Genomic DNA, 57,671 nt, shown 5'->3' on the forward strand with positions numbered 1-57,671 from the left:
AGCGCTTGCACCGGGTAAGGCGACAACATCAATATCCTCAGCAATACAGGCCAGCACCAAATCATGTCCCGGGTCAGAAATCGACGGCAACCCTGCATCTGAAACCTGAGCAAGGGATTTACCCGATGCTAAAAATTGCACCATTTTTGACAGTTTCAGCCCACTATTATGTTCGTGAAAACTTTCTTGTGGTGTGTCAATCTCAAAATGATTGAGTAGTTTTTGCGTATTGCGCGTGTCTTCCGAGGCAATCAAATCAACCGTTTGTAAGATGTTGACCGCTCGAAAGGTCATGTCATCCAAATTCCCGATCGGTGTCGGCACTAAATACAGCGTGCCTGCTGACTTTTCGCCCTTAAAACTCTGCTGAAAATTCATCATCGATACAAAATCTCCGCACAATACAGACACGTCTCACCCGGCTCCAAACGCTGACCATAAAAATCCCGACACACATGAAAGCCGTCTTCGTAAATTTCCTGCAAATTTGACATAGGCACTTTCTTCGTCGATTTTTCGTTCTTATTTTCTGAACTATGTGGCTCTGAAAACTCCGCCAAACGATCGCGCAAGCGCGCATTTTCCAAGCGTAGGCTTGTATTCTCTGTTAATAATTTTTGGTAGTTACTTTTAATATCACTGACTTGCGTGAGTGTCGCCACCAAACCTTCTTCAAGCTCTGATAAATGCTCAAAGAAAGACATTTTATCTGGCATTAGACCACCTCGATTTCTGAAATATCATAATCCTGAACATGATTATCCAGTCTCACTTTGACCGTATTGGATAAGATATTCATGCCAATCACCCGAGCCTGACCATCAACCGTTTTGATGGTATCCCCAAAGTCTGGGAAATTTTGGCGCGCCTGACGATAAAAATCATCTTCATAAGTCAGGCAACACATCAAACGACCACACAGACCATTCAACTTGCTCTGGTTGAGCGATAAAGCCTGATTTTTAGCCATCTTAATGCTGACATTAGGAAATTCGCCCATAAATTCTGAACAGCAAAGCGGGCGCCCACAAGGGCCAATGCCACCAAAAGTTTTGGCCACATCACGTGAGCCAATTTGCCGTAATTCAATCCGTGTCTTGAAGCTGCTGGCTAAATCTTTTAAGAGCGCTCTGAAATCCACACGATGTTCTGCTGTAAAGCTAATATACAGGCGTTTGTAATCAAGCGTGTATTTCACTTCAATCACTTTCATGTCAAGGCCATGTTCCTGCACCAAACGTTTGACCGTTTCTTTAGCAGCATCAGAATCTTTGGCAACTTTATCTGCCATTTCAAAATCTAGGACATTGGCTTGAGAGATGATATAGCCAGCACTTGCGAGGTCTGACGAGACTTCACGGACAACGTGCCCCATCATTTTATATTTTTCAGTTTTAATCACCACAATGTCAGCAATCGCATAATGGCTATTGCTTGACACAAAAAGATTATCTTCTCCATGGGTAAATTTGATTTCGTAATTCATAGTTTTCTTTCTGAATGCCTTATGGCATGGCTCAATATTAAGATAGATAGCAGAACTAGCCTAAAATAATTTTTTCTAGACTGGCTTGAAAATTGACATTGGCACGCCAGTATTTTTGTGCCGTAAACACATTTTGCGCCCATTGAGGTTGCCGATTTTTGACAAATAAGATGGCAAGGATATTAAACGCCAAACCCTGCATTTTTTTGTCTTTAAATAAAGGGGCTAACTGTATAATTTGTAGCATTGCCTCATCGATATTGACATTGCTGGCGAGTGCCTTGGTAAATTTCTCTAACTGCCTAATACTCTCCAAAAATGCCTTATCTCCCGCTAATTCCTCAGCGTCAGTCAAAGAGGTTACAATCTCTGAGATGATGGTTGCATCTGTCTTGAGCGTACCCGTTTGCTCTAAAAATTGCTGAATAAATTCAGACTGATTTGGAAAGGTGATGACTTGCGCCCGAGATTTAATGGTCTCTAGCACCATATTTTCGGATGCTGTGAGTAAAAAGATATAAATTTCAGACTCAGGCTCCTCTATAGACTTGAGCAAAGCATTGGCGGCATTGACATGGAGCTTTTCAGCCCCGTCAATCACCACGACTTGCCGATTTGTCTCGAAACCAGACTGTGAAAAAGTCAGCAACAAATCCCTAATCTGCTGTGTCTTAATCGTCTGACCATCAGGCTTAACGATATGCAAATCCGTAAAATCATTAGCCGCAACCAAGCGACATTCCCGACATTGACCACAAGGCAAACCGTCTTTTTGCTCCAGACAAAAGCGCGACTGGGCTAACCAAATCGCCATCTCCATCGCACCAAAGCCACCTGAAAATAAGAAAGCATGATGTAATTTGTCATGCTTTAGAACTTGAGAAAATCGAGCAAAAAGTTCAGGTTGTAAGTCAGAAATCGCCATTAAAAATCTCCGGAAAGCGTGTCTGTAATGTCGCCAAAGTCGCTGCTACGACTTGATCAATTGCTTGCGACGCATCAATCGTCACAATCCGCTCAGGATTAGCTTTGGCAATGGCTTGATAGCCAGCACGCACTTTTTGGTGCATGTCTTGTGTTTCTAAATCAAGCCGATTGACTTCACGGTCACCTGTCATCACTCGCGACAAGCCAACCGCAGTATCAACATCAAAATACAGGGTCAAGTCTGGTAAGAGACCATCCGTCGCAAAGTGATTAATTGCTTCAACATCAGCCACTTTAATCCCACGCGCATAGCCCTGATAAGCAACAGATGAGTCGATAAAGCGGTCAATCATCACGATTTTGCCTGCTGCTAAAGCAGGACGGACTTTTTCGTTCAAATGTTGTCTGCGAGCTGCCGCAAATAAGAGCAGTTCTGTCTTGCCATCAATCGCTGTATTTTCAGGTGCGAGAATAATCTCACGGATACTCTCCGCAATCCGAATGCCACCTGGTTCACGCGTCGTTAAAATATCAGCGCCTGCTTGTGTTAATAGTGGTAAAATCTTATGTAATATCGTTGTTTTGCCAGCACCCTCAGGCCCTTCCAACGTAATCAAAATTCCTTTAGTCATAGTTTAAATTATATCATTTTTTTGCCAAAATTTGGGGCAAATCTGCGATATTGATGAGACCAATCACATCTGCTGGTCTGACTTTTTTGTAGTCCGTGACTTTGGTAATCAGCAAAACGACTGATTTCTGACCCAGTTTCATCTCGTCAAGCAGGATTTTTTCCGCCTCAAAAATCGAGGCTGACGCTGGTATAAACCTCACGATGGCTTGTGACTGCGCCAACATATCTGACACATTTGGTTTTTTAGAAACGGTTAAAGCATGCACAAGCGCATTGGCCGTGATGATTTGGCGCATGACAATTTTGCCATTTCGAATGACTGGAAACTGGGTATGATGATGTCGCCTGATTAAGTCAATCACGGTTTCAAACTCGGCGTGTTCTGGGACAAAAATGACTTCTGACGCAAATAGCTGGCCGACTGTGATGGGCTGGGTCAGAACATCGTGGACGTGCTGAATCAGCGTGACAACTTCTGGCTGGATGACGAAATAATTGTCAGATAGCTTATGCTGCATCATATTGCGGAGATTATTAAACAGCTCAAAATCCATTGCGTACTCACGCGCACCGGGTATGCCCGTCATGATGGCATCTGTCAGTTGGGACATGGGCATATATTTGCCTGTTTTGTTAAACTTTCTATTGGCAAAAGTCTCTATTTTTTTGTAAATTGAAATAAATTGTTCGTTCAAATTATTGGGTGTTGCATCTAATTGCTGCGCCATTTGTCTATCAGTCATATCAAAAGCACCTCTCACTTCCATTTTAACATGGTTCGCATCAATTCGTCTAATCGCCTATAAACACTTTTGATTGCTGAAATGCGTAAAAAGCGCTATAATAAAGCTATTAATGGAGAAATGATATATGAAAAAAATTCTTGTTGTTGATGACGAAAAACCAATTTCTGATATCGTCAAATTCAATCTTACAAAAGAAGGCTACGAAGTCTTGACCGCTTTTGACGGCGAGGAAGCACTTGACGTTTTTGCGGCTGAACAGCCTGACCTGATTTTGCTGGACCTGATGTTACCACAAAAAGACGGCCTTGAAGTGGCTCGCGAAATTCGCAAATCTTCAGAAGTACCGATTATCATGGTTTCTGCCAAGGACAGTGAATTTGATAAGGTGATCGGTCTGGAATTAGGTGCAGATGACTATGTCACTAAGCCTTTTTCAAACCGTGAACTTTTAGCCCGTGTCAAAGCTAATTTGCGCCGCTCTAATCTGGCGCCAGAGACCACAGCAACTGGCGCTGATAAAAAAGAAATCCGGATTGGTGACATTACCATTGCGCCCGAAAAATATGCGGCCTATAAAAATGATAAACATATCGATTTGACGCATCGTGAGTTTGAGCTTTTGCACTATCTGGCACAACATGTCGGTGAGGTGATGACGCGTGAGCATTTGCTGGAAACGGTCTGGGGCTATGATTATTTCGGCGATGTTCGGACGGTTGACGTGACCATTCGTCGCTTGCGCGAAAAGGTAGAAGATACGCCAAGTCGCCCTGAGTATGTTGCAACACGTCGTGGCGTCGGTTATTATTTGAGTAATCCGAATGAAAAATAAACTCCCTTTCACAAGTACTATTCTATTTAAAGCGGTAATCTCACATTTACTGCTTTTTTCAGCTTTCTTTAGCTTGAATGCACATGGCTTCCTCACCCATCAAGCCTCTTTAACACGGCTTTGTATTTTCTATGTCTGCTCGCTCATTCTACTGGTCTGGTTTACCACACGAATTTCTATCGGTTTAAATCAAATTTCAGATCAAATTGATGATTTCACCGAGCAAAAATACACGGTGAGAAAGCAAATTCCGGGTCATACCGAAATCAACCAACTCTATGATAAAGTGGTCAACCTTGGTGAGAAAACGGAACACACTCAGGAAAGATTAGAATCCTCTAGCACGCGACTAAATGGTATCCTGACCTACATGACGGACGGGGTCATTGCGACGGACAGGCGCGGCAAAATCGTCCTCGCGAATCATTCTGCTTTAGAATATCTCAATGTCACAGAAAAAGACCTCCTCTCTCGAAAACTAATTGAAGCCTTGGATATTGCCGCAGACTACACCTTTCGAGAGTTACTGGAAGCTGAGCCTGAAATCATCCTCGACTCTGAAAATGCCATGGGCGAATTTACGACTTTACGGATTAAATTTGCCCTTTTCCGCCGAGAATCAGGGTTTATTTCAGGGGTCGTTGCTGTTTTACACGACGTCACAGAACAGGAAAAAAATGAACGAGAACGGCGCTTATTCGTTTCCAACGTCTCGCATGAATTGCGGACACCTCTAACCTCTGTCAAATCTTATCTGGAAGCACTCGATGAAGGTGCTATCAATGACCCTGACATTGCCCCCGGCTTTATTAAAGTCTCGCTGAAAGAAACGGATCGGATGATTCGAATGATTCGAGATTTAGTCACCTTGTCTCGCATGGATTCTGATACCATTGCCCTCGAAAAAGAAGTGATTAACTTCGTTGCTTTTCTTCATTTTCAACTCAACCGTTTCGATCAGATTGTCGGCAATAGCGATGAAAATGACAAGCAATTCAAGATTGTCCGGCAAATCCCGCTCCAACCGATTTGGATGGAAATTGATACCGATAAAATGGGGCAAGTCATTGATAATCTGATGAACAATGCCATTAAGTACAGCCCTGCTGGTGGTAATATTACCGTCAGCTTGGAGCAGACCAAGACGCAAGTTCTCTTGCGCATTGCAGACGAAGGGCTTGGTATTCCTAAAAAAGATTTGCCTAAAATCTTCGACCGTTTTTATCGTGTTGATAAGGCGCGCAGCCGTGAACAAGGCGGGACTGGACTGGGGCTTGCCATCGTTCGGGATATCGTCAAAATGCACAACGGTTTCGTCTGGGCTAAATCTGATGGCGAAACCGGGACGATTTTTACTGTCGTTCTGCCGTACGCACCGCTCGAAGCTGAGACTGATGATTGGGCTGGGCTGGTAGATTAGACTTAACATAAAAACTACCATTTTTAAAATTCATGGTAGTGTACTTTTAGCAAGGAAATGAAATTGACAGAAGAAAATGGATTTAACTACAGTATATTAGCCAGTGGTTCGACTGGTAATGTCACATATATCGAGACATCTGAGCGCAAAATTTTAGTCGATGCCGGACTTTCTGGTAAAAAAATCGAGGGTCTCATGAATGAAATCGGCCGTAGCTTGAGCGATGTCGATAGCCTGCTTGTAACCCATGAACATAAAGATCACGTTGCTGGACTAGGCGTCCTGGCCCGCAAATACAAAATGGATCTCTATGCCAACGAGCAAACGTGGCAAGCTATTGGGGAATCCTGTGGGAAGATTGATACAGCTCAAAAACACGTCTTTGAAATGGGTAAGATGCTGACCTTCGGCGATATGGATGTCGAAAGTTTTGGTGTCAGTCATGACGCCGCGGCGCCACAATTTTACAAATTTATGAAAGATGGCAAGAGCTTTGTCATGCTGACAGATACTGGCTATGTCAGCGATCGGATGCGGGGTACAATCGAAAATGCGGATGCTTACTTGATGGAATCAAATCACGATGTCGAAATCCTGCGGATGGGGAACTACCCTTGGCGGTTAAAACAACGGATTCTTTCCGACCACGGCCATTTGTCAAATGAAGATGGGGCGAGTACAGCACTCTCTGTCATCGGCAAGCAAACTAAAAAAATCCTGCTCGGTCACCGCAGTCAGGAAAACAATCTGAAAGAACTGGCGCATATGACCATGGAAAATACGCTGATGCAGCATGATATTGATGCCCAAAATGACGTGGTCGTTTTGGACACGAGCCATGTCGAAGCAAGCCCTTTGTATCATATTTGAGACAATAAAAAAACTCATCCAAGGATGGATAAGCCATTAGATAAAGACTGAAATTGCTGCTGCAACTGCTGCAAAAACAGTTAAAATCAGCATCAACCAGACAATGAGCATGACAACTTTTTGAAAAGTTGTTTTTTGTTGTTTTTTATAAGCCATATAGAGATTTTACCGCAAAATGCCATGTTTTTCAAGCACTTAGTTAAGGCTTAATTAAGTGATAAATGATATAATAAAGCTTATAGTAATCTCCGCTAAAAAGGATGTCCATCAGACCATTTTAGTGGTGGCTTTAAAACGAGACTGTATTTTAAAAATACTAGAAAAAGAGGAGATTTAATGGAAGGTAATAAAATCAACGGTAAGACAGTCACAGAAGCAGACTTACTATCGCTTGGTTATCGTAAATATTACTCTGACGACCTAGATGTTTTTTACAATAAGGACATTTGTGCTCACGTCGGAAATTGTGTCCGTGGCGATTCAAAGGTTTTTGAAGTCGGTCGCAGACCTTGGATTATCACGGGTAATGCCGAATCTGTTGAACAATGTATCACTGTCGTCAATTCTTGTCCGAGTGGCGCTTTAAAATGGTGCTACCATGGTCAAGATAATTTCATTGAGGGGGAAATGACTATGCCAAACTTTACATTTGAAGATCAAGAAGATCAAATTGCTTTGATTAACGCAGATACACAGCAACAAGCTGGCGAAATCACCTTTACGGAAGCAGAAGATACCCTTGTCATTGTCCATACAGGTGTCAATCCTGAATTTCGAGGCAATGGCTTAGCTGAACAACTCGTCGCTAAAATGGTCGAAAAAGCCCGCCGTGAAGACAAGAAAATCTTCCCAATCTGTCCCTTTGCCCAAAAAGAATTTAAAGAAAAACCTGAATACGCCGATGTTTTGCGTCAGGATCTTTGAACTAAAAAATGGTATCAGAAGTCTGATGCCATTTTTTTGTTAAGAAATTATGCAACTTTTTTGCCATGGACGAAATAATAAAGCACCAAAGAAAGGATCACAACAGCCACCATTAATTCAAATAAGACTTTGAAACCAAGGATTGGTGCAATAATGCCCAAAATAACAGGGCCAACACCAAAAGCCAAGTCAAACAAGATAAAGTAAGTCGATGTCGCAACCCCAAGCCGTTCAATAGGCACCATTTTAGCAATCGTTGACTGGATTGTTGATTGTAGATTACCAAAGCCAACACCAATCAGAATAGCTGAGATGACAAAGAGCCATACACCATTGACCTGAGAAAGGGTGATAAAGCCGAGAATTAAGGCAATAAACGAGGGATAGATAACGAAGTTTTCACCTTTCTTATCCGCCAGAACGCCTGTGAATAGTCGACTAACCAGCACTGAAAGGGCATAGATAACGAAGAAAAGGCTAGTGTACTCAGCCATGTGCTGCTCTTTCATGAAAAAGCTGAGATCGCTTTGGATGGCACTATAAGTAATTGCCGCAATCATCATCACAAAGGCAATTGGCAAAACTTTTGGCGCTACAAAACTATGAATGCTCATTTTTTGCTGATGCCCTTTGTTAGGCAGTTCAACAGCCTCCTCATGAATAAAGAAAATAGCCGCTAAAATCAAAATACCGATGATAATTTCCAGCAAGAAAAGTTTTTGAAACCCGACGGTATCGATTAAAACAAGGGCTAAAAATGGCCCCATGGCTGTCGCAATAACTGTCGATAGACTGAAATAGGAAATCCCTTCTGATTTTCGTTTAGCTGGGACAACTAAGACAATCGCAGTATTAGTAATCGTCCCAATCAAGCCGACTGCAACCCCTTGAATAAAGCGCATCACAGCCAAAAGCGTCAGGCTATGCACCAAAGGATAGGCAATCAAACTCACCAGCAAGATGCCGCCACCAAGCAATAAAATTTGCTTGGTATCTAATTTCGCCATAATCATGCCACTGGATAAGCGAGCAAATAACGACCCGATAACCGTGAGACCAACAAGCAATCCACCGACTGCCTGTGATAAGCCTAATTCTTCTACCGCATAAGGCCCAATAGCAACGGTTAGGCTGTAAAATGTCATCATGACCAATAAATTGATGATAAAAATCTCTAAAAATGACTGATTAAATATCTTTGTCACTTGATGTTCTGCTTCCATAATTTCCCCCTTTTGACATCTCACGATATATTTGAGGTGTCTTCCACTTTTAAATGATGATATTATGGCTTGTAAACGTTTTACAAACCACAATAAAAAGCAAAAACACCCAAATGGGCGCCTTTACTTTTAAATCAGATATTTTTTATCCAATTAGGCTGATTTTAATCTGCTTCAGGTTAAAGCTGTTCAATACTTGTTGCTTTAAAGGTTCCCAAAGCAAAATAATAAATTAATATAATTTCATTATACCATATTTTGCTTTGTATTTCTAGAACATTTCTATAATTATTCCTATATTTAAAAGTTTTTAAAAAATACATAAGTTATTCTATCTTCGTGAGTCAATCCCAAAATGCTATCAAAAAACACCTGCCATCACTGGCAAGCGTTGATTTTATCATATTTTAAAATTGAATTAAACTTTGTTTGCTCACAATCAAAGATTGCTTCGCAGAATAAGACTTAGGCTTTATTTGCAGAACCGAAAACGTCAATACGTTCTTCAACTGCTGCTTGAACGGCGTCAATACCTGGTTTAAGGAATTTACGTGGGTCAAACAATTTTTTAGCTTCGTAGTCAGCTTCGTTGGCATCGTAGTCACGTGCAAATTGACGAGTTGCTGCTGCAAAGGCTTGTTGTGATTCAGTGTTAACGTTGACTTTGGCAACACCCATTTTGATTGCTGCACGGATTTGGTCATCAGGGATACCAGAACCACCGTGAAGGACGATTGGGAAACCAGGAACAGCGTCAGTTAATTTTTGAAGGTGATCCAAATCAAGACCAGTCCAGTTAGCTGGGTAAGGACCATGAATGTTACCGATACCAGCTGCAAGGAAGTCAATACCTGTTTTAACCATTTCAACTGCATCTTCGATTGGTGCTAATTCACCAGAACCGATGATACCGTCTTCTTCACCACCGATAGTCCCAACTTCAGCTTCGACTGAGATACCTTTAGCGTGAGCAAGCGCAACGATTTCTTTCGTTTTTTCAAGGTTTTCAGCGATTGGCAGATGTGAACCGTCAAACATCAATGATGTGTAACCAACTTCGATAACTTCTTTAGCGTCTTCATAATGACCGTGGTCAAGGTGAATCGCAACTGGTACAGTGATGTTCATTGATTCCACAAGGTTTTCAATGATGTATTTAGCTGTTTTGTAGCCACCCATGTATTTACCAGCGCCCATAGACGTTTGGATAAGTACTGGAGCTTGTTTAGCTTGAGCTGCACGCAAGATAGCTTGTGTCCACTCCAAGTTGTTTGTATTGAATCCACCGATTGCGTAGCCATTTTCACGAGCTGCTGCAACGAATTTTTCTGCTGAAACGATTGCCATTTCTTAAGTTCCTCCAAAATTTATTTAACGAGTTAATTATACCACTTTGTGAAGGATTATTCTAGTTTTTAGTCGATTTATTTTATTTTCATCAACTTTTCTCGTTTATTTGCTGAAAATTACAGCTAAATTTACAGCCTATTTACCTAACAAAAAAACTTACGTCCTTCAAAATTTCCAAAGTCGTAAGTTTTTAACAATTATTTTTATTTCATTTCGATCAATAAATCTTGTGTGGCAATCGCTTCTGCTGCCTTGACATAGATTCTCTTCACTTCACCATCAAATGGTGCCTCAATCGTTGTTTCCATCTTCATCGCTTCTGTGACCATCAGCGGTTGCCCTTTGACAACTTTCTCATCAGGTTTGACAAGAACTGTCACGACTGAACCCGGCATGGTTGCACCGATATGATTTGGATTAGATGGCTCCGCTTTTTCCTTAACGACAGCTGTCGTTTTAATCGACGTATCTTTGACAACCATCTCACGACGTTGCCCATTGAGGTTAAAGAAGAGCGTTTTATTGCCTTCATTATCAGGTTCAGAGATGCTATCCAGACGGATTAACAAGGTCTTACCTTTTTCGATTTGAACCGAAATCTTTTCACCGACACGCATACCGTTAAAGAATGTCGGTGTGTCAAGTAAGGTCACACTGCCAAACTCATTTTGCATTTTTTGGTAATCAAGAAAGACCTGTGGATAAAGGATATAGCTCAACACCTCATGACGACCAGGCGCATAGCCCAATTTCTCAGTCAACTCAACCACGACATCGTCAAAATTAACCGGTGTCGCATGTAAACCTGGACGATCTGTGATAAAGGGCTTATCTTTGAGAATAATTTTTTGCAATTTCTCTGGGAAACCACCAACTGGCTGGCCTAAATCACCAGCAAAGAAACTAATCACTGATTCAGGGAAGCTCAGCGAAGCGCCTTTTTCGTAGATATCTGCTTCAGTCAGATCATTTTGTACCATAAAGAGCGCCATATCGCCGACAACTTTAGAAGATGGTGTCACCTTGATAATGTCACCAAACATCATGTTGACCGTGTGATACATGGCTTTGACTTCATCAAAGCGCAAGCCCAAGCCAACAGCTGTTGCCTGCGATTGGAGGTTGGTATATTGACCACCCGGCATTTCATGTAGATAAACTTCTGTCTGCGGGCTAGTCAGACCTTTTTCAAATGGTGCATAGAACTTGCGAACGTCTTCCCAGTAATGGTTGATTTGCGCTGCATTTTCAATATCTAACTCCGGTGCGCGTTTACCATTTTCCAAAGCATAGTAAAGGGATGACATACTTGGTTGACTCGTGCCTGATGACATGGCAGCCGTCGCCACATCCACGATATCCACACCTGCCGTTACCGCTGCTGAACAAGTGATGATGCCATTGCCAGACGTATCATGCGTATGCAAATGGAGCGGCATATCAACCGTTTCTTTCAACTCTGAAATCAAACGGTAAGCCGCTTGAGGTTTCAAAATACCCGCCATATCTTTAATGGCCAAAATATGCGCACCTGTTGCTTGGAGTTCTTTCGCCAAATCTTTATAATATTTGATATTATATTTTTGACGATTATCGTCCAAGATATCGCCTGTGTAACACATGGTTGCTTCAACAATCTTACCGGTATCACGGACAGCTTGGATCGATTTTTCCATCTGTGGCAGCCAGTTAAGCGAGTCAAAGACACGGAAAACATCTATGCCTTCTTCCGCCGCAACTTTGATAAATTCTTGGATAACATTATCTGGATAGTTTTGGTAGCCAACCGCATTTGACCCACGGAAAAGCATTTGGAACATGGTGTTGGGCATTAATTTACGGAGTTCCCGCAAACGATACCAAGGACTTTCATTGAGGAAACGATAGGCGACATCAAAGGTTGCCCCGCCCCACATCTCAGATGAGAAAAGGTTAGGCAAGCCTTGGTCGACTGCTGCTGCAACTTGTCGCATGTCTTGCAAGCGCACACGTGTTGCCAAAAGACTTTGATGGGCATCACGAAAAGTCGTATCGGTCAACAACACTTCCTTGCGAGATTTGACATAATCAACAACGGCGTCAGCACCCTTGGTCTCTAAGATATTCTTAGTCGTTAGCGTTTCGATTTTCTTGACTTTCGGATAGCGTGTTTCATCAAAATAAGGTTTAGCCGTTTGATTAACCCCTGGGAAGCCATTAACTGTGATATTGGCGATGTATTTCATCGTTTTATTACCACGGTCGCGCAAACGCGGGAAGCTAAAGAGCTCCGGTGTACTGTCGATAAAGGTCGTCTTGGCCTCTCCCGACACAAATTCCGAGTGATTGAGGACATTTCTTAGGAACGGAATATTGGTCTTAACGCCACGAATCCGGAATTCACGGAGACAACGATCCATTTTACGGATAGCTTCCTTAAAGTCAGTCGCATTGGTAATGACTTTAACGAGTAAGCTGTCAAAATAGGGCGTCACTTCATAACCAGAATAGGCATTGCCGACATCTAAACGGACACCAAAACCACCCGGCGAACGATAAGTGTCAATTTTACCTGTATCAGGTAAGAAATTATTTTCAGGGTCTTCTGTTGTAATCCGACATTGGATGGCAGAGCCTAATAAGGGCATTTTATCTTGTTCAGGTATTTTGACATCTTTGTGAAGATCAGCGCCCTCAGCGATTAAAATCTGAGCTTGGACGATGTCAATGCCTGTCACCACTTCTGTAATCGTATGTTCAACCTGAACACGTGGATTGACTTCGATAAAGTAAAATTCATTGTCTTTCACCAAAAACTCGACGGTACCGGCATTGACATAGCCAACGTGTTGGCAGAGTTTGACTGCGGCATCACAAATCCGTTGCCGCAAATCATCCGACATGCCAACGCTCGGTGCGACTTCGATGACTTTTTGATTCCGACGTTGCACAGAACAGTCACGCTCATATAAATGCACGACATTGCCATGCGCATCACCGAGGATTTGAACTTCAATATGTTTCGGATTGGTAATGTATTTTTCGACATAGATTTCATCAGAACCAAAGGCTGATTTGGCTTCTGATGCGGCACGCGCATAACCATCACGTGCCTCAGCTTCATTATGCGCCACACGCATACCGCGACCGCCACCACCAAGAGCAGCTTTAATCATGACTGGATAGCCAAAAGTACGACCAAAGGCAAGCGCGCCTTCCAAGTCCACCGGCCCTTCAGTTCCCGGAATAGAGCCAACACCAGCTGCGATAGAGGCTTCTTTGGCTTTGATTTTGTCGCCAAAAATATCCAGATGGTGCAAAGTTGGCCCAACAAAAATCAAACCAGCTGCTTCGACCTTACGAGCAAAGTCAATATTTTCTGACAACAAGCCATAACCTGGATGAATCGCTTCAGCACCAGACTCAAGCGCAATCCGGACAATATCATCACTATCAAGATAGGCATCAATCGGTTTCTTACCTGCGCCAACTTGGTAGGCTTCATCGGCTTTAAAGCGGTGAACAGAATACTCATCTTCTTTGGCATAAATCGCTACGGTTGAGATACCCAACTCGTTACACGCACGGAAGACACGGATAGCAATTTCGCCACGGTTAGCAACTAGTAGTTTTTTCATATATAAAGCCTTTCAATTTTTTACAGAAATTAAATTAACATACCTCAATATATCACATTCGCACGCTGATTAGCCATGCAAAGCAGTTGATGAGAGGTCAGAAAAATCATATTTAGCAGTCATTTCTGCCAGTTCTCGCCGTTTTTCATCTGCAGAAATGTTAAGGACAAAGCCTATCCCAACTGATAAGGTCAGAAGAGAATTTCCCCCTTGGCTCAGGAATGGGAATGTCACACCCGTGGACGGAATCAAACCTGAAATCCCACCGATATTGACCAGCACCTGTGCAAACAAAATCCCACCAACACCAATCGCCATCATGCTATTAAAAGGATCTTTAGCTCGAATGCCGACCATGAAAATGCGCATGATTAGAAAGAAGAGAATGCCTAAAATAATAATCCCGCCAATCAAGCCCAACTCCTCAATCACGATTGCAAAGATAAAGTCAGTATGGGCTTCTGGTAGATAGCCTTTTTTCTCGATGGAATTACCTAAGCCACGACCGAACCAGCCACCATTTGAAATGGCATAATACCCATTAATCAGTTGGTGACCTGAGTCGCCTGTATCTTGAAAGGGATTGGCGAAGGCAATAAAGCGTTTATTGACATAAGCAATCGACCCAAGGAAACTCGGAATGATATTCCCGCCGGTAATCTTCAGGAGCGCTAACATCACAAGCGTCAGGGAGCCGAAAATTTTCATAAAGCCTGTGCCCCAGCGGTAAGAGATACCACTGGCCGCTAGGACTGTTGCCGAACTAATAATAATTAGCAACGCATTCCCCATATCGGGCATGATGACGACTGCCCCAATCATCGCGACCATCCAAATCCGCCAACCACTGATGAAATTGACCCAAAATTGATTGCGATCAAAGAGCGCATTGAGATCGTAAGTTCGAATTTTTTCTTGTTTATTGGCGAAAGTGGCTGATAAAAACCAGACGGCAACTAATTTCAAATATTCAGCCGGCTGAATCGTCCCAATTCCCGGCACAGCAATCCAGCCGTGAGCACCATTGACAGGTGGAGCTAGAAATCTTGCAATAAACAGCAAGACCATCATGACCGGAATCAAGATGCCGAACCAGTTCCGACTTCTCAATTTATCGACCTTGATACGATAGATAATCACAATCATGATCAAAGAAAATACAAAGAAAATGGTCTGATTTCGAAAGAGTTGATAAGGCGGTAAGCCAAGTTCTATCTGATGGGGAACGGTCGCTGAGAAGACCATAATCAGACCTAGCACCGATAAAATCAGATAGGGAATAAGAATCGAGTAATTTATAAAATGTCTTTTTTTGAGTTCTTTCATTGTCATAACGTTGCGTTTGTCACACAACTTTTTTTCCTTTAATTGGTCACTTGTCTAGCTGCCATCACAGACAACGGCAAATAGTACTTTGTCATCTGTCCACGCCCATTTGAGAATCGGCGTGACGATTATTTATCGTAATTAAGTTACATTATATCATTTTTTGAAATAAAAAAAAGAAAGGTGTTGAAATTTTCTAACAACTTTCTCTCAATGTTCGGTTTACAATGTCTTTTAGTCAATTTTTCTAGCGACTGCCTCCCTATCGTTCAGGTTTCGATGTGCATAATGACTTTCCGATCTTTCGGACAATATTTTAAAACCTGTACTTTATCCGGATGCGTCGCCTTATTTTTAGATGAAATATAGTTTTGCTGCCCACATTTCGTACATTTAAGATTAATCTTAACGCGCAATATCTCTTACCCCGAGCAATTTTCTAAAATTAAAGAAAGACCAGATGAGATTAAATAAGACAAAACAGCTTGTGACGATAAACACGGCACGGTAGCTGATATAGCCTGCAATGGCACTTCCCAAAAGTGGGCCTGCGACTTGCCCGAAGTTGGTAAACATTTGGTTAAAACTGAAAATCCGAGAAATCCCTTCTGGTGGCGTAATTCTTGACAGTAAGGAATTGACAGATGGCATCAAGGCGCCAGAACCAAAGCCTAACATGAATCGGAAAAAGCCTAACTGAAACGGTGTCTTGACAAAAATCATGGGAATATAAATCAAGAAACTGTAAATCAGCCCTAAAATAATCAAGCGATGACTACCAATTTTATCCCCTATTTTCCCCAATGTACCAGATGATAACACGGCAGATAGTCCCGCAGCTGACACAATAAAACCTGAAATCGTCATCAGATTACCTGACGTCCCGCCATTTAACTCCCGAATATAAAGTGCTAAAATGGGGGCAATTGATTGCACGGTGAGCTGTAAGACAAAACTCGTGATAAATAGGCCAAATAAAATTTGGCGATTGGTCACACGTGCCAAGATTTCTTTGGTTGAGAGCAAATCTCTTTTTTCAACAGGTGTAAAGTCTTCTTTAACAAGGCATACGGTCAACAAAGTGACGAGTAATAAAATCCCGCCAGTAATCAGAAAAACATTTTCCATGCCAACACTCTGAGCCAGAAAGCCACCGATTGATGGGCCGATTAAAGCGCCAGCAATCATACCCGTTGAGAGCATCCCTAGCGCATAACCACTTTTTTCTCTAGGCACTTGACTGGCAATCAAGGCTGTCGAATTCGGAATATAACCTGAGAATAAGCCATTTAGTAGCCTCATAATCAAGAGCCACCAAACATTGGGAACAAAAGCCAGAGCCCCCATGGTAAAGGTCATCACAACAGAAGCCCGAATCATCATCAGCCGCCGACCGCGTTGGTCAGCAAGTCGCCCCCAGACAGGTGCAATGAGGCCACTCGCAAGCGCGCTAACTGAAATTGCCAGACCTGCAAATAATTCAACTTGATGTCCGCTAACCCCTAATTTTTCAACATAGAGCGCCATAAACGGCATCACTAGCGATACACTCGCTGCCGTAAAAAAAGTGCCAAACCAAGCCACAAACAAATTACGTTTCCAATTAATTTCGATAATAACCACTTCCTTCTATCTTTTATAGTTGACTTCGGTTAACTTTACCACATCAACTCAAACATATAAAATAACAAATTCATCAAGTCCAAAGCGCTGCAAAAAACGAACACCGTCAGTTGACAGCACCCGCTAAATCTCGCTTATTAAACTTGCTAATTGATTTTCCAGTACTTCTATTGTATCACAATTTTCGATAATTCGGGTCGCTAAACTGCGCTTCTCATCTATGGGCATCTGCGCTTTAATTCTTAAAAGTGCCTCTTTTTCTGACAAACCATTGCGTTTCATCAGGCGTTTGAGCTGAAATTCTTGGGGTGCGTAAACTAGCCAAGTTTCATCAAATCCTGTATAATCCCGCTCAAATAAGAGTGGAATATCCATAAAAACTAGCTGGGATGAACTGGTCTCGCACCGTCTCAAAAGTTCCGTCCGAATGATATTATCCTGCACAGCTGATAATTTCTCACGCGCAACTGGGTCTGAAAAAATCAAAGCACCAAACTTGGCGCGATCCAAAGCACCATTTTCCAGAAAATAAGCCTGGCCAAACGTATCACGAATGGCGATATATAAGGCACCGCCTACTTCCTGCAACTCTCTTACAACAGCATCCGCATCAATCACATCATAACCATGCGCCCGTAAATATGATGTCACAACAGACTTTCCAGTAGCAATGCCACCTGTTATCCCAATTACTTTTTTCATATCACTATTATATCATTTTTCTATTCCAATATTTTTAATTTTCAAACTAAAAGTGTTATAATAGAGTTAAAGAACAAATGGAGGAAAGCTATGAAAATCATCAATGTCACTAACAACTACCCTGATCTTGTCCGCCAGCAACTTAGAAATACCGATGCTTTGACGGTTGAAGTTTATTCTGCTGGCAATACGACTGCTATCTTTACGAGAGCTGCTAGTCACTACGAACTCATTGTGACGAATAAACACCGAGCGATTCGAGCTGATGAGCGCGAAGGTATTCAGAAGTTTTTCCTCAAAAAACGTTTGGATCAATCTATTATCAATCACGATCAGATTTCAATCATTGATGAACCGAGATTGCTTGAAATTTCCTATCCAATTATTACAAAATAAAAAACTGCATCCATGATGATGAGCAGTTTTTTATTTTATTCAAAATTTAGGACGGTCTGACTTTTTAGTGCGTAAACCCTTGCACGCGTTTGTTCTCATCTTTTCGTCGTAAAAATCGTGAGTCGTCCAATTTTGCAATGGCCCATTTGAAATCTTCCGCAAATTCTTCTGCTACATTCATACTCAAATCAGCACGGACGACATAGCGCTGGATAATCGTATCGGATAAATCAGCCGGAAGTGGATAGGCAGGAACTTGCCAGCCTTTCATTTGGAGCATATCTGCCAGTTCATACAGGGTCCATTCTTGTTTATCCTCATCTTTTAGCCTGTAACAAACTATCGGCAACTGCTCCCCCGCATTGTAAAGGGTAAAACGACCTGTTGATTCTACTGTTTCCGCTAAAAATCGGGCAACATCATGCGTCCGCTGATGAATGGCTTTGTAACCGTTGAAGCCAAAGCGCATGAAATTATAGAATTGACCGATGATTGGGCTGGCACTCCGAGAAAAATTAATCGCCATGGTCGGCATATCGCCCCCCAAGTAAGACACGCTGAAAATCAACTCCTCTGGCAGATACGTTTTATCGCGCCAAAGTACCCAACCGATGCCGGGATAAACAAGGCCATATTTATGCCCAGACGTATTGATTGACACGACATTATCAAGCTGAAAATCCCACTTGAGCTCGGGTGACATGAAGGGCGTGTACATCCCGCCAGATGCAGCATCGACATGAATCGGAATGCTGATTTTTGCCGTTTGATTGTAATCGGTGAGCACGGCATCAAGACCTGCGATGTCGTCGTAGCAACCGGTATAGGTGATACCCAGAATACCGACAACGCCTATCGTGTAGTCGTCAAAATAGCTGGTGATGTCAGAAATGTCAAGACTCATCTTATCAGCCGTCATCGGCACTTCGCGCAGCTCAACATCGAAATACACGGCGAACTTTTCCCAGCAGACTTGGTAGCCTGATGAAATGACGAGATTCGGTCGCTGACCTGAAATATCAACGCCCACAGCTTTAGCCCGTGCCCGCCAACGAAACTTCATCGCCATACCGCCCAGCATACAAGCTTCCGAACTGCCAACGGTTGAGGTCCCCATATAGGTTTCTTGTTCTGGTGCATGCCAAAGATCAGCAATCATGTTCACACAACGATTTTCAAGCTCTGCTGTTCGCGGATATTCACTCTTGTCAATGGCGTTTTTTTCCAGCGTTTCCCCCATGAGCAAGCTCGCCTCAGGCTCCATATAAGTCTGACAAAAAGTCGCTAAATTTTGCCGCGCCGCGCCCTCATCTAAGAGTTCATCCTTAATCAGTTGGTAAGCAATCCGCGGCTCAATCGGATCTGCGCCTAATTTGTACTTGGGAATATCGCGCTCTGACGCACTCGACCCAAAAATAGGCTGTAAGTAAGTGGCTTTCTTGGATTGGTCATTTTTTCCGTATAGCATATAATACCTCCATTTGATTCACATCTTAGTCTTATTCTAACATAAAAAGTCCGTTCAACTGGCTTATAACTCATTTACACTAACAAAAAAAACCGTCAGTAGACGGTTTATCAGTATTTAATGCAAGTGTTCTTAAACATCCATTGACAAAACTTCATGGAAGACACGGTGTGTCAATTCTTGTTTTTGTTCTTTTGTGAGGTATTTTGTGTTGACACAGTAACCTGAGATACGCACGATAACATCTTCGCCGTTAAGGATTTTATCTTTAACGTCTGCCAAGTCCATGACGTTCAAGTTGACGTGTTGTCCGCCATCTTCAAAGTAGCCATCCAAAACATCAACCAAGTTAGCGACTTGCTCATCACGCGTTTTACCAAGCGCTTTTGGTGACACTTGCGTTGTCAGAGAAATCCCATCATTGGCATTCTTGAATTCCAATTTTTCAAGGGTGCGGAGGTTTTGCAACCAACCACCTTTAGCTTTGTTAGATGGGTTAGCCCCTGGCGAGAAGAATTCAACTTCGCTGATGTTAGATGAACCATCTTCGTTGAGGAAAACACCGCGGTGAACTGGCGAGTTACCCGTTTGTTTAGAGTAGGCCACGTTAGAGGTGATCGTCAACAATGACACCGTTGCTTCCGCATCTTTGTGCAATTGGTGGCTAGCCAAACGGCTATGGTATTCCGCCATCAACCATTTTGCGATGTCATCCGCCCGGTCATCATCTTCACCATAGCGTGGGAAATCACCGATTGTTTCGTAATCGTAGATATAACCATTTTCATCGCGGATTGGTTTAACTGTCGCATATTTAATCGCTGACAAAGTATCAACGGTATTTGCAAAACCACAGATACCGAATCCCATGTTCGCACGTTGGTGGCTTGGCAAGAAGGCCATTTGAACGGCTTCATAGTTGTATTTATCCGTCATGTAGTGGATGATATTCAAAGCATCTACATAGGTATCTGTCAACCAGTCAAGCGATTTTTCAAAGTTAGCTTTAACCTCGTCAAAGCTCAAAACATCAGATTTGATTGGGTCGATGTCAAAGACTTTGTAGTCACGATGCACATCATCATACCCGCCATTGATACCCGTCAAGAGGGCTTTCAAGACGTTGACGCGTGCGCCAAAGTACTGAATATTGTGACGGCCTTCTTCATTTTCTGGGTCAAGTGGTGAGACACAACAAGAGATACATGACATTTCGCCATAACCGTCCTCAGCCATTGTCTTCACACCTTCGTATTGGATTGAAGAGTGTTTGTGGCTCATGCTCATACAGTAGCGTTTGAAAGCATAGGGTAATTCGCTCGCCCAAAGGACTGTCAAGTTTGGCTCTGGTGAGTTGCCGACATTGTCCAAGGTGTTCAAGAAACGGTAATCCATTTTTGTCACACGGTGTTTGCCGTCGTTACCGACACCAGCCATTGATGTTGTGATGAAAGTTGGGTCACCTGAGTAAAGGGCATCGTATTCTTTCGTCCGTGCAAATTTAACAGTCCGCAATTTCAAGACGAAATCATCAACAAACTCTTGGATTTCTGACTCAGTGAAAGTCCCACGCGCCAAGTCACGTTCCGCAAAGATGTCAAGCACGATTGGCACACGACCAAGTGAAGTAGCCGCACCATTGATCACACGACAAGCTGCCATGAAAGCGATATTCACCCATTGGATGGCTTCTTTAACGTTTTTGGCAGGTTTGCGAACGTCCACACCGTACAAATCACCAAGTTTCGCAACTTCGCCGAGTGCTTGGTATTGCATATTGATTTCTTCACGGAGACGGATTGTTTCTTCGTTGATTTCTTTAATCGCATTCCAGTCAGCGAATTTTTCTTTCATCAAGAAATCTGCACCATAAACTGCCAAACGGGCATAAACCCCGATAATACGACCACGTGAGTAAGCATCTGGCAAACCAGTTACTGTGTGGGCGTGACGCGCACGACGAATGTTAGAGGTATAAGCACGGAAGATACCATCATTTACCGTCGTGACGTGTTTGGTATAGATTTCATGCATGAGTGGATCTGGCGTGTAACCATGCTCTTTCAACGCCGTTTCGGCCATCCGAGCGCCACCTCTCGGCATGAATGACAGACGGAAAAGTTCTGAGTTTTGAAGCCCATAGATCAGTTCGTTTTCTTGGTCAATGTAACCAGCTGGGATATCAGCGATTGACGCTGCGCGATCCGTATCCATAGGGAACTGAGACGCTTCATAACGGTCTTTCGTTGACTCGATGATGTCTTTGATTTTCAAAGAACGTTCTGTCGGTCCTGCAAGGAAAGACTCGTCCCCATCATAATTTTTGTGGTTAGCTTTGACAAAACGAGAAACGCTGACTTTTTCTTTCCAGTCTGTTCCCTCAAATCCTGCCCAAGCTTCTTCAAAAACGTTTTCAGTCACTTCTGTTTTCATGTTTTATTATCTCCTATTTTTGACGAGAAAGGTAACATTCCCTTGTTACCTGTTTTATTTTACACCTTCATTCTATCATACAGAAAACGGTTACACAAGTTAAAAGTGGGATTTTATTGAGTTTCTTTTATGTAACAGATTGATAATTTTTCACATCTGTATCATTTAAAAGTTAAACCTGTATCAATACAAAAAGTTATTAAAACATTCGTTTCTTTAACATAACCCGAAAAACAAGCCATGAAATCGCTGTTGCAGCCACCATAATCAACCAAAACGCATAGGGGACATTTTGAAAAGGCAGCTTCACATTCATGCCATACAATCCCGCAATAATCGCTGGAATGGTCATGATAAAGGTCGCGCTTGTCATAATTTTCATCATAATATTCAAATTATTGGAAACAATATTCGAAAAGAGATCACTCAAATTTTCAAGCAGCTTCAACTGAATTTTAGTCGTTGTCAAAGCCTGATCCGCTTCAACATAAATATCAAAAATGCGATCTGAAAACCCATTTTCGCCCTGTTCTCGCAGATAAGTCATCAATTTTTGGTAGACTTCGATATTATCCTCAAGCGCCGCTTCAAAATAAATCAAACTTTTTTGCGACCGAATCATTTCCATGAGTTGCGCATTTTCCTGAGAGCGTGCCAACTCTTTCTCTATCACCTTCATTCGTTTCTTATACTGAGACAACTCATGGTTAAACGAGCGACCGAGGACACTCATCATCTGAAAAATCAACTCATGCTGGTAGCGAGTCGCATCATAATGCCGCTCAACAATTGGCGTTAAATCATACTCATGATTCAAGGATAAAATCACAGCCTTCTTCTTTGGGTTCACAATCAAAGAAAAAGGATAAACTTCCGTTGCATCAGCCTCCACACACGGATACTGCAACAAAAGCAAGAGATTGTGATGCCCATCTATCTCAAACCGCGCATTTTCATCATCATCCAAAATGCCTGCGATATAATCAAAAGGGAACTCATAAGTGGTCGCAAGATGCCCAATCTCCTCTTTTGTCGGTTGTATCACGAGTGTAAAATCAGCACCGTCAATTGATGTGATGAGTTTATTTTGTTCTAATTTATAATTTGTAATCATAAGAGATGTTTTAACTACTCCTCTGGTTTATTTTGGTAGGTCGACACCAATCTTGTTCCGGATAGAATTTCATGGAAAAATTGTTTGGTAAATAGGCTGATGATTAAACTCAAAATAAAAACGAGGATTAGAAAGCCATCAAACAAGGATAGAAAATAATACGTCCCTAACTCGGAGTCCACGACCCTGCCCGTTTGCCCCAGCACATAAAGCTCAGCTGCAAATAAACCATTGACCAAAACGTAGCCAAATACATTTCTCAGCAAGACTTGCATCATGCCGGCCTTTTGACCTGATTTATCCGTCAGCTTCAAATGGACCAGTCTTTGACCAAAGGTTGGCCACCCGATAAGCTCTGGCAGGACAATCCAGAAAAGGTAGAGCAGGATGAGCACAAGCTGATTGGGATGACTAACAAGCAGGTTATAGGCGATATTACAGACAACAATCACAGTGATATCCAGCAAAATAGCCACATTTTTACGACTAATAGAGACTTTATGACTTCTCTCTTCTAATGTTGCAACGATGGCTTCTTTTTTAGGTAACATTTTCCCAAGAGCACCTGAGAGCAACCAGCCCAACATGGCTCCACTTGTGTTTAAGAATAGATCATCTACGTCAAACAACCGATAGGGGCGCGGATAGAGTCCAAACAGGGCTGAACGCTGAATCAGCTCAAAAGAGAGGGTCAAACTAAAAGATAGCACCAGACTTGTTAGAAAGCTTTTTTTATACTGATAGCGCAGAAACATGCCAAACGGCAGCGTCAAAAGCAGATTAAAAAACGGCTGGATAAACTGCGGGCTTTTGGCTGCATGCAACCACGTACTAGGCTGTGTGAGCACAAAACCAGAATAAGTGATAAAATCCCGAACAAAATCAAATAAATGAAAATTTTCGACAGGCCCCGTCATCGCCCTAACTTGCTCGATTGTCGGCAGGGGTAAAATGGTCAAGGCATAGGCACAAAGGATGTAAAAGACGAAAGCGTAGTTGACGCCAACCAGCCAACCCGATATGGCACCATAACGATGATATTGCCTGATTAAGAAAGGAAGCAAGAGCAGGATTGCCAAAAAGGGAAACATCACGACAATCAAACGAATGGACGAGATGTAGGGTGCTAAGTTTGCCATAAGAATCTCCAGTAAAAATATAGTACCTCAATTATACCAAAAAAGAACCCCTAGAGGTTCTCTTCTATGTCAAGTCTCTGACATCAGATGAACTGATTAGAAACGAGATTTGTCTTTGATGTTGTAGAATGAGTCAAGGCCTTTGTAAACCGCAACTTCACCCAATTGATCTTCGATACGAAGCAATTGGTTGTATTTTGCAATACGGTCAGTACGTGACAATGAACCCGTTTTGATTTGACCAGCGTTAGTTGCAACAGCGATGTCTGAGATTGTAGAATCTTCAGTTTCACCTGAACGGTGAGAAACAACAGCAGTGAAACCAGCTTCTTTAGCCATTTCAATGGCTTCAAAAGTTTCAGTCAAAGTACCGATTTGGTTAACTTTGATCAGGATTGAGTTTGAAGCGCCTTCTGCGATACCACGTTTAAGGTAGTCAGTGTTAGTAACGAAGAAGTCGTCACCAACGAGTTGAATTTTATCACCAAGTGCTTTCGTGAATTCTTTCCAACCATCCCAGTCGTTTTCGTCAAGACCATCTTCGATAGAGATGATTGGGAATTTAGCTACGAGTTCTTCGTAGTAAGCAATCATATCTTTCTCAGTTTTAAGTTCCCACTCTTCTTCTGGTTTGTTAGCCAATTTACCGAATTCGTAAACGCCTTTTTCTTTGTTGTAGAACTCAGAAGATGCCGCATCCATCGCAAGCACGATGTCTTTACCTGGTACATAACCAGCTTTTTCGATCGCTTCGATGATCACTTCGAAACCTTCATCGTTTGATTTCAAGTTAGGCGCGAAACCACCTTCATCACCAACGGCAGTAGAGTAACCTTTAGCTTTAAGGATTGAAGCCAAAGCGTGGAATACTTCTGCACCGTAACGGAGCGCTTCTTTGAAAGTAGGCGCGCCAACAGGCATGATCATGAATTCTTGGAAGTCAATCGAGTTGTCAGCATGTGAGCCACCATTGATGATGTTCATCATAGGCGTTGGCAATACTTTCGTATTGAAACCACCAAGGTAGTGGTAAAGTGGCACTTCAAGGAAGTCAGCAGCAGCACGAGCAGCAGCGATAGACACACCAAGGATTGCGTTAGCGCCTAATTTACCTTTAGTAGGTGTGCCGTCCAAAGCAATCATCGCACGGTCGATAGCTTGTTGGTCACGAACATCGTAACCAATGATAGCTTCAGCGATAACGTTGTTTACGTTGTCAACAGCTTTTTGTACGCCTTTACCAAGGTAACGAGATTTGTCACCATCACGGAGCTCAACAGCTTCGTGTTCACCAGTAGAAGCACCTGAAGGTACCATGCCACGGCCGAATGCACCAGATTCAGTGTAAACTTCTACTTCGATTGTTGGGTTACCGCGTGAGTCAAGGACTTCGCGAGCGTAAACATCAGTAATAATTGACATTTTTGTCTCCTTTAATTTTAAACACACCTAGTGGAGCATTTTTTTCTTACCACCTTATATTACCACTATTTTACGGATATTTCAAGGAAAAATACCGCACCAAACCTTTTTTTACAGAAAATTTTCATTTCCATGGTTTACACAGTCAAACTTTGTATCGTTCGCTCAATTTGGTAACAAAAAAGCCGACACATTGTGTCAACTTTTTTGTTCAAGCATAAAACTTAGTTAGTTTCAATCAGACCGATATTCCCATCTTCTCGGCGGTAAACAATGCTAGTCGCACCTGTTTCACCATCTGTAAAGATGAAGAAATCATGGTCAATCAAATCCATTTGAAGCACAGCTTCTTCAGCATCCATTGGTTTCAAATCAATGTTTTTAGTCCGAACGATATCGATGTTAGCTTCTTCGATTTCTTCTTCTGGTGCTAATTCGACAAAGGTATCAAAGACTTTACCAGTTGCGACATGGTTACGTTTCTTTTGGACTTTTGTTTTGTATTTGCGAATTTGGCGTTCCAGTTTTTCTTGAACCAAATCAACTGAGCCATACAACTCTTGAGAGGTATCTTCCGCACGAAGTGTGATGTTTTTAGCTGGAATTGTCACTTCAACTTTTGACGTTTTTTCAGCATAAACTTTAAGATTAACGTGGGCAGTCAGCTCTTGATTTTCAGTAAAATACTTTTCAAGTTTGCTGATCTTTTCTTCAACGTAGCTGCGGATGCTGTCTGTAACTTCGATGTTTTCACCGCGAATGTTAAATTTAATCATAATAATCACCTCTTTATCTTTTATACTTTTATTATACCGTGAAAACGGTTTTTTCACAAATATTTTACAATATATTTTTTATAAATTAGCAACCTTAATCGTCAGCTCGCCTTTTGAAACGCCTACAGCCACACTGTTTCCGGCTTTAATCTCGCCTGATAATATTTTATCTGACAGCGGATTTTCTAGTTTTTTCTCTAAGGCTTTTCTAATTGGTCTAGCCCCATATTCTGGCTCAAAACCATTTTTAGCGATGAATTGATAAGCACTGGCTGATAGTTTCAAAGTAATATGCCGCGCTGCCATCCGTTTGATCAAAGGCTTAGCCATGATTTTCACGATATCTGATAATTCCTGCTCAGACAGTGGGTGGAAGACGATACTTTCGTCAATACGGTTGAGAAACTCTGGCCGATAGCGTTTTTTCAGCTCTTCCAAAATTCTCGACTTCATGGCGACGTAGTCGGTCGAGGCATTTGCCGCACCGAATCCGACGGTCTTATCATCACGTAGGGAGGTCGCCCCCAGATTGCTGGTCATGATGATAATCGTGTTCCGGAAGTCGACCTTACGCCCCTTACCATCTGTGATGAAACCATCATCGAGGATTTGCAGCAAGAGGTTAAAGACATCTGGGTGGGCTTTTTCAGCTTCGTCAAATAAGACGACGGCATAAGGCTTATTCCGAACCTGCTCAGTCAGCTGACCGCCCTCGTCGTAGCCGACATAGCCCGGAGGCGCCCCAACTAAACGACTGGTGTTAAATTTTTCCATGTATTCGCTCATGTCGATGCGAATCATGCTGTTTTCATCGCCAAAAACAGTCTCTGCTAAAGCTTTGGCAAGCTCTGTTTTTCCGACACCCGTTGGTCCTAGGAACATGAAAGAGCCCATCGGACGTCTGTCATCGGAGATGCCTGAACGGCTACGACGAATGGCACTAGCAACAGCAGTCACGGCTTCGCTTTGACCAATGACACGTTTATGGAGTTCTTTTTCGAGATGAATCAAGCGGGTCATCTCATTTTTAGTCATCTGCGTGACCGGCACGCCAGTCAAGTTAGAGACGACCCCAAAAACATCTGCCTCACGCACGCGCGCTGACTGTGTTTTAACCGTCAATTTTTCACGCTTGGTATCATTTTTTTGCAAGTCCTGATTTAAACTTTTAGCCAGTGCAAAGTCTTGATTGATAATTGCCTCTTGGAGCTGTTCATCGAGCTGTAAAGCCTGTTTATCAAGCTTACTTTGCTCCGACAGATTATTTTTAGCCGAAATTTTAACGGCTGCTGCGGCTTCATCAAGCAAGTCAATCGCTTTATCAGGCAGTCTGCGGCTTGGCATATAACGCACACTAAGCTGAACAGCTGCCTTGACAGCATCTGGGTCAAAAGTCACTTGGTGGAAGGCTTCAAATTTGCTTTGTAGCCCTTGGAGAATGGCAATTGATTCCTCTGCTGACGGTTCATCAACAGTTACTTTAGCAAAGCGACGTTCCAAAGCCGCATCTTTTTCGATGTATTTTTGGTACTCGTTAAAGGTCGTCGCACCAATCAACTGAAATTCGCCACGAGCCAGTGCAGGTTTCATAATATTTGAGGCATCCGTAACCGAATCCGTCCCGCCACCAGCACCAACGATGGTATGCAGTTCATCAACAAAAACAATCGTTTTCGCATCTTGACTGACCTCATCGACAATGGCAGTCATCCGATCCTCAAACTCCCCACGGAATTTAGTGCCGGCAACGACATTGGCAATATTCAGCGACATCAGACGCACCCCTTGCATATTGGCAGGAATATCGCCGTTTATCATGCGTTGCGCCAAGCCTTCGATAATGGCTGATTTACCAACACCGGGTTCGCCAACGAGAACGGGATTATTTTTCGTGCGACGGCTCAAAATATGAATCACGCGCTCAATTTCCTTGTCTCTGCCAATCATCGGATCAATCCGACCTTGTCTGGCGTCTTCTGTCACATCACGCGCTACTGAATCAAGGGTCGGCGTGATGCTTGTCGCCGCAACACCCGACGCCACATCCCGTTTGCCCATCGGCGTAACGGCTTTTTTCGCTATTTTTTTAACGTTCATATTACCAAGCTCAATCAAATCTTTGATGATTTCAGCAATCTTGATTTTATTGAGTTCTAAGAGTTTCTTGGCGACATTGTCGTCATCTGTCAACATCACATAGAGCAGGTGTTCAGACCCTGTTTCTGCCAGATGATTTTGTGCCGCAAGCGCAGCCGCTTCAAGCAAGAGCAGTTCGACCTTAGGCGAGAATTGGATTTTTTGAACAGCTTGTGTCTTTTCAGGCAACTGGTGCTGTTCGATTTCATCCAGCGCCATCTCAATCGTCACCTCATGATCCGTTAAAATGTTTTGGCCAAAGCTATCGCTGCTTGACAAAATTCCCGCCAAGATGTGTGACGTTTCTGCATAATCATAACCATTGCCCGCCGCAAAAATGCGAGCTGTTTTGAGAATATCTTCAAGTATGTGTGTGTAATGTTGTGTCATTTATCCTTAGTTTCCTTAGTTCTGTGGTCGGTTAGCTTGGCGCAATCACTTAGTCCAGCTTATCTAGTCGATGGATGATTGCGGTTAATAAAATGGCGCGTTGTAAGTCTGTCAAGACCGGTTGGCTCAGTGTCGCAAGCAGGAGATTGCCCTCACGCTCGGTCACAATTTTTTCGTTAAACATCAACTGCATGAGATCCTGTACCATGCTAACAGTCATTTTTTCAGGCATTTTGTTCAAAATGTCCATTAAGAAATCATGCGCATCTGAATACTGAATCCTGACAATCCGAATATAGCCGCCACCGCCACGCTTACTTTCAACTTCAAAGCCTTTTGGCAGCGTGAAGCGCGTTTTAATGACATAGTTAATCTGGCTCGGTACAACGCCAAAATGCTCCGCGATTTCTGAGCGTCGAATTTCAATTTCCGCTGCCTGAGCCAGTAACTCCTTGAGATACTTCTCAATCATATCTGATGTGTTTTTCACAATTTCCCCTTTCTGCGATTTCACTTTGTGGAATCTTGAAACTTGACCTACGCTCACGCTCCGTCCAAGCGGGGTCACTCGCGAACTTTGTCCGCTCAAAGGCTTTCTGCGATTTCACTTCGTAAAATCTTGAAACTTGACCTGCGCTGACGCTCCGTCCAAGCGGGGTCATTCGCGAACTTTGTCCGCTCAAAGGCTTTCTGCGATTTCACTTTGTGGAATCTTGAAACTTGACCTGCGCTGACACTCCGTCCAAGCGGGGTCGTTCGCGAACTTTGTCCGCTCAAAGGCTTTCATTCGCACCTATAATCACTGCTACCAAGTAATTTATACTCGGTTACACTTGTCTGATATTTTCTGACCTTGTTTGACCATTGTATCATTTTTCAAGCTGTTTTGCTACTTTCAAGCCCGATTAAAAGACTGTGCTTACCTGCTTGACTTGTCGCAGGCAAGACGCTCACATCCCGAATGCTTTAAGCGACACAAAAAGCCATCCGCTCATCCAGATGGCTTGATTGTGTTGCTATCTCCTGACGATTATTTAGAAGAGACTTTGATAATTTCCACTTCCATTTCACCGACTGGCAATGGAATGGTAACTTTATCACCGGTTTTACGACCGATAAGCGCTACCGCAATCGGTGATTCATTTGAAATCTTACCGTTGAAGGGATCAGCTTCGGCAGACCCAACAATTTTATAAGTTTCTTGCTCGTCTTCGCCAATTTCAACAAAAGTGACGGTTTTTCCAAGTGCGACTTCATTGCGTTTCACACCCGCATTGTCGACGATTTCAGCGTTACGAAGCATCGTCTCTACTGTCGCGATACGACCTTCAACGAAGGCTTGTTCATCTTTGGCTGCTTCGTACTCAGAGTTTTCTGATAAATCGCCATAAGAACGCGCAACTTTAATCCGTTCAACAACTTCTGCGCGTTTCACGAGTTTGAGATTGTCTAATTCTGCTTCTAATTCTTCAAAGCCCTCGCGGGTCATTTGATAGGTTTTGGTATCTGCCATAATAAGATGTTGAGTCACTGATTGTAGACGCATCTAACTTGGATTTTAATCGTCGTTAGACATAGCTACACCCAATGAAACTCATCTCCTTTCCCTCTTTTAAATATAATTTATTGTGCTTCTTTGTTAGCCAATTTGTCATTAACATATTTTTGGACATTGGCATCATGCTCAGCTTGCGTTTCTGAGAAGTAAACTTTGCCAGTTGTCACATCTGCTACGAAATACAAGTCATCGTTATCTGTTGGCTCGACTGCTGCTTTGATGGCAGACAGGCTTGGGTTGGTCACTGGACCAGGACCATAGCCCAAGTTCAGATACAAGTTAAACGGCGAGTCTAACGACGTATTCACTGCTGCATCTTCTGCCAAAGTCGTTTTTTGCCCCAATTTACCTTCGGCATACAGGATTGAAATATTTGAGCCTAAGGTCATCCCAACGTTCATCCGATTATAGAAAACTTGCGCCACATTGCGTCGATCCGCATCATTGTTGGCTTCTTTTTCAGTCAAGGCTGCGATAGACAGAATTTCATTGACCGTTTTCGGATTAGGACCCTCTTTAATCGTCGCATAGTAAGGTTTCAGATTTTGATTCATGGTTGCAATCATCTGCTCAACGACGGTGGTCATCGTTGATTTTTTCGTGTACTCATACGTCGCAGGGAACAAATAGCCCTCTAGCTGATATTTCACGCCTGAATCAGTTGCTGGTAATGACTCGAAAAGCTCCGGATAAGTCGTCTTCATTTTTTCGATAAAGGCTGGATCCGTCACCACTTTTAAGAATTCTTCCTTGGTAAACGGCGTTTTATCCTTGTCTGATTTCGTCAGCACATTGTCTGAAATCTTCTCAGCCATCTGGTCAATGGTAAAACCTTCTGGAATCGTTATTTTTCCTAAAATAGGTTCAACAGGTTTCTCTGTCCCACCTTCTTGTAAAGTTTTCGCAATCGTTGTTAATGACATACTTGGCGACAGATTATAATAACCCGATTTAAAGCCAGTCAAACTTTTCAATTTCGTATAATATTGGAAAGCCGTCGCATTTTTGATAATATGTTTTTTTTCAAGAATTTGACCGATTTCCTTGCTCGCAACACCTGCAGGAATTTCAACGGCCTTGGTTGATTTATCTGTCGTACTATACGGCTGAATCTCGCTCATCACATATTGATAGCCTAAGAAGCCCGTCGCGCCGCCAACAATAAATAAAACCAGGACAACGATTGCGATAATCTTGCCGGCTAATTTTTTAGATTTTTTCTTGGTTGAACGCGTATAATTTTCTTTCGATTGACGCGTCACTCTTTTGATATTTTTAATTTCTGCTGTATCCTCTATTGAAGTTTGGTCTGCTTCTGCATCAAACGCTTCAGATGACACAGGTGTGTCTTGAAACGCTAAATCTGATGGCGTTTGTTGCGCTTTTGCCAACCGACCAGTCGCCACACGTGATGTAAGGGGACGCGCAACTTTTTCGACATCGTCGGTATCCGTTGATGACAGCTTATCCGAAACACGATTAGAAACTTGTGATGGCGTTTCGGGCGTCACTGATGTTTTTTTAGGCGCAGAAAATCCTGTCTCTGACGCAACATCATCAAGAGATTGGTTAGCCTCTTCTAATTGGCGGAGAATTTTGTCCTTAAACGTCTCTCGCTCAAATTTTTTCGTATCTTTATCTACCAAATTAACAATCTTCTACTTTCATATGACATATTTATCCCGATTTACCTTTGGCATCTCAGGTTGCGTGTCATGAGTTATCGTATCATTTTAGATTATACACGAAAATCCTTGAAAATCAAGAATTTAATAAAAAATATGGATTGCTCCATCATTTTTTAATGACTAAATCATCATCTTCATCGTCGTCTTCTTCATCATCGTCTTCTTCCTCAATGCCATCAACCTCAGCATCATCGATATCGACTTCTTCAAGCTCAACGTCAAAGGCTTCAACTTCGTCTTTTTCGTCATCTGGATTTTCATCATCATATGTCACATTCGCGTCAGTGATGTCATCATCATCTTCAGGATCATCATCGCTATAGTCAATGTCGATACCATCTGCCGCAAAAGCGTTAACTTTTTTACGTTTTTTCTTAGGACGATCGCCCTCGTCATCCAACTCATCCAAGGCAACAACTTCTTCGTCAATCTCGTCAATGGCGTACCATGAGCGCAAAGCCCAGACATTATTGCCAAGTGGAATGAAACTGCCGTCTGTGTTTAATTCCGTATAAAAGCGTGACAGACGTTCGCGAATTTCACTGTCTGATTTGCCAAGATAGTCTTGGATGTCATTGACAAGGACATTAAAGTCCATTTCTTTGCCTTTTTCTTCCAGCATCGCGTGTGCGACTTCAATCATCGAAAGTTCTGACAAATCTTGATTTTCAAATGCTTTAATTTTCAATTGTTTATCTCCATCAAACTAGTTTACTACTACCATTTTACCACAAGATTCAGGATTTTAGTAATGCATGAGCACTTTATAAGCGTAATCGCCAATTTTGTCACGACCATTCAGATCATCTAGCTCAATCAAGAAGGCACAACCTGCGACAATCCCACCAAGTTGTTCAATCAATTCAATCGTTGCTTTAACTGTCCCACCTGTTGCCAACAAATCATCCACGATGAGGACACGTTGTCCTGGTTTGATGGCATCTGCGTGCATGGTCAGCGTATCAAAACCGTACTCTTTTTCATATTGCGCTTCAATCACTTGGCGGGGTAATTTACCGGGTTTTCTAACTGGCGCAAAGCCAATGCCCAACTCGAAAGCGACAGGACAGCCAACGATAAAGCCACGGGCTTCAGGACCGACAATCATATCGATTTGTTTGTCTTGCGCGTATTGCACAATTTCACGGATCGCATAGCTATACGCATTGCCATCAGCCATCAAAGGCGAAATGTCACGAAATTCGATCCCTTTTTCGGGGTAATCAGGAATGGTTGCAATATAATTTTTTAAATCCATGTTAGGTCTCTTTCAATTTACGATAAATGTCAGCGACAGGCGATAAAGCAAAGAAAGCTTGTTGCTTGACTAAGGCTTGTAGGGCTTGATAAATTTGGCTCTCTGAAATCTCACGTTTGGCAGCAGCTTGATTGACGGTCATTAGACCATCTTGAATTGTCACAAAGTCCAATTCTTCAAAAATCTGAACCATTTTAACCAGTAAAATGTCAGGAATTTTCAAAAACTCAGCCAAGTTTTTTAGTTTATAGCGCACATCAAATTCTGGATATTGATAAATCGTTTTATAAAACTTGGCAAATTGGTCCCGCGTGCCGCCACCTGTCAGATAGTAGGCTTGCTTAATTTGATTTTGGAAATAAATCGCTGTAAAGTCATGTTCAGCCAGGATTTTTTCTAGCCTTGCCAAGGCTTTCGCATCATTGGGCGTTTCCGCAATCACCAGAACCTCACTCATTATAGCATGATTTTCCGATTCATTTGTGAAAATAAAGGCATTTTCTGGAATTTGTGTCTGATTTTGCTGATTGCGCAGGTCAATCAGCTGACTGCCTTCAACTCGCGCGTCTGTAATCATCAGTTGAACAGCTGTATTGCCATTCCAGGTATTGACTGATAAAGTCACAGCAAGATCTGGTGTCGTCTGTTCAAAATCAAGTGTCTCCTGACCATGACCGAAATAAATCGCTTCTAATTGCGTTTTATCTTGCTGAATTTTTAATTTGAGATGGGCATTTTGTTGCCCCATGGCGCGACTTTGCACCACTTGATAGTCGCTCACCAAAAACTGAGGTTTAGGATTTTCCTGACCGAATGGCGCTAACTGAGCCAGTGATTTGATCGTCTCTAAAGTCATATCTGATAAAGCGATTTTGTCATCCAAAATCAACGTCTTTTTCTCAGACATATCGATTTTATTTTTCGTGATAAAATCTGCAATCACCGCTTTAATCTCAGGTAACTTAGCCAGCTCAAAAGTCATGCCAGCTGCTTGCGCGTGACCGCCAAAGGCAAGCAATAAATCACGATGATGGGTCAAAGCCTCAAAGATATTAAAGGCTGGAATCGAGCGGGCTGAGCCTTTTAAAATGCCATTTTCTTCTGACAGCATGACAATCGGCTTACCTGTTTTTTGCAGTAATTGCCCTGCGACAATCCCAAGCACACCGGGATTCCAACCCGTCTGATAAATAAACTGAACCGGACTATCGTCTAACTGACTTTCAGCCTCGGTCAGCATCTCAGCTACAATCGCTTTACGTGCAACATTTTTCTGGTCAATCATTTCAGCGATTTGGCGGGTTTCGTCTTCATCCCAACCTGTCAATAATTCGATAGCAGGGTTGGGATCATCAATGCGACCGAGGGCATTTAGTCTTGGCGCAATTTGAAAGCCGATTGTTTCCTCAGTGATGTCATTTGGGTCAATGCCTGCCACTTTGAGCAAAGCCTCCAGTCCGACACGTTCTGTATTTTTCAGAATTTCTAAACCAAATTTGACTAAAACTCGATTTTCATCAGTGAGTGACATCATATCGGCAATCGTGCCAATTGCAACTAAGTCGAGCATTTCTGAAGGGACGTATTCTAAGAGCGCACAGGCGACTTTAAAGGCAACACCACAGCCAGCCAATTCTTTAAAGGGATAATGACCGTCTGGATGCTCAGGATGAATAATCGCGTAGGCATCTGGTAGCGTTTCAGGGAGCGAATGGTGGTCGGTGATGATGACATCACAGCCACTCTCTTGGGCGTAAGCCACCGCTTCATGACCGGCAACACCATTGTCCACCGTAATAATCAGGCCGACGCCTTCATTTTCGATGAAATACTTATACACGTCCAGATTCGGGCCATAGCCGTCGGTGAAACGATTAGGTAAGTAAACCAGACTTTCCGCACCAATTTCATCCAGCGCTGTTTTCATGATACTGGCACTGGTCATGCCATCCGCATCATAATCGCCATAAATCAAGATAAGCTCTTGATTGGCGACTGCCTGACGAATGCGTTCCACCGCACGACTCATGCTATAAAACAAGAAAGGATCATGCAAATTTTCAAGTGACGGATTTAAAAAGGTGGTTAAGTCTGCTTCCGTTCGAATGTGACGTTTCCAGAGCAACCGAGCTGAAAGGTCATCTAATTTTTGTTTTTTGACTAATTTGACAAAATCATCTGACGGTTCATCCGTATTGAGTTGCCAATCATAGGTAGGTGTGATCATTTTAGATTGAAAAACCTCCGTGTTATTTTATCTGCTAGACTCGGGAAATTCATTGAAAAGATGCGCGCCAAGTTGAGCTGCCAAGGTAAATTTAATTCTTGCCTATTGGTCTCAAGATGGCTGACGATTTTTTTCGCAACAAAAGCTGCTGTGACTGCATGCCTACCAACTTTTGCCAAATAATCAGGGTTTGCAGCGTGAAATTTGGTTAAGACAGGACCAGTATTGACGACTAGCACCTTAATCTTGGCATCCGCGACTTCTTGCCGTAGTGCATTTGAAAAGCCACGGACAGCAAATTTCGTCGCCGCATAAGCGGTCGTTTTAGCTGTTGCCATGTAGCTTGCAATAGATGCGATATTAATAATTTGACCCGATTTCTCTGCCATCATATCCGGTAAAAAGGCACGTGTAACTTGCATCAAGGCCAAGACATTAACATCAAACATCTGACGAACAGCGGCATTATCATCAGCCAAAAACGGCTTGAAATAGCCATAGCCTGCATTGTTGATTAAGACATCAATGGCACCAAATTGCTTAGAGATATGTTGACAGGTCTCGGTGAGCGCAACTTCATCTGACAAATCAACCTGATAAAGATGCTCTGACAAGTCTTTTAGACTACTAACATCGCGCGATAATAAAATAAGTCGATAGCCCTGAACCTGTTTGGCGATTTCGCATGCAATATCTCCTGTCGCACCCGTTATCAGCAGATTTTTCATGGCTGAATCACTTCTTCATAGAAATCTTTGACAACATAACTATTCTCAAAAGTCTGTTTTGCCTCTTTAACGAGCTGTGTCACTAAGGGACCAACATAGCGGGCTGAAATATGGGTCAGCAACAAGCGTTTCACGTGCGCTTGTTTGGCAACTTCTGCAGCCTGTTGTGTCGTTGAATGGCCATGATTTCTAGCGATTTTGGCTTCACTGGCTTCGTAAGTCGCCTCATGAACGAGTAGATCACTGCCAATTGCTAGGCGAATCGCTTGGTCTGTCTGGCGTGTATCCCCTAGAATCGTCACCACACGCCCTCTTTTATCTGGGCCTATAAAATCTGCGGCTTTAATCAAGTTGCCGTCGATTTCAATATCTTGACCATTTTTGACCTTGCCAAAAAGTGGTCCAAAGGGAACGCCAGCAGCTTTGAGTGCTTGCGCGTCCAGCTCGCCTTTTTTATCTTTTTCAACCACGCGATAGCCCATGCAATAAATCGTGTGGTCTAGTGGCGACATGTGGACTTCAAAGGTTTCATCTGAAAAGATTTGACCCGCATGACTGGCATCCAACTCATGGAAATGAATCCGATAGCTGAGCTTACTGCCTGACAATCTAAGGGAGGTCATGACATAGTTTTTAATGCCAACTGGCCCATAAATGTCGAGATTTTGCGGTTGGTCGTCTGAGGAAGATGTCTGAAAGCTCCGACTAGACAAAAAACCAGGCAGACCAAAAATATGATCGCCGTGCAGATGCGTGATAAAAATTTTCGTAATTTTTCGTGGGCGAATGTTCGTCTCTAAAATTTGATGTTGGGTCGCTTCACCACAATCAAATAGCCAGATTTCATGACGCTCTGCAAGCAATTTCAGCGCGATTGACGTCACATTTCGCTGCTTGGCTGGCTGCCCAGCACCAGTGCCCAAAAATTGTATTTCCATGGTTTCCTTTCGCTCATCAAGCTTATGAACACCTAAAAAATCAACTAAATATTTTTTGAGGTGGTCTTATAAAAGAAAAAAATCCGTCCTGAGGGAATCGAACCCCCATCTCAAGAACCGGAATCTTACGTGATATCCATTACACTAAGGACGGAATTTTTGTTTGACAACTACTATAGTTTAACAAATTTTCTGCTAAAAGGCAAAAAAACTTCTCCTAAATGGAAAAGTTTTTTGATTTATTTTGAGATGACCAAACACCCTTGATGCTAAAATCATTCAATAGATAATCCTATTTCCGGAATACCTGATTCATTTAAGTGTTTCGGTACGCGAAGGTGCCAAAAGACGCCGAATTGGTCAATAACTTCGCAAACCCAATCCTGTTCTTCAACTGATACTTCCTTGCAAAGACTGGCGTCTTTTTTTAGCATTTCAAATGTGCGACGTAAATCAGCTTCATGCGAAAAGAAAACATAAAACAACATCGCAGGGCAAACATCAATCGTAAATTTATCGATAAAGCGACGATCCGGTAAATATTTTCGCTCAGAGATACTTAAATAAAGCTCACCATTTTGCAAAAGGTCTTGGTGGATAATTAATCCGGCATCATCCAACCAAGGTTCAGATAACTCAAGATTAAAAGCCTCTTTGTAGAACTTGACCGCCTCCTGCCCATTTTCCACATAGACATGGTTCCTAATTTTACTGATGTAATGTGTCATAGCAAACTTCCTTTCTTTCATTTTGAGAAACATATTTTTATTTTCTATTCGGTTTTCTTTTGATTGCCAATAATTTGATAAAATCAGCAAACATTGCTGTATCAGTCGGCTCAAACATGAGCCATTTGCCGTCATGATAGGTCTTGGTCTGATCGTAAATAGCTTGCACGACTTCCGAGTAACTCTCCCTATCTGCCTCAAATTTCTCCCGTTCATATTTTCCTAGAATCACCATAAAGCCAAAGTGATTTTCTCTTGCATACAAGGTACACAAGGTTTTTCCACCACGACGGTATTTATATTCGTATGTCCATGCTTTACCACCCTGATGCCAGATTTGCTCCATCTCATATCTGGCATCAATCATCTCGTTCAACTGCATCCAGATATCGTATAAAGGTTTTCCAAGTAAAGTGAGCATATCGTTCCGACTTGCTTTCTTTTCAAGCATCGCACTCTCCTCCTGATTATATTCTTCACATCTCTTCTTCATCATTTTACCATATTTCAAATAAAAAAACAGCCTACTATTTTAGTAGGCTGTCGTCTAAGCTTTCAGGTTCAGCCCTTAGCTTTCAAGGCTGTCAAAATTTGTGTTCGAATATCTTCGATTCCGTCTGGTTGGCTTGGCAAGAAAACTGACGAATTGCCATTATTGGCAAATTGGTTCAGCGTATCTAGATATTGGTTGGTCAATAGAATCGACATGATTTGATCTTCAGAAATATCCACACCGGTATCTTTCATTTCCTTGATTGACAGGGCTAAGCCATCAACAATTGCTTTACGTTGCTCGGCAATCCCGACCCCGTGCAGGCGATCTTTTTCAGCATCGGCCTCAGCTGCTGTGACGATTTTAATCTTGTCTGCATTGGCAAGCTCTTGCGCTGCAACACGTTTCCGCTGTGCCGCATTGATTTCATTCATGGATTGTTTGACTTCGGCGTCTGGCTCAACTTTTGTAATCAAGGTTTTCACAATGATATAACCGTAAGTTGACATTTCTTCAGCCACTTGGCGTTGGACTTCGAGGGCAATCTCATCTTTTTTCTCGAACAGTTCATCCAAGGTCAATTTGGGCACACTTGAGCGCAAAGCATCTTCAATGTAAGACTTAATTTGCTCACCCGGATTCATCAGCTTGTAATAAGCGTCTGTCACGTTCTGCTCATTCACCCGATACTGCGTCGCCACCGTCATTTGAACGAAAACGTTGTCTTGCGTTTTCGTTTCGACGTTCATGTCGTTTTGGAGCAAACGGAGTTGCACGCGCGCGGCAATCCGATCAATGCCGAAAGGTAATTTAAAGTGGAAACCAGAATTTGCAATCGTCGTAAACTTACCAAAACGCTCAATAATGACAACGCTTTGTTGTTTGACGACATAAAACAAACTCGAGAGACTCGCCAAAATCACAATGATAATGATGAGTAGAAAAATAAGAAATACTGCTGTCATTTTACGCCTACTTTCTGGATATACAGTGAAAATGTTCTATGACTGAATTGTACCATTTTTTTATTACAAATGCTATGATTTACCAGTTTATCGTACTGCGCCAAGCCGTCTGTGATATTTAGGGCAGTTATTTTAAGATATTCGGCATTTTCAGACTTGGTCGTGAGCGCATCTAAGGCAACGGATTCGCCAAAGTCACCGAAGTCATGGACAGCCATGGTGATGCGACCATTATCCAACGTCACGACATACTGCGGAAAGAGTTGCGCGATTTCAAACAAGAGGTCATCTGTGATGGGGGTATCAGCAAATTCAGGAAAAACAATCGCTTGCCCAGCAGTATTTTCATAGGCGAAACCAAAAGATTGCCCCGATAAATTTAAGCGAATAAAGCGAAAAGTCGGGGCATGGCTCGCGCCCTCTAAGTCAAAGGTCGGCTGAGCTGAAAAACTCTTAAAGGTCGTTGACAGTTCTAAAAAATAGTCTGTCGCCACTTCTGGTCCTTGTTTTTGGTACAACTCAGCAAAATAAGCATTGACCACACTTGGCGGCGGACAGATATAAGCTAATTTTTCCGCCGCCGTTTCTAAAGTTGCCAAACGATTGGTCAATAAAATGCGATCCATAGCCATAAAACCGCCAGCTTGAATGGCTAACTCAATATAATCCATCTTCTTCTAACCTCCATTTCTCCCGCTCAGAAATAGTTCCTGACACGTGATAAGTTTCCGTCTCATCTTCCGCGACCACGGTCTCAATCAACGCCATTTTTCTAAGCATGGGCAGGCGATAAGCTGCTGCATAGGGCAAATCTAGCCCAAAAGGCACAAACAATTCCCTAACCTTAGCAATCATCGCTTGCCGCAATTGCTGAACGCCCGCCTCAGATTTAATCGAAATCTGCACACTTGGCAAAATAGTGGGGGCAAAATTGTCAGCCAAATCCAGTTTATTATAAACTGTCAAAATCGGAAGCTCCGACATGCCCAAATCTTTCATGATACTTGCCACAACATCTTCATGAATTTTATGATTGGGATCCGACGCATCAATCACGTGTAGCAGTAAATCAACATTTTTCGACTCCTCAAGCGTCGACTTAAAAGCCTGCACCAGCTCCGTCGGTAAATCCTGAATAAACCCGACCGTATCGGTCAATGTGACTGTGAATTCATCTTGTAGTGAAAAATCTTTAGTCGTTGCATCCAAAGTCGCAAATAATTCATCTTGTTCATACTGGATTTTTTGCGTCAAGGCATTAAAGACTGAGGACTTTCCTGCATTGGTATAGCCGATTAAGCCCAGCTTAAAGACGCTTGACTGATTGCGTTTTTGGCGACTGTTTTCCTGAACCTTCTCAGCCTTTTTCAGCTGTGCTTCGATGATTTCAAGCCGATGGCGAATATGCCTGCGGTCAGTTTCCAATCGACTTTCACCTGCACCACGCGAGCCAATCCCACCCGCTTGACGACTGAGTGCAAGTCCCTTACTCCCCGACAAACGTGGCAGTAAATATTTCAACTGCGCCAATTCGACCTGCAACATGCCGACATGGCTTCTCGCTCGCAGCGCAAAAATATCTAAAATCAATTGCATCCGGTCGATGACTTTCACACCTAGAAAGCCTTCCAGATTGATATTTTGTCGCGGTGTCAATTTTTCGTTAAAAATGACCGTATCCGCTTCGTCAGCCTCTAGATTGTCTTTGATTTCTTGGAGTTTCCCAATCCCGACCAAGTATTTGCCGTCCAGTCGCTCTTTCTTTTGCGTGAAAACGGTCGTCACAAGCGCACCAGCTGTCTCAGCGAGACTGGCCAATTCCGTCATCGACGCCTCAAAAGTCTGGTTGTTGTCAAAGGTTTCAACACCGACTAACACCACTTTTTCCTGCATTTTTTCAGTTTTTATCATCTAAAAACCCTTCTATTTTTTGGTCAACCTGTTCCTGAAAATCTGGCGCCAAAATATCTTGAAAGTCAACAGCCATCCGATTTTTAAACCAGGTGATTTGTCGCTTGCTGTAACGTCTCGAATTTTGCTTGACTGCTTCAACCGCTGCTTCTAAGGTCATCTGCCCATCAAAATAAGGGAAGAACTCCTTATAGCCAATGGCACGTGACACCTGTGCGGTGCTAAATTGGTCATAGAGCATCTTAGCCTCATCTAGCAAGCCTACTGCCATCATCAAATCAACCCGCTGGTTAATCCGCTCATATAAGACAGGACGCGCTGTATTCAAGCCAATAATCAAAAACGCCTTATCTGACTTGTGATTTTCCAAATCTTCACCAAATTTTGCGATTTCCAAGGCTCTAATGGCACGACGGTGGTTGAGTTCTGGAATTTCAAGCTCAAGATCGGCAACCTTGTCAAATAATTGCGCATCACTTAGCGTCTCCAATTCCTGACGCAAGGCTCGCATCTCCTCATGATGACCAGCACCACCTAAATGATACCCCTCTATCAAACTTTGCAGATAAAGCCCTGTGCCGCCCACGATAATCGGTAATTTACCTCGCGATAAAATATCAGCGATAGCGGTATTAGCTTCGCTGACAAAATCATGCGCGCTGAATGTTTCCGTCAAATCACGTACATCAATCAAATGGTGGGGCACAGCAGCCTGTTCACTTTCTGTCGCCTTAGCTGTCCCGATATGAACGTCTCGATAGACTTGCTGACTATCGCCATTGATAATTTCACCGTCATATTTTCGGGCAATGTCGATTGACAAAGCCGTTTTACCGACCGCTGTTGGCCCCGCAATCACAATAATTTTATTTTCTGTCAAATTTTTCACTTTTTTCACTTTTTTTGTTATGATTAAATTATAGCATATTACCGAGGAGGATTTTAATATGAATAAATTTGGTAAAGGCATCATCACTGGGGTTATCGGCACAATTGCTGCAACTGCTGCTGGCATGTTTACAATCAAGAAAACAATCATTGACCCTGAACTCAAAAAAGAAGCATTCATCAATGAAAACCGCCGCAAAGCTGCACGTAAACGCGTGTCACACTAATCATATCAATCTATCAAAAAGAGCTATCAAAAATTTGACAGCTCTTTTTTTGACTATTTTTATTCAGCAATCTCAGGTTCTTGCCTTGTGGCTTCTGAAACTAATTGATCTGCTTTGGCAGAGATTTCATCTGCCTTTTTAACCAAATCTTCTTGTTCTAGTTCCAGTTCAAAGTCATCTTCTGCTGCTTCGGCTTGTTCTGGCACTGTACTTTTAATATCGTTGACTTTATCAGCGATTTTTTCTTTTGTCAATGCCAAGAAATCTAGAACTTTTTCTTTTGACAATTCGCCTGAATCAATTTTAGCTTTGATATCCTCTTTTTTAGCAACTAGGAAATCTTTTGCTTTTTCAGCTGAGATGTCCCCATTGTCAAATTTTTCTCTGATATCATTGTATTTCTCAGTTGAAAACTCAACCAATTGTCCAGATTTTTCATCATAAAAATTAACTGCTGTCTCTTTGAGGTCATCCAATTTGGCTTTAGGATCTTCTTTATAATCTTGGTAAAAATCTTTGACGTCTTGACGTAATTTCTTACCTTCTTTTGGTGCTGCCGCCAAAGCCGCTGCAGCTCCTGCCAACGCTCCTAAAATTGCACCTACTAAAAAACCAGTTTTTTTAGCCATTATTTTTCTCCTTTAGATGATGATTTATTTAAACTCTAAACATATCCTATTAAACTTTGGGTTAGTCTAGTATTAGGCCTTACTTTTTTTGCGACTAAAGAATTTACCAGCACCACGTCCTAAGGTAACGACAGCAGTCGCTTTCCCAGCATTTGACGCTTTACCTTTAAAGCGTTTCGCCAAAGCATTACCAGATTGATTGACCTTAGAAATACTTTCAGATAAGTCAGCAACAGCTGTGAAAAGCGGGTCAATCGTGACGATTTTACTGTTCACATCGTCAAGCAACGTATTCGTCTTCGCCATCAAGGTGTCTGCTTGCTTGAGCAAAATATCCGTATCCTGTGTGACGATGGCGATTGTCCGGTTGACTTCATCAACTGTTTTCATAGTCTTGGTAATTAAAACAACCAAGAAGAGCACCAAGACTGCAACAGCAACTGCGATAATAATCAATGCCATATCTCCCATACCTACCTCTTTCTAAATGCGTTACTTTCTACTTTCCTTGACATAAGAGCAACTCTATCTCGCTCACCTGCTACCATTGCCAAGGCTTAAAATACCTATAGTTGCATTATAGCAAATTACGGCTTATTAAGGAAATATTTGCTCACTTTGTGATGAATTAAAAAGAGGATAATGCCAAGGACGATGAGGACGAGCGATAATGCCTGCGAGACGCGGATGGGACCTAGCATGAGGCTATCCGTCCGCATCCCTTCAATCACGAAGCGCCCTAAGCCGTACCAAACCAGATAGAAAGCAAGGACATCGCCCGATTTTAAAGCTTTGAGACGATGGCGGAGGGACATGACGAGGGCAAAGCCGACGAGATTCCAAGAGGATTCATAGAGAAATGTTGGCGTGCGGTAGCTATTGTCAATATACATCTGATTTTTGATGACACTCGGCAGATAATCCAAAGATTTGACCGCCTTACCAAACGCTTCTTGGTTAAAGAAATTGCCCCAGCGCCCCATGGCTTGTGCCACTAGGACTCCCGGCACAGCAATATCTAGAAAATCAAGAGGCGCAATCAGCTTATAATAAGAAAAGATAAAGAGGGTCACTGCACCCGCAATCAGACCACCATAAATGGCAAGACCGCCATGCCAAACGGCGAAAATTTCAGCTGGATTTTGACGATAAGCGCCAAAATCAAACAAGATATAATAGAGACGCGCCCCAATAATCGCAATCGGAAAAGCAATCAAAATGAAATCTAACATATCATCTGGCTTGATTTTTTTGCGCGGCGCTTCTTTCATCGCCAGCCAAACAGCCAGCACAACGCCCGCAACAATACATAAGGCATACCAACGAATTTCCAATGGTCCAAGTTTTAGTGCGATTGGATTAATCGCTAAAAATAATGCGCTCATCTTATGAATTCTTCGCAATCAAATTAGAGAGACGTTCTTCGAACATCTTGGTGGCATCAAAGCCCATCTGTTTTGCTCGGAAATTCATCACCGCTGCTTCGATGATAACTGACACATTTCGCCCAGTCGTCACTGGAATTTTGACCTGCGGTACAGAAACACCTGAAAACTCCGTCGTCGTTTCCCCATTGCCAAGCCGATCGTAGGTGTTGCCTTTTTCATATTTTTCCAAATAAACCGTCAAATCAATTTTCGAGCTGTCCATGACTGCACCAGCACCAAACAGGCTCATGACATCAATAATCCCAACGCCACGCAGTTCAATCAAATGACGGAGAATTTCAGCAGGTTCTCCCATAACCGTAAATTCATCTTTTTGGTAAACATCAACGCGGTCATCTGCCACTAAACGATGCCCCCGCTTAATCAATTCCAAACCTGTTTCAGATTTCCCGATACCAGATGACCCTTGAATGAGGACACCCACACCGAAAATATCCATGAGGACGCCATGAACCGTTGTCCGTGTTGAGAGTTTTTCATCTAAAAAGGCTGTAATGGCACCATTAAGACGGCTAGTGGGTTCTGTTGATTGCAAGAGAACCGTGTCGCGTTTTTTAGCGACACTCACCATTTCATCTGGAATAGGTAATCCCCTTGCTACAATAATCGCAGGCGTTGCATCTGTGACGATATTTTTAAGTAAATCATAGCGATTGTCACCGATGACATTTTGAACATAAGACCACTCTTTCATCCCAAAAAGTTGAATGCGTTCTGGCGTATAGTACTCCAAGTAACCTGTCATTTCTAACCCCGGACGGGTCACATCAGAGGTCGTAATTTCTTTTTTTAATGCCGTCTCCGATGTATAGACCACATCAAATTTAATTTTTTCAAGTAATTCAGCAACTGTGATGACCATCATCTCTCCTTTTAGCTAACTTCAGTATCCTGTCTTTCGTAAATCGTCTCTCATCCTTTTATGGATCAGATAATATCAACATGACTTATTTTTATTATATCAAAAATTATAAAAAACGTTTCATCTGACCGCAGATGAAACGTTATTTCTGATGATATGTTCGCCTTTAGAATTTTGACCAATCATCGTCATCATCATCAAAAGGTGTCACATCTTTCATTTTTTTAGATTGTGTTGGTTTGTCGCCTGGCCATTGTGAAAATCCTGAAAAATCCTGTTTATTTTGCCAGTCATTTCGAGTTGGTTGTGGCATGACAACTGCTGCAATGATATAGATGACCAAGAGAGAGCCGAAACTTGTCAAGGCTAGGACAGCGTAGACAATCCGAATAATGGTAATCACATCATCACTCCAACCAAAATACTCACCAATACCACCGATCACACCGGAGATTTTTTTATTGGTTCTTGATTTTGTTAGTTGTTTACTCATGGCTCTGGTTCACCTCGCTTTCATCGTCTGTTTTTTGTTCTGAAATCGTCTCAAACTTTGAGTTGTCTACTTCTGGGACAACTGTTGGTTCTGCTTTTTCGACCGTTTCAGGTTGCTCAGTTTGATTTGTTTGTTCAGTTTGTTCAAAGGCTTGTTCTACTGTTTCCGTTGCCTCAGCTTGAACTGGTGCTGTCGTTTCTTGACTTGCTACTTCGCCGTCTTTCAACCAAATACTACCTGTATTCGTCGCAATATCCAACGTCAAACTATTCGTCGCCGTTCTAATCAGTGCTGCACCATTTTTCGTGATTTCTAGTGGATTATCAAGGGCAATCCGTGTTCTATATTTGCCAAATGTTGTTTTGAGATAGCCAACGACACCAATATTTTGAGGGACTGAAATTTTGACATCGCCATTAACATTTTTCACTTTAAGATTTTCGGCATTAATCCCAGTAGCTGTCACGACAATTTCACCATTAACATTGGAAACGTCCGCTGTTTCAAAGTCTGCTACAACTCTAACCTCACCGTTGACTGCTTTCACAGCAACCGTTTTAAATGTACCGTCTTTAACAATCAAATCACCATTCACTTTTTTAACGTTCAAGTCTTCAGCAATCAGATTTTCGATGTTTACGATACCATTGACCACATCAAATTTAGCATCTTGAATCTGGCTAGCCGCAAGCATAATCGTCATTTCAATGACAATGCGTTTACTTTTCACATTCACAACTAGCTCACCCTGATCAAGTTCGAGGACAACATTGTCACGGATAAACTCGTCCAGTGTTTCTTCTACCACACCACCATAAACTTTATAAGTCGTTTCGACAATCGTTTTGTCAATGTCTTTCGTGACAACTGTTACATCGCCAGAAGTTGCTGTGACTGAGATGCCTTTAATGACACCGTCAAAGGTTTGAGTCTCTTTTTTTGTCCCATATTTCAGGCTTGGGAAACCATTACTGAAGTCAACATTATTGTCGACTGATTTTTTAGCCGATTGGAAAAGACTTTTGATGACTGATCCAGCTTGGTTGACAAACTGTTTCACCGCTTCTGATGAATCTGTTTGATATCCCTCTTTATCTGTTTGTTGCGTCGTCTCATCGCTAGCTCCTGTCTCTTGATTTAGACCAGCTTTTTCAAGCAATTCAATGGCTTCGCTTTCGGTAATGATGCCCTTACGCATCAAATCCATAATTCTTTCTTTTTGATTATTCATGTCGTCACACTTTCTTGTAAGTTGTTCAGTTGTCGCAATTTCACCCATTGCGATATTTCAATATTTAAATTAGGTTAGTAGATACACTTATCTACACCTTCATTATCCCACTTTCAAATCAAAAAGAAATCAGGCGAAAGTCTGATTTCTTTTGATTAAAGCATTATTTTTCTTCAAAACCGGCAGTTGCTACTTCAGGAAATTCTAAGGCAACAATGCTGGCACAGTGTTCACACAGTTCAACTAAATGTGCATTGCTATTTGTACCAACTGATTCGTCAATTCGACGACAACGTTGACAAACACCACCGACCGCATGATTAACAATAATCGCCATATCTCCCACTTTCACAGCAGCTTCTGGCGCGGCTTGATCAGAGACGATTAATTCTGAAACGATGAGGAGCGTTGCCACATCTTCAGTTTCAGCGACGCTGGCTAAGAGCACTTTGGTCGCTTCATCTGGGTAAACCATCACACTGGCTTCTAAAGATTTACCGATGACTTTCTCATCACGCGCCATTTCCAAAGCCTTATGCACGCCCGTACGGAATTCCAGGAATGCTGACCAGAAATCGAGTAGCTCAGTTTCATCTGATATAAGGTCAGCAGATGGCATCTCAGTCAAGTAAGCGTAGGCTTCCGCTTCTTGTTCAAGGTAAGTCCAAATTTCTTCAGCTGTATGTGGGACGATTGGCACCAATAATTTTGTCAATTTGACTAAAATCTCATACATCACCGTTTGCATCCGTCGGCGATCCGTTGATTTTTCTGTTTCGATATAGACAATGTCTTTAGCAAAATCAAGGTAGAAAGCTGACAAATCATTGGTCAAGAAGTTAAAGATTGTCCGATAAACTTCCATGAAGTTGTAACGATCATAGGCGTCACGAACTGCTTGGACGACTTGGTTCAAACGCACCAATAAGTATTTGTCAGAGCCTTTCAAGTCTTCGAACGCCACCGCATCTTGTGTCTTATCAAAGTCTGATGTGTTGGCAATCAAGAACCGCAGGGTGTTTCTGATTTTACGGTAGGCTTCTGATGTTTGACCAATCAAATCCATTGAGACACGAACGTCAGAGGTATTATCGACACTTGCGACCCAAAGACGAAGAATGTCGGCACCGTACTGTTTGGTCACATCTTTTGGTGCAATCCCATTGCCCAACGATTTAGAGAATTTACGGCCTTTCGCATCTTGGACGAAACCTTGTGACAAGACCGCTTTGTATGGGGCAATCCCATTGACCGCAACAGAGGTTGTGATCGATGAGTTGAACCAGCCACGATATTGATCAGACCCTTCGAGGTAGAGGTCTGCTGGATATGTCAGCTCTTCACGTTGATTTAACACACCATTCCATGATGAACCTGAGTCAAACCAAACGTCCATGATGTCCGTTTCTTTGGTGAATTCACCATTTGGCGAGCCTGGGTGTGTAAAACCTTCTGGCAATAGGTCTTTCGCATCACGTTCCCACCAAATAATCGACCCATTTTCAGCGAAAAGCTGGGCGATGTGTTCGATCGTTTCTGGCGTGATAATGGCTGTGCCGTCTTCGGCGTAGAAAATCGGTAACGGCACGCCCCAAGCACGCTGACGGCTGATGACCCAGTCGCCACGGTCGCGAATCATGTTATAGAGACGCGTTTTGCCCCATGGTACAATCCAATCAACATTTTCAACTTCGCTCAGGATGTTGTCGCGGAATTTGTCAATAGAGGCAAACCATTGTGGCGTGGCACGGAAGATGACTGGTTTTTTCGTCCGCCAGTCGTGTGGATAGCTGTGGGTGAAGAATTCAAGTTTGAGTAGCGCATGGTTTGCTTCTAGCCACTCTGTGACTTTTTTATTGCCCTCATCGTAGAAAAGTCCTTCAAGTCCTGGTGCTTCATCTGTGTAGTAACCACGGTCATCAATTGGCGAGAGGACACCGAGTTTGTATTTACGGCTGAAGAAATAGTCGTCTTCACCATGACCTGGTGCGACATGGACAAGTCCTGTACCTGACTCAAGGGTGACATATTCTGCGTTCATGACTAAGGTATCACGGTCATAGAAGGGATGTTTTGCCACCATGCCGTCAAGGTCTGACCCTTTGATGGTTTGAAGGACTTGGTAATCTGTCCACTCTAATTTTTCAGCAACTGTGTTGAGCAATTCTGATGCGATGACAAATTTGCGGTCATTGACTGCGACTAAGACATAATCATAGTCTGGATGCGCAAAAATCCCCAAGTTAGACGGAATTGTCCAAGGTGTTGTCGTCCAGATGACAAATTCTGTGTCTTCTGGTAAAAGACCTTTGGTATCTGTTGCTTTAAAGGCCACGTAGATAGACGCCGAACGCACATCTTGGTACTCGATTTCAGCCTCAGCCAGTGAACTTTCAGATGATGGTGACCAGTAGATTGGTTTTGCACCTTTGTAGATATAGCCATTTTCAGACATTTGACCGAAAACGCGGATTTGCGCCGCTTCAAATTCAGGCTGTAAGGTCACATAAGGATTTTCCCAATCACCTAAGACACCTAAAGATTTGAAACCTTTACGTTGCAAGTCAACTTGCGTTAAAGCATAATCGCGACACATTCGGAGATATTCCGCACGGTCAAGTTCCTTACGTTTCACACCCTTTTTCGTCAACACTTGCTCAATAGGTAGACCATGTGTGTCCCAACCCGGTACGTAAGGCGCCCGGAATCCCGCCATATTTTTATAACGGATGATGATGTCTTTCGAAATTTTGTTCATGGCGTGGCCGACATGGATATCCCCATTGGCATAGGGAGGACCATCATGAAGGACAAATGACGGTTTCCCTTCGTTTTCTTTCAAACGGTAGGCATAAAGATTCGCTTCGTCCCACGCTTCTTGCATTTTAGGTTCTTTGTTAGGCAAACCAGCACGCATTGGAAAAGCTGTTTTTCCTAGATTCAAGGTATCTTTAATTTTCATATTCAGTTATGAGCTGACCGTGATTGTTTATCGGTCGATACTCAACGCCTCACTTTCTTTGATTTTAGATTAATGGTTCGGTTACAAATGATATCAACTGGCTTAACAGATTAGTCTAGATTTTTTTGGCGTCAAGATAAAGCGCAGCAACTTTGGGAGTGTAAACTGAAATCTAACGAAGTCCTTGCGACATCCAGTTTTTATCGTCAAGGCGACGTAGACAAAGCGACGCAACCTTGGGGTTGTGAGCTGAAGTCTAAGGAAGTCATGACGACAAAAAAAGGCCTTCCGCAAGGGACGAAAAGCCGTGGTACCACCCTCATTCACTTGATGACTCAAGCCTCAAAAGTCTGATAAAGTAGACCACGCTATTTTTCTCTGATACAAAGCTTTCACGCCAAATGGCTCAGCCAGTATCAGATATCAACAAGTTGATCATCAATAACGAAGGGATTGCAAGGCTTCCACCATCTCTTGCTCGCTAGTTATATTCGTTACTGACCTGTGCTTGTTTTCAAATTTCAGAATTCGTTGTGTCTTGTTCTGTTTCAGTTGGCTCTGTTGATGTAACAGATGCAACTGATTCATTCGGTTCTGTTATTTCAGGCGTTGCGACAGTTTCTTCATTGTCAAGAATTTCTGACACTTGGTTCACTGTGTGACTGATTTGAACAGTATTGCCTTCATGCGTTTCGATAATTTCTTTTAACTTCTCTTCACCGTCGCCAATGTAGGTTGATGTCGGTTTAAGAATTTCTTCCCACTCATGAGACTTAATACCTTCAAGCTGTGCTTCAACCATTAAGGTCATCCGTTGATGGTAAATGCGCATCTTGCGTTTGAGTTCATCAGTTTCTTTAACCAAACGACGTGCGTCGTCTGAAGCAGAATTCAGAATGCCACCAGCTTCTTTTTTAGCAGATTCCAAAATATATTGCGCTTTTTGGCCTGCTTCAGAAGTCACACCGTTAGCTTCGTTGATGGCTTGTTCTTTCAAGTTATCGGCAGCACTTTGCGCCACAACGATTGACTTGTTCAATGATTCTTTCATGCCTTCAAAATACTCGACACGTTCACGCAAACTTTTCAATTCACGTTCTTGATCTTTCATCTTTTCAGCAAATGTATCATAGTCACGAATGACTAAATCAAGAAAATCATCAACGTCAGCTTTGTTGTAGCCACGCATCTTAGTTGGAAACGTCTTATTTTGAACATCTAAACTATTTAAAGTCATAGGTGCTACCTCCTATTATCATTTTTTACTTATCTTTTGGTTGAGATGACCTGAACTTCAACTCTCATCTTATCTTTTTTGGTAAGACCGAGTGTTTGCACAATTTTGATACGACCAAGGCCGCGAATACTGACCAAATCACCGTTTACCAACTCAAAGTCATTTCGTAAATTTTCCGTATAATTGACCTTGGCTTTACTTGATTGTATCAAATTTTGAGCTAAATTGCGAGACATATTGAAGACAGCTGCGATTGTCTTATCCAGTCTTAAACTTGATAAGGTAATGTTTTTTGTGACGGCTTGTTCAACTGTTGGCACAAATTGTAGCACATCAATTTCTCGAATTTTAACACCGCTGCGCGCAATCTTATGGACATTATCCGTAATCAGCGAGACCAATTTGGCATCTATAAGCACTTGAGCAAAGCGATCATGAACCACAATATCGCCAATTTTTGAGCGGTCAAGTCCCGTTTCACCTAACAAAGTGCCCAAAATTTGCGAATGTTTCAGCGTCACAAACTTACTAGCAAAGTCAATCTGTAAACAAGCTAACTCAAAATCAGCGACCTCCAGTTGATAGTAGCTGGGTGCTAAAATCACCTTCAGATACTCCGTCTCAGCGATAGCTGAGCTGGTAAATATCTGAATATCAGCCCCATGTTGCCCCTGTACCAAAGTCGTCAAAATAAAGACTTGTCTCGGATTTAAAAAATCTGTGGTGACCAAGCTATAACTGTCAATTACGCTCGCAAGCCAGTCAGAGACTTTATCAATAAAAGCACGCTCACTCGGTCGAAAATGTTGGTAAATCGCTTGGGTCATCAGAACATCATCAGCAACAAGCGTTGGATACAGTTCAGGGCGATAACGGCAACGGCAATTGTAAAGTCGAGTCCGGCAAATTGAAGGGGTAAACGGTCAAAAATAGACAAAAACGGACGTGAAATTTGTCCGATGATTCTGCCGATTTGACTATTTCGTAGATCAGGTGCCCAACTCAACAGGGCATAGACAATCAAAACCCACTCGTAAATCGTGATGAGGCGATACAAAAAGTATATAATCATTAGTACGTATCCAAACCTTCAAAGTTACGGCCTGCAAGAATGCTCAATTCTTTTTCTGCATCCACTGTCATCCCATTTGGTGTGAGCAAGAAAATTTGCCCACCGACATTTTGAATGTCGCCATCAAGTGTGAAGACCACACCTGTTAAAAAGTCGATTGACCGACGGGCTTGTTGGTCGCCCATATTTTTAAAGTTGACCAAAACACTCTCGCCATTTCGAATCACACGTGCTGATTCCATGATTTGATCATAAGCAGCTGGTTCTTTGATGGCAATGGTTGGAACAATCCCAGCTGAAATCGGACGCTGTTGCGACGCGGGACGGGTTGGATTTGCAGCAATATCAGGTTGACGATTTTGCTTGCGTTCTGATTTCATTTCTGGCTTAGGCGCCGTATTGGTCACAACTTGTGGGCGGGGTTGCGCGGGCGATTGTGTCGGTGCTTGATTTGTCACCACTTGAGGACGCGCGACAGGTGCCGACTCTTCCTCATCTCCTAAGTTAAAATAATCTTTTGCTTTCTCAATGTAATCTTTTAAAGCCATTAATTTCTACCTACTTATTTTAGTCATCTCTAGCGTTTAGAGGCGTCCTTTATTTAAAAAACTTACTACCAATTCTGACAAACGTTGCACCATGCAAAATGGCTTGTTGATAATCTTGGCTCATCCCCATTGATAGTTCTGTGCAGAGAATATGCGGCAAGCCTTGACTGGCAATTTCCAGTTGCAAGCGCTTGGTTTTGTCAAAGATTTCAACCAATTCTGCTTCACTCGCATCAATCGGTGCCATTGTCATCAAGCCAACAATTTCAACTTGTGATAAGTTAGCAATGATTGGCAGAACGTCTGCTAAGTCATCTGGAGAAAAGCCATGTTTACTCGCTTCTCCGGAAACATTGACCTGTAGAAAACACTTGATGACGTGATTAGCACGCTTATCAATTTCCTGCGCCAACTTAATTGAGTCAAGCGCATGGAAATAATCCACTCGATTAATGACATCTTTGACCTTGCGACGTTGTAACGTCCCGATTAAATGCCAGGTAATTGGCAAATCAGACAGTTTCTTCTGTTTATCTAGAAAAAGTTCTGTCCGATTTTCAGCGATATGGGTGATACCAGCTGCAACCAAGGCCCTAGCCTGATCGGCCTCGACATATTTGGTCACACCAATCACAGTTGTTTTGTGCCCTGTTTGCGTTTCAGCGTCAGCAACCTGTGCCAAAACGCTTGCAACATTTTCAGAAATTGTCATCGCTTAACGTTTCAAAAATGGTGGCATATCAAGATCGTCATCATTTGATGACGCAGTTGCACCACCAAAGCTGCTGACACCAGTTGCACTTGTTGATTCTGACGGTGTTTGGCGAACGGTGTTTTCTTTGCGAATATCCCAGTTACCAAACGCTGATTCAGGTGCTGAGCTTTCAGGTGCTGATGTTTTTTGACGTGGTGCAAAGTGATTATTTGACAAATCAAGATTTGATGACCCTAAAACACGACGACGTGGTTGTTCAGCAACTGGTGCTGTTGTTTGTGTTTGACGTGTTGCCGCTTGTTGCAAATCTTCTTCTGACACACCAGTCGCAACAACTGTCACACGGATTTCATCTTTAAGCGTGTCATCAATAGATGTTCCTAAAAGAATATTGACATCATTGCCAGCTGCTTGGATGACCAATTCTGACGCATCTTGTGCTTCAGTCAAGCTCATATCCATACCACCTGTCACATTGAGCAGGACATTTTCAGCGCCTTCGATGGTTGTTTCAAGCAAGGGTGAATAAATGGCTTTACGTGTTGCTTCGATAACACGGTCTTCACCAGAGGCAGTCCCGATCCCCATCAAGGCATCCCCTTTGTTTGCCATGACTGTTTTTACATCTGCAAAGTCAAGGTTAATCATGCCTGGATTTGTAATCAAATCCGTCACACCTTGCACGCCTTGGCGTAACACATTATCAGCTTCTTGCAAAGCTTCTTTCAAAGGTGTTTTCTTGTCAACAATTTCAAGCAAGTTATTGTTTGAAATAATCAACAAAGTATCAACAGAGGCTTTGAGCAATTCAATCCCTTCTGAAGCAAAGTAACCACGTTTGGAGCCTTCAAAGCCAAATGGACGTGTGACCACACCAACTGTCAAAGCACCCAAATCGCGAGAAATTTGTGCAATGACTGGGGCAGCTCCGGTACCTGTACCGCCACCCATACCAGCAGTGATGAAGACCATATCAGCGCCTTCCAATGCGTGTTGGATGGTTTCAGCTGACTCTTCTGCTGCTTTTTGACCAACTTCTGGTTTTGAACCTGCGCCCAAACCACGTGTTAATTTTGGTCCAAGCTGAATGACTGTATCCGCTTTTGAGGCACTGAGCGCTTGAACATCTGTGTTTGCTGCGATGAATTCAACGCCTGAAACACCTTCTTCAACCATGCGGTTGATGGCATTGCCACCCGCACCACCGACACCGATAACTTTTATAATCGCGCCTTGCGTCAGCGCTTCGTCAAATGAAAATTCCATCGTTATTTTCTCTCCAAATCCATTTTTTACCGTAACGAGTCATAAAATTAAGCTTTCTCGTTCAAGACTTCCCAATCAGAACCTTGGTGTGGCGCTCATAATAGAAAGTTTTGAAACGTGCTTATTGTATACGACTTAATCAAACATACTACCAAACATATTGCGAACCTTATCCACAAGACCCTCTTTAGGATCTGTGTCTTGAACAGGTGCATTCGGTTGTACCTGTGGCGTAGGTGCCACATAAGTCATCTCGTCAGTTGCTTGCGTGTAGACATTATCCGTGAAAGTTGCAACGGCAGGTTCACGATACGTCTCAGTAATCGGTTCTGAAAAAATGGCGTTGCCTGCTGCTGCTTCTGTCACTAAAACTTCGATATCAGAACGGCTACCCACATAATCCACAACTGAGATCACTTGTGCGAAAGTTGGATTGCGAAGTCCCATTTCATTTGGCACATACAAGCGAACATTGGCACCGATAATTTTCGTTGCTAATTCTGTCACACCTGGCATCGCCGCAGCGCCACCTAGCAAGACAATCCCGCCTGGCAATTCAAGGCCACGTGAGCGCTCCAAATCTTGACGAACACGTGAAAAAATCTGCGTTAAGCGTGCTTCAATGACTTGTGAGAGATAAAACTCTGTAATTTCAACCGGTTCTGTGTGCCCAACGACATCCACAGGGAATTTTTCTTCCTTGCTAGCGCGTTCTGTAGAGGCTTCCCCGTAATTCAGTTTTAAATTATTAGCTTGGTCCAACGATGTGTTTAAAACCGTTGAAATATCTTTTGTAATGTAGTCGCCACCTTCAGGAATAATGTGTGCAAACTGCAATTCTTGGTCACGAACAGCAATAACGGTTGTTTGACCAGCACCCAAGTCGATGACAACAGTCCCAAACTCACGTTCACCTTCATTTAATACATGGTGTGCTAAGGCAAGCGGTGCAATCACGATATTGTCAACCTTGAGTCCTGCCCGTTCAACTGCACGGCGAATGTTGTGGACCAATGTTTTAGGACCTGTGTAGACTAGGCCTTTCATTTCAAGTCGGACCCCAAACATGCCACGTGGGTCTGAAATACCAGAAAAACCGTCGACTGTGAACTCTTTTGGTTCGACAGCGATGATTTCTCGTTCTGGCATCATACCACGCATCAGAGCGCTCGCAACGACTTGACTGATGTCGCTTTCAACGACTTCTTTCGATTCGCTATTAATCGTCACCATGCCCTGACAAGCATCAACTTCAAGTCGATTGGCTGGCACGGCAACATTTAACCCTGTAATTTGGATGCCTGCGCGCTCTTCTGCTGCATTGACTGCTTTGCGAATCGCTTGAGCTACTTTTTCAATGTCAACAATTGTACCGTTTTTCAAGCCGTCGGATTTTGCGTTCCCGACGCCGATTATGTTCATTTCACCAGAGACGTATTCAGCTACCAGCACTTTGATCGTGCTCGTTCCAATATCCAATCCCGTATAAAGTCCACTTTTGGCCATTAAAGTGACTCCTTCCATTATCCATTCATCATTTTTAAAATTTAATTATGTAAAAAGTTGCCTATTTTCCGATTATCGGCATAAACACTCTTTTTTATTTTAACACAAAATCACAGCAAAACAAGATATTTGCTGTGATTTTCGTCAATTAACACTATTCTTTTAGAGCCGTTGGGTTTGACCGATTGAAAATATCGCAATTGTCCCTGTCCCTGTATGCGTGGCAATCGTTGGCCCTAGTGGTGTTAGCGTCACTTCTGTGATCAACTTTGATTGTAATAAATCCGCTTTCACTTCTTCTGCAACATCCATGGCACCAGAGTAGCCAATCATGACATGCGGGTAAGCAGGGTCAAGATCAGTCAAGGTATTGGCCACCAATGTTTTCAAGGCCTTTTTTTTGCCCCGAATTTTACCCACCTGCCGCAATTTTCCTGCAGGGTCCACATCAATGATCGGTTTGATATTGACTAAAGTCCCAACAGTTGCTGCCGTTTTAGAAATTCTGCCTCCACGCGCCAAGTGATATAAATCATCTGCCATGACCCAACTCCGCAAGCGAGGGATCAAATCTTCAAGGGTTGTCACGACTTCTGCTAAAGTTGCACCAGCATCTCGCAGTTTAACCGCTTCCTTGACGAGGTAACCTTCACCTGAAGCCGCAGCTAAAGTATCAAGTGTCGTAATACGAGCTTCAGGCAGTTCATCCAAGACCAGTTGCTTCGCCATTTCAGCACTTTGGTAAGTCCCTGACAAGCCAGATGAAAAACCTAGGTAAAGGACAGCCTTGCCTGATTTGACAATGGCACTAAAAAGCTCTGAAAATTGGCCAACATTAATCTGTGAGGTGACAGGCTTGGCACCTACCGCCATTTTTGCTAATAAAACATCGCTCGTGAGGCGGTCTCGACCCACAGTCTGATAGGTTGTCTCATCTAAGGTTACGGTCAAGCCTAGCATCGCAACATCATGTGCTGCAATATAAGCATCCGATAAATCTGTCGTCGAATCTGTGATGATTTTATAAGTCATGGTCACTCCAATTTCGTTTAGTATCTATGCGTTATCTCCGCATCTTTTGTCACTCAATTTCAAACATTAATTTTTTGAGCTCATCTAACTGAGCATCCGCCCAAGAA

The 57,671-nt window shown here is 42.7% G+C and carries 56 protein-coding genes, 1 tRNA gene and 2 pseudogenes (2 of these 59 cut by a window edge); 7 read left to right on the forward strand and 52 right to left on the reverse strand.

The features are described from left to right. The 6 genes in view from rsmI to RsY01_RS02775 are tightly spaced (at most 55 nt apart) and all read right to left on the reverse strand, a layout consistent with a single transcriptional unit that may run on beyond the window. On the reverse strand, positions 1-381 hold the beginning of the coding sequence (gene rsmI, locus RsY01_RS02750) for a 16S rRNA (cytidine(1402)-2'-O)-methyltransferase (protein ID WP_094784028.1). 486 nt of this gene lie to the left of the window's left edge; 381 of the gene's 867 nt are visible here — the first part of the coding sequence; the start codon lies at positions 379-381; the stop codon falls past the left edge of the window. Beyond that, the gene (locus tag RsY01_RS02755; protein WP_094784029.1) at positions 378-716 is read right to left on the reverse strand and encodes an initiation control protein YabA; all 339 of its coding nucleotides are present in this window, start codon (positions 714-716) and stop codon (positions 378-380) included. The genes rsmI and RsY01_RS02755 overlap by 4 nt, the downstream gene beginning before the upstream one ends. Beyond that, on the reverse strand, positions 716-1,486 hold the full coding sequence (gene ricT, locus RsY01_RS02760) for a PSP1 domain-containing protein (protein ID WP_094784030.1): 771 nt from the start codon (positions 1,484-1,486) through the stop codon (positions 716-718). Before ricT ends, RsY01_RS02755 begins: the two co-directional genes overlap by 1 nt. A 55-nt stretch (positions 1,487-1,541) precedes the next feature. Further along, a complete protein-coding gene (locus tag RsY01_RS02765; RefSeq protein ID WP_094784031.1) occupies positions 1,542-2,411 on the reverse strand; it encodes a DNA polymerase III subunit delta' in 870 nt (289 codons plus the stop codon). Next, complete coding sequence (gene tmk, locus RsY01_RS02770) at positions 2,398-3,045, reverse strand: dTMP kinase (RefSeq protein ID WP_094784032.1); 648 nt, start codon at positions 3,043-3,045, stop codon at positions 2,398-2,400. Before tmk ends, RsY01_RS02765 begins: the two co-directional genes overlap by 14 nt. 13 nt (positions 3,046-3,058) lie before the next feature. Continuing rightward, complete coding sequence (locus RsY01_RS02775; RefSeq protein WP_157905770.1) at positions 3,059-3,790, reverse strand: CBS domain-containing protein; 732 nt, start codon at positions 3,788-3,790, stop codon at positions 3,059-3,061. Between the two features lie 127 nt (positions 3,791-3,917). Here RsY01_RS02775 and yycF point away from each other — a divergent pair, with 127 nt between their 5' ends. The 3 genes from yycF to RsY01_RS02790 are packed head-to-tail and all read left to right on the forward strand — an operon-like array spanning position 3,918 to position 6,915. Beyond that, the gene (yycF, locus tag RsY01_RS02780; protein WP_094784034.1) at positions 3,918-4,625 is read left to right on the forward strand and encodes a response regulator YycF; all 708 of its coding nucleotides are present in this window, start codon (positions 3,918-3,920) and stop codon (positions 4,623-4,625) included. Further along, positions 4,615-6,045: an ATP-binding protein gene (locus RsY01_RS02785; RefSeq protein WP_094784035.1), complete on the forward strand. Its 1,431-nt coding sequence runs from the start codon at positions 4,615-4,617 to the stop codon at positions 6,043-6,045. Before yycF ends, RsY01_RS02785 begins: the two co-directional genes overlap by 11 nt. A gap of 57 nt (positions 6,046-6,102) precedes the next feature. Beyond that, positions 6,103-6,915, forward strand: a complete 813-nt coding sequence (locus RsY01_RS02790) for an MBL fold metallo-hydrolase (protein WP_167373210.1) — start codon at positions 6,103-6,105, stop codon at positions 6,913-6,915. 36 nt (positions 6,916-6,951) lie between these two features. Here the strand turns inward: RsY01_RS02790 and RsY01_RS02795 are convergent, their stop codons facing one another. Next, complete coding sequence (locus tag RsY01_RS02795; protein WP_003137598.1) at positions 6,952-7,071, reverse strand: DUF4044 domain-containing protein; 120 nt, start codon at positions 7,069-7,071, stop codon at positions 6,952-6,954. A 180-nt stretch (positions 7,072-7,251) separates the two neighbouring features. Here RsY01_RS02795 and RsY01_RS11050 point away from each other — a divergent pair. Both RsY01_RS11050 and RsY01_RS11055 read left to right on the forward strand, forming a co-directional pair. Continuing rightward, positions 7,252-7,506: pseudogene (locus RsY01_RS11050) on the forward strand ((4Fe-4S)-binding protein); the annotation flags it as partial. A gap of 63 nt (positions 7,507-7,569) precedes the next feature. Continuing rightward, positions 7,570-7,839: pseudogene (locus RsY01_RS11055) on the forward strand (GNAT family N-acetyltransferase); the annotation flags it as partial. 47 nt (positions 7,840-7,886) lie between these two features. Here RsY01_RS11055 and RsY01_RS02805 read toward each other — a convergent pair. The 7 genes from RsY01_RS02805 to coaE all read right to left on the reverse strand — a co-directional run bounded on the left by RsY01_RS02805 (position 7,887) and on the right by coaE (position 17,680). Next, positions 7,887-9,062: an MFS transporter gene (locus tag RsY01_RS02805; protein ID WP_094784038.1), complete on the reverse strand. Its 1,176-nt coding sequence runs from the start codon at positions 9,060-9,062 to the stop codon at positions 7,887-7,889. Positions 9,063-9,527: 465 nt separating this feature from the next. Further along, positions 9,528-10,409 carry a class II fructose-bisphosphate aldolase gene (locus RsY01_RS02810; RefSeq protein ID WP_094784039.1) on the reverse strand — a complete coding sequence of 294 codons (882 nt, stop codon included), beginning with the start codon at positions 10,407-10,409 and terminating at the stop codon, positions 9,528-9,530. Between the two features lie 206 nt (positions 10,410-10,615). Continuing rightward, positions 10,616-14,029 carry a pyruvate carboxylase gene (locus RsY01_RS02815; RefSeq protein WP_094784040.1) on the reverse strand — a complete coding sequence of 1,138 codons (3,414 nt, stop codon included), beginning with the start codon at positions 14,027-14,029 and terminating at the stop codon, positions 10,616-10,618. Positions 14,030-14,098: 69 nt separating this feature from the next. Then, positions 14,099-15,361, reverse strand: coding sequence for an FtsW/RodA/SpoVE family cell cycle protein (locus RsY01_RS02820; protein ID WP_432205762.1), 1,263 nt, complete (start codon positions 15,359-15,361; stop codon positions 14,099-14,101). Between the two features lie 263 nt (positions 15,362-15,624). Further along, entirely contained in the window at positions 15,625-15,771 is a 147-nt protein-coding gene (gene rpmG / locus RsY01_RS02825) for a 50S ribosomal protein L33 (protein ID WP_072353592.1), read from the reverse strand. After that, on the reverse strand, positions 15,761-16,969 hold the full coding sequence (locus RsY01_RS02830) for a multidrug efflux MFS transporter (RefSeq protein WP_094784233.1): 1,209 nt from the start codon (positions 16,967-16,969) through the stop codon (positions 15,761-15,763). Before RsY01_RS02830 ends, rpmG begins: the two co-directional genes overlap by 11 nt. Before the next feature lie 132 nt (positions 16,970-17,101). Beyond that, positions 17,102-17,680: a dephospho-CoA kinase gene (gene coaE / locus RsY01_RS02835; protein ID WP_094784042.1), complete on the reverse strand. Its 579-nt coding sequence runs from the start codon at positions 17,678-17,680 to the stop codon at positions 17,102-17,104. A gap of 90 nt (positions 17,681-17,770) precedes the next feature. Between coaE and RsY01_RS02840 the strand changes: the two genes are divergently transcribed. Beyond that, a complete protein-coding gene (locus tag RsY01_RS02840; protein ID WP_094784043.1) occupies positions 17,771-18,076 on the forward strand; it encodes a DUF1827 family protein in 306 nt (101 codons plus the stop codon). 64 nt (positions 18,077-18,140) lie between these two features. On the opposite strand, the gene gad is transcribed toward RsY01_RS02840, so the two are convergent. From gad to miaA, 22 genes are all read right to left on the reverse strand, one after another. Next, positions 18,141-19,544, reverse strand: a complete 1,404-nt coding sequence (gad, locus tag RsY01_RS02845; RefSeq protein ID WP_094784044.1) for a glutamate decarboxylase — start codon at positions 19,542-19,544, stop codon at positions 18,141-18,143. Positions 19,545-19,676: 132 nt separating this feature from the next. Further along, positions 19,677-21,977: a formate C-acetyltransferase gene (gene pflB, locus RsY01_RS02850; RefSeq protein ID WP_094784045.1), complete on the reverse strand. Its 2,301-nt coding sequence runs from the start codon at positions 21,975-21,977 to the stop codon at positions 19,677-19,679. 199 nt (positions 21,978-22,176) lie between these two features. After that, positions 22,177-23,091 carry a magnesium transporter CorA family protein gene (locus tag RsY01_RS02855; RefSeq protein ID WP_094784046.1) on the reverse strand — a complete coding sequence of 305 codons (915 nt, stop codon included), beginning with the start codon at positions 23,089-23,091 and terminating at the stop codon, positions 22,177-22,179. A gap of 14 nt (positions 23,092-23,105) precedes the next feature. Beyond that, complete coding sequence (locus RsY01_RS02860; protein ID WP_094784047.1) at positions 23,106-24,230, reverse strand: VanZ family protein; 1,125 nt, start codon at positions 24,228-24,230, stop codon at positions 23,106-23,108. A gap of 96 nt (positions 24,231-24,326) precedes the next feature. Then, positions 24,327-25,652: a phosphopyruvate hydratase gene (gene eno / locus RsY01_RS02865; protein WP_094784048.1), complete on the reverse strand. Its 1,326-nt coding sequence runs from the start codon at positions 25,650-25,652 to the stop codon at positions 24,327-24,329. 224 nt (positions 25,653-25,876) lie between these two features. Further along, positions 25,877-26,428 (reverse strand): ribosome hibernation-promoting factor, HPF/YfiA family, encoded by a 552-nt coding sequence (gene hpf / locus RsY01_RS02870; protein ID WP_094784049.1) that lies wholly within the window; start codon positions 26,426-26,428, stop codon positions 25,877-25,879. Between the two features lie 78 nt (positions 26,429-26,506). Continuing rightward, on the reverse strand, positions 26,507-28,954 hold the full coding sequence (locus tag RsY01_RS02875) for an ATP-dependent Clp protease ATP-binding subunit (RefSeq protein WP_094784050.1): 2,448 nt from the start codon (positions 28,952-28,954) through the stop codon (positions 26,507-26,509). Between the two features lie 49 nt (positions 28,955-29,003). Further along, complete coding sequence (locus RsY01_RS02880; RefSeq protein WP_167373221.1) at positions 29,004-29,426, reverse strand: CtsR family transcriptional regulator; 423 nt, start codon at positions 29,424-29,426, stop codon at positions 29,004-29,006. Positions 29,427-29,984: 558 nt separating this feature from the next. Continuing rightward, a complete protein-coding gene (gene greA, locus RsY01_RS02890; protein WP_094784234.1) occupies positions 29,985-30,467 on the reverse strand; it encodes a transcription elongation factor GreA in 483 nt (160 codons plus the stop codon). A gap of 110 nt (positions 30,468-30,577) precedes the next feature. Then, positions 30,578-32,158 (reverse strand): endolytic transglycosylase MltG, encoded by a 1,581-nt coding sequence (gene mltG / locus RsY01_RS02895; RefSeq protein WP_094784053.1) that lies wholly within the window; start codon positions 32,156-32,158, stop codon positions 30,578-30,580. A 148-nt stretch (positions 32,159-32,306) separates the two neighbouring features. Next, positions 32,307-32,888, reverse strand: a complete 582-nt coding sequence (rpoE, locus tag RsY01_RS02900) for a DNA-directed RNA polymerase subunit delta (protein ID WP_094784054.1) — start codon at positions 32,886-32,888, stop codon at positions 32,307-32,309. Between the two features lie 57 nt (positions 32,889-32,945). Beyond that, complete coding sequence (locus RsY01_RS02905) at positions 32,946-33,458, reverse strand: adenine phosphoribosyltransferase (protein WP_094784055.1); 513 nt, start codon at positions 33,456-33,458, stop codon at positions 32,946-32,948. 1 nt (position 33,459) lies between these two features. Next, positions 33,460-35,685, reverse strand: coding sequence for a single-stranded-DNA-specific exonuclease RecJ (recJ, locus tag RsY01_RS02910; protein WP_094784056.1), 2,226 nt, complete (start codon positions 35,683-35,685; stop codon positions 33,460-33,462). Continuing rightward, positions 35,682-36,413 (reverse strand): SDR family NAD(P)-dependent oxidoreductase, encoded by a 732-nt coding sequence (locus RsY01_RS02915; protein WP_094784057.1) that lies wholly within the window; start codon positions 36,411-36,413, stop codon positions 35,682-35,684. The genes recJ and RsY01_RS02915 overlap by 4 nt, the downstream gene beginning before the upstream one ends. Continuing rightward, entirely contained in the window at positions 36,410-37,351 is a 942-nt protein-coding gene (gene rnz, locus RsY01_RS02920) for a ribonuclease Z (RefSeq protein WP_094784058.1), read from the reverse strand. Before rnz ends, RsY01_RS02915 begins: the two co-directional genes overlap by 4 nt. Positions 37,352-37,433: 82 nt before the next feature. After that, a tRNA-Arg gene (locus RsY01_RS02925) sits at positions 37,434-37,505 on the reverse strand. Positions 37,506-37,626: 121 nt separating this feature from the next. Beyond that, a complete protein-coding gene (locus RsY01_RS02930) occupies positions 37,627-38,079 on the reverse strand; it encodes a VOC family protein (protein WP_094784059.1) in 453 nt (150 codons plus the stop codon). Between the two features lie 37 nt (positions 38,080-38,116). Continuing rightward, positions 38,117-38,530, reverse strand: coding sequence for a DUF3788 domain-containing protein (locus RsY01_RS02935; protein ID WP_094784060.1), 414 nt, complete (start codon positions 38,528-38,530; stop codon positions 38,117-38,119). 110 nt (positions 38,531-38,640) lie between these two features. Further along, positions 38,641-39,537 (reverse strand): SPFH domain-containing protein, encoded by an 897-nt coding sequence (locus RsY01_RS02940; protein WP_094784061.1) that lies wholly within the window; start codon positions 39,535-39,537, stop codon positions 38,641-38,643. After that, positions 39,534-40,208, reverse strand: coding sequence for a hypothetical protein (locus RsY01_RS02945; protein ID WP_094784062.1), 675 nt, complete (start codon positions 40,206-40,208; stop codon positions 39,534-39,536). Before RsY01_RS02945 ends, RsY01_RS02940 begins: the two co-directional genes overlap by 4 nt. Then, positions 40,195-41,448, reverse strand: coding sequence for a GTPase HflX (gene hflX / locus RsY01_RS02950; protein WP_094784063.1), 1,254 nt, complete (start codon positions 41,446-41,448; stop codon positions 40,195-40,197). The genes RsY01_RS02945 and hflX overlap by 14 nt, the downstream gene beginning before the upstream one ends. Continuing rightward, positions 41,435-42,328, reverse strand: a complete 894-nt coding sequence (gene miaA, locus RsY01_RS02955) for a tRNA (adenosine(37)-N6)-dimethylallyltransferase MiaA (RefSeq protein ID WP_174655188.1) — start codon at positions 42,326-42,328, stop codon at positions 41,435-41,437. The genes hflX and miaA overlap by 14 nt, the downstream gene beginning before the upstream one ends. 67 nt (positions 42,329-42,395) lie before the next feature. Here miaA and RsY01_RS02960 point away from each other — a divergent pair, with 67 nt between their 5' ends. Beyond that, the gene (locus RsY01_RS02960; protein ID WP_094784065.1) at positions 42,396-42,563 is read left to right on the forward strand and encodes a DUF3042 family protein; all 168 of its coding nucleotides are present in this window, start codon (positions 42,396-42,398) and stop codon (positions 42,561-42,563) included. 59 nt (positions 42,564-42,622) lie between these two features. On the opposite strand, the gene RsY01_RS02965 is transcribed toward RsY01_RS02960, so the two are convergent. From RsY01_RS02965 to RsY01_RS03040, 16 genes are all read right to left on the reverse strand, one after another. Beyond that, positions 42,623-43,192: a YtxH domain-containing protein gene (locus RsY01_RS02965; RefSeq protein WP_094784066.1), complete on the reverse strand. Its 570-nt coding sequence runs from the start codon at positions 43,190-43,192 to the stop codon at positions 42,623-42,625. A gap of 72 nt (positions 43,193-43,264) precedes the next feature. Beyond that, positions 43,265-43,663: a DUF948 domain-containing protein gene (locus RsY01_RS02970; RefSeq protein ID WP_094784067.1), complete on the reverse strand. Its 399-nt coding sequence runs from the start codon at positions 43,661-43,663 to the stop codon at positions 43,265-43,267. Positions 43,664-43,779: 116 nt separating this feature from the next. After that, on the reverse strand, positions 43,780-44,577 hold the full coding sequence (gene lgt / locus RsY01_RS02975) for a prolipoprotein diacylglyceryl transferase (protein ID WP_094784068.1): 798 nt from the start codon (positions 44,575-44,577) through the stop codon (positions 43,780-43,782). 1 nt (position 44,578) lies between these two features. After that, entirely contained in the window at positions 44,579-45,502 is a 924-nt protein-coding gene (gene hprK, locus RsY01_RS02980) for an HPr(Ser) kinase/phosphatase (protein ID WP_094784069.1), read from the reverse strand. A gap of 166 nt (positions 45,503-45,668) precedes the next feature. Next, entirely contained in the window at positions 45,669-45,995 is a 327-nt protein-coding gene (locus RsY01_RS02985; protein WP_094784070.1) for a PspC domain-containing protein, read from the reverse strand. Beyond that, complete coding sequence (locus RsY01_RS02990; protein ID WP_157905771.1) at positions 45,988-47,226, reverse strand: DUF4097 family beta strand repeat-containing protein; 1,239 nt, start codon at positions 47,224-47,226, stop codon at positions 45,988-45,990. Before RsY01_RS02990 ends, RsY01_RS02985 begins: the two co-directional genes overlap by 8 nt. A gap of 163 nt (positions 47,227-47,389) precedes the next feature. After that, a complete protein-coding gene (gene ileS / locus RsY01_RS02995) occupies positions 47,390-50,188 on the reverse strand; it encodes an isoleucine--tRNA ligase (RefSeq protein WP_094784072.1) in 2,799 nt (932 codons plus the stop codon). 514 nt (positions 50,189-50,702) lie between these two features. Next, on the reverse strand, positions 50,703-51,425 hold the full coding sequence (locus RsY01_RS03000; protein ID WP_094784073.1) for a DivIVA domain-containing protein: 723 nt from the start codon (positions 51,423-51,425) through the stop codon (positions 50,703-50,705). 29 nt (positions 51,426-51,454) lie between these two features. After that, on the reverse strand, positions 51,455-52,252 hold the full coding sequence (locus RsY01_RS03005) for a YlmH family RNA-binding protein (RefSeq protein WP_094784074.1): 798 nt from the start codon (positions 52,250-52,252) through the stop codon (positions 51,455-51,457). Then, entirely contained in the window at positions 52,252-52,497 is a 246-nt protein-coding gene (locus RsY01_RS03010) for a YggT family protein (RefSeq protein WP_094784075.1), read from the reverse strand. The genes RsY01_RS03005 and RsY01_RS03010 overlap by 1 nt, the downstream gene beginning before the upstream one ends. Then, entirely contained in the window at positions 52,497-53,045 is a 549-nt protein-coding gene (locus RsY01_RS03015; RefSeq protein WP_094784076.1) for a cell division protein SepF, read from the reverse strand. Before RsY01_RS03015 ends, RsY01_RS03010 begins: the two co-directional genes overlap by 1 nt. A 49-nt stretch (positions 53,046-53,094) precedes the next feature. Continuing rightward, on the reverse strand, positions 53,095-53,757 hold the full coding sequence (locus tag RsY01_RS03020; protein WP_094784077.1) for a YggS family pyridoxal phosphate-dependent enzyme: 663 nt from the start codon (positions 53,755-53,757) through the stop codon (positions 53,095-53,097). 3 nt (positions 53,758-53,760) lie between these two features. After that, positions 53,761-55,026 (reverse strand): cell division protein FtsZ, encoded by a 1,266-nt coding sequence (gene ftsZ, locus RsY01_RS03025; RefSeq protein ID WP_094784078.1) that lies wholly within the window; start codon positions 55,024-55,026, stop codon positions 53,761-53,763. Between the two features lie 135 nt (positions 55,027-55,161). Next, positions 55,162-56,532: a cell division protein FtsA gene (gene ftsA, locus RsY01_RS03030; RefSeq protein WP_094784079.1), complete on the reverse strand. Its 1,371-nt coding sequence runs from the start codon at positions 56,530-56,532 to the stop codon at positions 55,162-55,164. A gap of 162 nt (positions 56,533-56,694) precedes the next feature. After that, positions 56,695-57,564: a DegV family protein gene (locus RsY01_RS03035; protein WP_094784080.1), complete on the reverse strand. Its 870-nt coding sequence runs from the start codon at positions 57,562-57,564 to the stop codon at positions 56,695-56,697. A gap of 49 nt (positions 57,565-57,613) precedes the next feature. Next, a protein-coding gene (locus RsY01_RS03040; protein WP_094784081.1) for an NYN domain-containing protein crosses the window boundary here: on the reverse strand, positions 57,614-57,671 show its end. 455 nt of this gene lie beyond the right edge of the window; the window shows 58 of its 513 coding nt (coding positions 456-513); the start codon falls outside the window, past its right edge — the gene reads right to left on this strand; it ends in the stop codon at positions 57,614-57,616.

Origin of the sequence: Pseudolactococcus reticulitermitis (assembly GCF_002260845.1) — a bacterium.
Lineage (GTDB): Bacteria > Bacillota > Bacilli > Lactobacillales > Streptococcaceae > Pseudolactococcus > Pseudolactococcus reticulitermitis.

Excerpts from the sequence above, each read along its gene's own strand:
- pflB (WP_094784045.1), bottom strand. The coding sequence starts at position 21,977 with ATGAAAACAGAAGTGACTGAAAACGTTTTTGAAGAAGCTTGGGCAGGA.
- ftsZ (WP_094784078.1), bottom strand. The coding sequence starts at position 55,026 with ATGGAATTTTCATTTGACGAAGCGCTGACGCAAGGCGCGATTATAAAA.
- RsY01_RS02915 (WP_094784057.1), bottom strand. The coding sequence starts at position 36,413 with ATGAAAAATCTGCTGATAACGGGTGCGACAGGAGATATTGCATGCGAA.
- greA (WP_094784234.1), bottom strand. The coding sequence starts at position 30,467 with ATGGCAGATACCAAAACCTATCAAATGACCCGCGAGGGCTTTGAAGAA.
- RsY01_RS03020 (WP_094784077.1), bottom strand. The coding sequence starts at position 53,757 with ATGACAATTTCTGAAAATGTTGCAAGCGTTTTGGCACAGGTTGCTGAC.
- RsY01_RS02790 (WP_167373210.1), top strand. The coding sequence starts at position 6,103 with ATGAAATTGACAGAAGAAAATGGATTTAACTACAGTATATTAGCCAGT.
- RsY01_RS02960 (WP_094784065.1), top strand. The coding sequence starts at position 42,396 with ATGAATAAATTTGGTAAAGGCATCATCACTGGGGTTATCGGCACAATT.
- RsY01_RS02875 (WP_094784050.1), bottom strand. The coding sequence starts at position 28,954 with ATGACACAACATTACACACACATACTTGAAGATATTCTCAAAACAGCT.
- RsY01_RS02970 (WP_094784067.1), bottom strand. The coding sequence starts at position 43,663 with ATGGGAGATATGGCATTGATTATTATCGCAGTTGCTGTTGCAGTCTTG.
- RsY01_RS02860 (WP_094784047.1), bottom strand. The coding sequence starts at position 24,230 with ATGGCAAACTTAGCACCCTACATCTCGTCCATTCGTTTGATTGTCGTG.
- RsY01_RS02945 (WP_094784062.1), bottom strand. The coding sequence starts at position 40,208 with ATGGATTATATTGAGTTAGCCATTCAAGCTGGCGGTTTTATGGCTATG.
- RsY01_RS02930 (WP_094784059.1), bottom strand. The coding sequence starts at position 38,079 with ATGACACATTACATCAGTAAAATTAGGAACCATGTCTATGTGGAAAAT.
- rnz (WP_094784058.1), bottom strand. The coding sequence starts at position 37,351 with ATGGAAATACAATTTTTGGGCACTGGTGCTGGGCAGCCAGCCAAGCAG.
- RsY01_RS02820 (WP_432205762.1), bottom strand. The coding sequence starts at position 15,361 with ATGACAATGAAAGAACTCAAAAAAAGACATTTTATAAATTACTCGATT.
- RsY01_RS02965 (WP_094784066.1), bottom strand. The coding sequence starts at position 43,192 with ATGGCTAAAAAAACTGGTTTTTTAGTAGGTGCAATTTTAGGAGCGTTG.
- lgt (WP_094784068.1), bottom strand. The coding sequence starts at position 44,577 with ATGAGCGCATTATTTTTAGCGATTAATCCAATCGCACTAAAACTTGGA.
- hpf (WP_094784049.1), bottom strand. The coding sequence starts at position 26,428 with ATGATTAAATTTAACATTCGCGGTGAAAACATCGAAGTTACAGACAGC.
- RsY01_RS02935 (WP_094784060.1), bottom strand. The coding sequence starts at position 38,530 with ATGCTTGAAAAGAAAGCAAGTCGGAACGATATGCTCACTTTACTTGGA.
- RsY01_RS02840 (WP_094784043.1), top strand. The coding sequence starts at position 17,771 with ATGAAAATCATCAATGTCACTAACAACTACCCTGATCTTGTCCGCCAG.
- hflX (WP_094784063.1), bottom strand. The coding sequence starts at position 41,448 with ATGATAAAAACTGAAAAAATGCAGGAAAAAGTGGTGTTAGTCGGTGTT.
- RsY01_RS02805 (WP_094784038.1), bottom strand. The coding sequence starts at position 9,062 with ATGGAAGCAGAACATCAAGTGACAAAGATATTTAATCAGTCATTTTTA.
- tmk (WP_094784032.1), bottom strand. The coding sequence starts at position 3,045 with ATGACTAAAGGAATTTTGATTACGTTGGAAGGGCCTGAGGGTGCTGGC.
- RsY01_RS03015 (WP_094784076.1), bottom strand. The coding sequence starts at position 53,045 with ATGGCTTTAAAAGATTACATTGAGAAAGCAAAAGATTATTTTAACTTA.
- RsY01_RS02990 (WP_157905771.1), bottom strand. The coding sequence starts at position 47,226 with ATGAATAATCAAAAAGAAAGAATTATGGATTTGATGCGTAAGGGCATC.
- RsY01_RS02775 (WP_157905770.1), bottom strand. The coding sequence starts at position 3,790 with ATGACTGATAGACAAATGGCGCAGCAATTAGATGCAACACCCAATAAT.
- RsY01_RS03010 (WP_094784075.1), bottom strand. The coding sequence starts at position 52,497 with ATGATTATATACTTTTTGTATCGCCTCATCACGATTTACGAGTGGGTT.
- RsY01_RS02795 (WP_003137598.1), bottom strand. The coding sequence starts at position 7,071 with ATGGCTTATAAAAAACAACAAAAAACAACTTTTCAAAAAGTTGTCATG.
- RsY01_RS02940 (WP_094784061.1), bottom strand. The coding sequence starts at position 39,537 with ATGACAGCAGTATTTCTTATTTTTCTACTCATCATTATCATTGTGATT.
- yycF (WP_094784034.1), top strand. The coding sequence starts at position 3,918 with ATGAAAAAAATTCTTGTTGTTGATGACGAAAAACCAATTTCTGATATC.
- RsY01_RS02985 (WP_094784070.1), bottom strand. The coding sequence starts at position 45,995 with ATGAGTAAACAACTAACAAAATCAAGAACCAATAAAAAAATCTCCGGT.
- recJ (WP_094784056.1), bottom strand. The coding sequence starts at position 35,685 with ATGATCACACCTACCTATGATTGGCAACTCAATACGGATGAACCGTCA.
- RsY01_RS03005 (WP_094784074.1), bottom strand. The coding sequence starts at position 52,252 with ATGACCCAAGCGATTTACCAACATTTTCGACCGAGTGAGCGTGCTTTT.
- ricT (WP_094784030.1), bottom strand. The coding sequence starts at position 1,486 with ATGAATTACGAAATCAAATTTACCCATGGAGAAGATAATCTTTTTGTG.
- RsY01_RS02785 (WP_094784035.1), top strand. The coding sequence starts at position 4,615 with ATGAAAAATAAACTCCCTTTCACAAGTACTATTCTATTTAAAGCGGTA.
- RsY01_RS02880 (WP_167373221.1), bottom strand. The coding sequence starts at position 29,426 with ATGATTGAGAAGTATCTCAAGGAGTTACTGGCTCAGGCAGCGGAAATT.
- RsY01_RS02755 (WP_094784029.1), bottom strand. The coding sequence starts at position 716 with ATGCCAGATAAAATGTCTTTCTTTGAGCATTTATCAGAGCTTGAAGAA.
- RsY01_RS02815 (WP_094784040.1), bottom strand. The coding sequence starts at position 14,029 with ATGAAAAAACTACTAGTTGCTAACCGTGGCGAAATTGCTATCCGTGTC.
- RsY01_RS02810 (WP_094784039.1), bottom strand. The coding sequence starts at position 10,409 with ATGGCAATCGTTTCAGCAGAAAAATTCGTTGCAGCAGCTCGTGAAAAT.
- RsY01_RS02905 (WP_094784055.1), bottom strand. The coding sequence starts at position 33,458 with ATGGATTTAAAAAATTATATTGCAACCATTCCTGATTACCCCGAAAAA.
- ileS (WP_094784072.1), bottom strand. The coding sequence starts at position 50,188 with ATGAAAATTAAAGATACCTTGAATCTAGGAAAAACAGCTTTTCCAATG.
- ftsA (WP_094784079.1), bottom strand. The coding sequence starts at position 56,532 with ATGGCCAAAAGTGGACTTTATACGGGATTGGATATTGGAACGAGCACG.
- eno (WP_094784048.1), bottom strand. The coding sequence starts at position 25,652 with ATGTCAATTATTACTGATGTTTACGCTCGCGAAGTCCTTGACTCACGC.
- hprK (WP_094784069.1), bottom strand. The coding sequence starts at position 45,502 with ATGGTCATCACAGTTGCTGAATTACTTGAAAAAATTAAATTTGATGTG.
- RsY01_RS02765 (WP_094784031.1), bottom strand. The coding sequence starts at position 2,411 with ATGGCGATTTCTGACTTACAACCTGAACTTTTTGCTCGATTTTCTCAA.
- coaE (WP_094784042.1), bottom strand. The coding sequence starts at position 17,680 with ATGAAAAAAGTAATTGGGATAACAGGTGGCATTGCTACTGGAAAGTCT.
- RsY01_RS03035 (WP_094784080.1), bottom strand. The coding sequence starts at position 57,564 with ATGACTTATAAAATCATCACAGATTCGACGACAGATTTATCGGATGCT.
- RsY01_RS03000 (WP_094784073.1), bottom strand. The coding sequence starts at position 51,425 with ATGACTTTAAATAGTTTAGATGTTCAAAATAAGACGTTTCCAACTAAG.
- RsY01_RS02855 (WP_094784046.1), bottom strand. The coding sequence starts at position 23,091 with ATGATTACAAATTATAAATTAGAACAAAATAAACTCATCACATCAATT.
- gad (WP_094784044.1), bottom strand. The coding sequence starts at position 19,544 with ATGCTATACGGAAAAAATGACCAATCCAAGAAAGCCACTTACTTACAG.